46 protein-coding genes (2 of these 46 cut by a window edge) are annotated in these 57,671 nt (G+C 61.7%); 16 read left to right on the forward strand and 30 right to left on the reverse strand.

What is annotated here, in order from left to right:
* Nucleotides 1-994 carry the 3' portion of a citramalate synthase gene (gene cimA / locus WH87_RS06470; RefSeq protein WP_046138002.1) on the forward strand. Its footprint begins 623 nt before the window's first position, so the window shows 994 of its 1,617 coding nt (coding positions 624-1,617); its start codon lies off the left edge, out of view; the stop codon is at nucleotides 992-994.
* A gap of 200 nt (nucleotides 995-1,194) precedes the next feature.
* Nucleotides 1,195-2,715, forward strand: a complete 1,521-nt coding sequence (locus tag WH87_RS18900) for a LysM peptidoglycan-binding domain-containing protein (protein ID WP_156458129.1) — start codon at nucleotides 1,195-1,197, stop codon at nucleotides 2,713-2,715.
* Between the two features lie 49 nt (nucleotides 2,716-2,764).
* On the opposite strand, the gene WH87_RS06485 is transcribed toward WH87_RS18900, so the two are convergent.
* Complete coding sequence (locus WH87_RS06485; RefSeq protein WP_046138001.1) at nucleotides 2,765-3,766, reverse strand: fumarylacetoacetate hydrolase family protein; 1,002 nt, start codon at nucleotides 3,764-3,766, stop codon at nucleotides 2,765-2,767.
* A 107-nt stretch (nucleotides 3,767-3,873) separates the two neighbouring features.
* On the opposite strand from WH87_RS06485, the gene WH87_RS06490 reads away from it, so the two are divergent.
* The gene (locus WH87_RS06490; RefSeq protein ID WP_046138000.1) at nucleotides 3,874-5,079 is read left to right on the forward strand and encodes a DUF2865 domain-containing protein; all 1,206 of its coding nucleotides are present in this window, start codon (nucleotides 3,874-3,876) and stop codon (nucleotides 5,077-5,079) included.
* Here the strand turns inward: WH87_RS06490 and gltX are convergent.
* The 3 genes from gltX to WH87_RS06505 all read right to left on the reverse strand — a co-directional run bounded on the left by gltX (nucleotide 5,024) and on the right by WH87_RS06505 (nucleotide 9,094).
* Nucleotides 5,024-6,349 (reverse strand): glutamate--tRNA ligase, encoded by a 1,326-nt coding sequence (gltX, locus tag WH87_RS06495; RefSeq protein ID WP_046137999.1) that lies wholly within the window; start codon nucleotides 6,347-6,349, stop codon nucleotides 5,024-5,026. The genes WH87_RS06490 and gltX overlap by 56 nt on opposite strands.
* Nucleotides 6,346-8,013 carry an NAD+ synthase gene (locus tag WH87_RS06500; protein ID WP_082092523.1) on the reverse strand — a complete coding sequence of 556 codons (1,668 nt, stop codon included), beginning with the start codon at nucleotides 8,011-8,013 and terminating at the stop codon, nucleotides 6,346-6,348. Before WH87_RS06500 ends, gltX begins: the two co-directional genes overlap by 4 nt.
* 115 nt (nucleotides 8,014-8,128) lie before the next feature.
* A complete protein-coding gene (locus tag WH87_RS06505; protein ID WP_046173230.1) occupies nucleotides 8,129-9,094 on the reverse strand; it encodes a hypothetical protein in 966 nt (321 codons plus the stop codon).
* 225 nt (nucleotides 9,095-9,319) lie between these two features.
* Here WH87_RS06505 and WH87_RS06510 point away from each other — a divergent pair, with 225 nt between their 5' ends.
* A complete protein-coding gene (locus WH87_RS06510) occupies nucleotides 9,320-9,739 on the forward strand; it encodes a response regulator (protein ID WP_046137996.1) in 420 nt (139 codons plus the stop codon).
* Between the two features lie 36 nt (nucleotides 9,740-9,775).
* On the opposite strand, the gene WH87_RS18905 is transcribed toward WH87_RS06510, so the two are convergent.
* The 3 genes from WH87_RS18905 to WH87_RS06525 form a co-directional block, all read right to left on the reverse strand.
* Complete coding sequence (locus tag WH87_RS18905) at nucleotides 9,776-11,689, reverse strand: PAS domain-containing protein (protein ID WP_052726258.1); 1,914 nt, start codon at nucleotides 11,687-11,689, stop codon at nucleotides 9,776-9,778.
* A gap of 107 nt (nucleotides 11,690-11,796) precedes the next feature.
* A complete protein-coding gene (locus WH87_RS06520) occupies nucleotides 11,797-13,173 on the reverse strand; it encodes a class II 3-deoxy-7-phosphoheptulonate synthase (RefSeq protein ID WP_046137995.1) in 1,377 nt (458 codons plus the stop codon).
* 120 nt (nucleotides 13,174-13,293) lie between these two features.
* Nucleotides 13,294-14,820 (reverse strand): sensor histidine kinase, encoded by a 1,527-nt coding sequence (locus tag WH87_RS06525; RefSeq protein WP_046137994.1) that lies wholly within the window; start codon nucleotides 14,818-14,820, stop codon nucleotides 13,294-13,296.
* Nucleotides 14,821-15,011: 191 nt separating this feature from the next.
* Here WH87_RS06525 and WH87_RS06530 point away from each other — a divergent pair, with 191 nt between their 5' ends.
* Complete coding sequence (locus tag WH87_RS06530; protein WP_245622309.1) at nucleotides 15,012-15,485, forward strand: thermonuclease family protein; 474 nt, start codon at nucleotides 15,012-15,014, stop codon at nucleotides 15,483-15,485.
* Between the two features lie 144 nt (nucleotides 15,486-15,629).
* Complete coding sequence (locus tag WH87_RS06535) at nucleotides 15,630-16,109, forward strand: Lrp/AsnC family transcriptional regulator (protein WP_046138561.1); 480 nt, start codon at nucleotides 15,630-15,632, stop codon at nucleotides 16,107-16,109.
* 46 nt (nucleotides 16,110-16,155) lie between these two features.
* On the opposite strand, the gene moaA is transcribed toward WH87_RS06535, so the two are convergent.
* Nucleotides 16,156-17,169 (reverse strand): GTP 3',8-cyclase MoaA, encoded by a 1,014-nt coding sequence (gene moaA / locus WH87_RS06540; protein WP_046137993.1) that lies wholly within the window; start codon nucleotides 17,167-17,169, stop codon nucleotides 16,156-16,158.
* Between the two features lie 144 nt (nucleotides 17,170-17,313).
* Here moaA and rpiA point away from each other — a divergent pair, with 144 nt between their 5' ends.
* The 3 genes from rpiA (at nucleotide 17,314) to gor (ending at nucleotide 20,070) form a co-directional block, all read left to right on the forward strand.
* Nucleotides 17,314-18,009 carry a ribose-5-phosphate isomerase RpiA gene (gene rpiA / locus WH87_RS06545; RefSeq protein WP_046137992.1) on the forward strand — a complete coding sequence of 232 codons (696 nt, stop codon included), beginning with the start codon at nucleotides 17,314-17,316 and terminating at the stop codon, nucleotides 18,007-18,009.
* Between the two features lie 68 nt (nucleotides 18,010-18,077).
* Nucleotides 18,078-18,578, forward strand: coding sequence for a DUF2059 domain-containing protein (locus WH87_RS06550; protein WP_197410738.1), 501 nt, complete (start codon nucleotides 18,078-18,080; stop codon nucleotides 18,576-18,578).
* A 112-nt stretch (nucleotides 18,579-18,690) separates the two neighbouring features.
* Nucleotides 18,691-20,070 (forward strand): glutathione-disulfide reductase, encoded by a 1,380-nt coding sequence (gene gor, locus WH87_RS06555; protein ID WP_046137990.1) that lies wholly within the window; start codon nucleotides 18,691-18,693, stop codon nucleotides 20,068-20,070.
* Between the two features lie 53 nt (nucleotides 20,071-20,123).
* On the opposite strand, the gene cobT is transcribed toward gor, so the two are convergent.
* Nucleotides 20,124-21,146, reverse strand: a complete 1,023-nt coding sequence (gene cobT, locus WH87_RS06560) for a nicotinate-nucleotide--dimethylbenzimidazole phosphoribosyltransferase (protein ID WP_046137989.1) — start codon at nucleotides 21,144-21,146, stop codon at nucleotides 20,124-20,126.
* Nucleotides 21,147-21,210: 64 nt separating this feature from the next.
* Between cobT and WH87_RS06565 the strand changes: the two genes are divergently transcribed.
* Nucleotides 21,211-22,065, forward strand: coding sequence for an adenosylcobinamide-GDP ribazoletransferase (locus tag WH87_RS06565; RefSeq protein WP_082092524.1), 855 nt, complete (start codon nucleotides 21,211-21,213; stop codon nucleotides 22,063-22,065).
* Between the two features lie 79 nt (nucleotides 22,066-22,144).
* The gene (locus tag WH87_RS06570) at nucleotides 22,145-22,831 is read left to right on the forward strand and encodes a retropepsin-like aspartic protease family protein (protein ID WP_052726257.1); all 687 of its coding nucleotides are present in this window, start codon (nucleotides 22,145-22,147) and stop codon (nucleotides 22,829-22,831) included.
* A 34-nt stretch (nucleotides 22,832-22,865) separates the two neighbouring features.
* Here WH87_RS06570 and WH87_RS06575 read toward each other — a convergent pair whose 3' ends face one another.
* The 7 genes from WH87_RS06575 to WH87_RS06605 form a co-directional block, all read right to left on the reverse strand.
* Nucleotides 22,866-24,566 carry an alpha/beta hydrolase family protein gene (locus tag WH87_RS06575; RefSeq protein WP_046137988.1) on the reverse strand — a complete coding sequence of 567 codons (1,701 nt, stop codon included), beginning with the start codon at nucleotides 24,564-24,566 and terminating at the stop codon, nucleotides 22,866-22,868.
* A 179-nt stretch (nucleotides 24,567-24,745) separates the two neighbouring features.
* The gene (gene dusA / locus WH87_RS06580; RefSeq protein ID WP_046137987.1) at nucleotides 24,746-25,780 is read right to left on the reverse strand and encodes a tRNA dihydrouridine(20/20a) synthase DusA; all 1,035 of its coding nucleotides are present in this window, start codon (nucleotides 25,778-25,780) and stop codon (nucleotides 24,746-24,748) included.
* A 107-nt stretch (nucleotides 25,781-25,887) separates the two neighbouring features.
* A complete protein-coding gene (locus WH87_RS06585) occupies nucleotides 25,888-26,430 on the reverse strand; it encodes a flavin reductase family protein (protein WP_046137986.1) in 543 nt (180 codons plus the stop codon).
* Nucleotides 26,431-26,671: 241 nt separating this feature from the next.
* Nucleotides 26,672-28,021 (reverse strand): FAD/NAD(P)-binding protein, encoded by a 1,350-nt coding sequence (locus WH87_RS06590; protein ID WP_046137985.1) that lies wholly within the window; start codon nucleotides 28,019-28,021, stop codon nucleotides 26,672-26,674.
* Nucleotides 28,022-28,038: 17 nt separating this feature from the next.
* Nucleotides 28,039-28,488, reverse strand: a complete 450-nt coding sequence (locus WH87_RS06595; RefSeq protein ID WP_046137984.1) for an RrF2 family transcriptional regulator — start codon at nucleotides 28,486-28,488, stop codon at nucleotides 28,039-28,041.
* A gap of 64 nt (nucleotides 28,489-28,552) precedes the next feature.
* A complete protein-coding gene (locus WH87_RS06600; RefSeq protein ID WP_046137983.1) occupies nucleotides 28,553-29,161 on the reverse strand; it encodes an RBBP9/YdeN family alpha/beta hydrolase in 609 nt (202 codons plus the stop codon).
* Nucleotides 29,162-29,169: 8 nt separating this feature from the next.
* Complete coding sequence (locus WH87_RS06605; RefSeq protein ID WP_046137982.1) at nucleotides 29,170-29,400, reverse strand: hypothetical protein; 231 nt, start codon at nucleotides 29,398-29,400, stop codon at nucleotides 29,170-29,172.
* Nucleotides 29,401-29,632: 232 nt separating this feature from the next.
* Between WH87_RS06605 and WH87_RS06610 the strand changes: the two genes are divergently transcribed.
* Both WH87_RS06610 and WH87_RS06615 read left to right on the forward strand, forming a co-directional pair.
* On the forward strand, nucleotides 29,633-31,000 hold the full coding sequence (locus WH87_RS06610; RefSeq protein WP_156458131.1) for an FGGY-family carbohydrate kinase: 1,368 nt from the start codon (nucleotides 29,633-29,635) through the stop codon (nucleotides 30,998-31,000).
* 85 nt (nucleotides 31,001-31,085) lie between these two features.
* The gene (locus tag WH87_RS06615; RefSeq protein WP_046137981.1) at nucleotides 31,086-32,378 is read left to right on the forward strand and encodes an NAD(P)/FAD-dependent oxidoreductase; all 1,293 of its coding nucleotides are present in this window, start codon (nucleotides 31,086-31,088) and stop codon (nucleotides 32,376-32,378) included.
* Here the strand turns inward: WH87_RS06615 and WH87_RS06620 are convergent.
* The 4 genes from WH87_RS06620 to WH87_RS06635 all read right to left on the reverse strand — a co-directional run bounded on the left by WH87_RS06620 (nucleotide 32,375) and on the right by WH87_RS06635 (nucleotide 40,305).
* Nucleotides 32,375-33,289 (reverse strand): DMT family transporter, encoded by a 915-nt coding sequence (locus WH87_RS06620; RefSeq protein WP_046137980.1) that lies wholly within the window; start codon nucleotides 33,287-33,289, stop codon nucleotides 32,375-32,377. The genes WH87_RS06615 and WH87_RS06620 overlap by 4 nt on opposite strands.
* A gap of 309 nt (nucleotides 33,290-33,598) precedes the next feature.
* A complete protein-coding gene (locus tag WH87_RS06625) occupies nucleotides 33,599-36,073 on the reverse strand; it encodes a beta-mannosidase (RefSeq protein ID WP_046138557.1) in 2,475 nt (824 codons plus the stop codon).
* A gap of 222 nt (nucleotides 36,074-36,295) precedes the next feature.
* Nucleotides 36,296-38,152: an ABC transporter ATP-binding protein gene (locus WH87_RS06630; RefSeq protein ID WP_046137979.1), complete on the reverse strand. Its 1,857-nt coding sequence runs from the start codon at nucleotides 38,150-38,152 to the stop codon at nucleotides 36,296-36,298.
* 302 nt (nucleotides 38,153-38,454) lie between these two features.
* Nucleotides 38,455-40,305, reverse strand: a complete 1,851-nt coding sequence (locus tag WH87_RS06635; protein ID WP_046137978.1) for an ABC transporter ATP-binding protein — start codon at nucleotides 40,303-40,305, stop codon at nucleotides 38,455-38,457.
* 326 nt (nucleotides 40,306-40,631) lie between these two features.
* Here WH87_RS06635 and pepN point away from each other — a divergent pair, with 326 nt between their 5' ends.
* The 3 genes from pepN to WH87_RS19760 all read left to right on the forward strand — a co-directional run bounded on the left by pepN (nucleotide 40,632) and on the right by WH87_RS19760 (nucleotide 45,275).
* Entirely contained in the window at nucleotides 40,632-43,271 is a 2,640-nt protein-coding gene (gene pepN / locus WH87_RS06640; RefSeq protein WP_046137977.1) for an aminopeptidase N, read from the forward strand.
* A 178-nt stretch (nucleotides 43,272-43,449) separates the two neighbouring features.
* The gene (locus tag WH87_RS06645; protein WP_197410739.1) at nucleotides 43,450-45,105 is read left to right on the forward strand and encodes a sensor histidine kinase; all 1,656 of its coding nucleotides are present in this window, start codon (nucleotides 43,450-43,452) and stop codon (nucleotides 45,103-45,105) included.
* Entirely contained in the window at nucleotides 45,102-45,275 is a 174-nt protein-coding gene (locus tag WH87_RS19760) for a hypothetical protein (RefSeq protein WP_197410744.1), read from the forward strand. Before WH87_RS06645 ends, WH87_RS19760 begins: the two co-directional genes overlap by 4 nt.
* On the opposite strand, the gene WH87_RS06650 is transcribed toward WH87_RS19760, so the two are convergent.
* From WH87_RS06650 to WH87_RS18910, 10 genes are all read right to left on the reverse strand, one after another.
* Nucleotides 45,272-48,154, reverse strand: coding sequence for a bifunctional [glutamine synthetase] adenylyltransferase/[glutamine synthetase]-adenylyl-L-tyrosine phosphorylase (locus tag WH87_RS06650; RefSeq protein ID WP_046137975.1), 2,883 nt, complete (start codon nucleotides 48,152-48,154; stop codon nucleotides 45,272-45,274). The genes WH87_RS19760 and WH87_RS06650 overlap by 4 nt on opposite strands.
* 46 nt (nucleotides 48,155-48,200) lie before the next feature.
* Nucleotides 48,201-49,628, reverse strand: coding sequence for a sensor histidine kinase (locus tag WH87_RS06655; protein ID WP_046137974.1), 1,428 nt, complete (start codon nucleotides 49,626-49,628; stop codon nucleotides 48,201-48,203).
* Nucleotides 49,629-49,631: 3 nt separating this feature from the next.
* Complete coding sequence (locus WH87_RS06660; protein ID WP_046137973.1) at nucleotides 49,632-50,303, reverse strand: response regulator transcription factor; 672 nt, start codon at nucleotides 50,301-50,303, stop codon at nucleotides 49,632-49,634.
* Between the two features lie 64 nt (nucleotides 50,304-50,367).
* Nucleotides 50,368-51,921: a Do family serine endopeptidase gene (locus tag WH87_RS06665; protein ID WP_046137972.1), complete on the reverse strand. Its 1,554-nt coding sequence runs from the start codon at nucleotides 51,919-51,921 to the stop codon at nucleotides 50,368-50,370.
* 149 nt (nucleotides 51,922-52,070) lie between these two features.
* Entirely contained in the window at nucleotides 52,071-52,535 is a 465-nt protein-coding gene (locus tag WH87_RS06670) for a cytochrome c-type biogenesis protein (protein WP_046137971.1), read from the reverse strand.
* Nucleotides 52,532-54,505 (reverse strand): heme lyase CcmF/NrfE family subunit, encoded by a 1,974-nt coding sequence (locus WH87_RS06675; protein WP_046137970.1) that lies wholly within the window; start codon nucleotides 54,503-54,505, stop codon nucleotides 52,532-52,534. The genes WH87_RS06670 and WH87_RS06675 overlap by 4 nt, the downstream gene beginning before the upstream one ends.
* Complete coding sequence (gene ccmE / locus WH87_RS06680; protein WP_046137969.1) at nucleotides 54,502-54,975, reverse strand: cytochrome c maturation protein CcmE; 474 nt, start codon at nucleotides 54,973-54,975, stop codon at nucleotides 54,502-54,504. Before ccmE ends, WH87_RS06675 begins: the two co-directional genes overlap by 4 nt.
* Nucleotides 54,972-56,054 carry a c-type cytochrome biogenesis protein CcmI gene (gene ccmI / locus WH87_RS06685; protein ID WP_046137968.1) on the reverse strand — a complete coding sequence of 361 codons (1,083 nt, stop codon included), beginning with the start codon at nucleotides 56,052-56,054 and terminating at the stop codon, nucleotides 54,972-54,974. The genes ccmE and ccmI overlap by 4 nt, the downstream gene beginning before the upstream one ends.
* A 198-nt stretch (nucleotides 56,055-56,252) precedes the next feature.
* Nucleotides 56,253-57,470: a hypothetical protein gene (locus WH87_RS06690; RefSeq protein WP_046137967.1), complete on the reverse strand. Its 1,218-nt coding sequence runs from the start codon at nucleotides 57,468-57,470 to the stop codon at nucleotides 56,253-56,255.
* A gap of 91 nt (nucleotides 57,471-57,561) precedes the next feature.
* A protein-coding gene (locus WH87_RS18910; protein WP_052726254.1) for an RT0821/Lpp0805 family surface protein crosses the window boundary here: on the reverse strand, nucleotides 57,562-57,671 show its 3' end. It continues 367 nt past the right edge of the window; 110 of the gene's 477 nt are visible here — the last part of the coding sequence; its start codon lies beyond the right edge, outside the window; the stop codon is at nucleotides 57,562-57,564.

The raw sequence follows: 57,671 nt of genomic DNA on the forward strand, positions 1-57,671 counted from the left end.
TGACACCGGTCAGGCCGTGGCCAACACCCTTGCAGCGGTCGAAGCCGGGGTCCGCCAGATCCAGGGCACGCTCAACGGCATCGGCGAACGCTGCGGCAATGCCAACCTCATCACCCTGATCCCTACTCTGGTGCTGAAGCCTGTCTTTTCCGATCACCTCGAAACCGGCATCGACGCGGATCGACTGTCCCGTCTGACCAAGATCTCACGGGCTTTCGAAGATCGCCTCAATCGCGCGCCGGTCAAGCAGGCGCCCTATGTCGGTGCGTCGGCCTTTGCCACCAAAGCGGGTATCCATGCCTCGGCCCTGCTCAAGGATTTCTCGAGCTACGAACACGTTCCGCCCGAAAGCGTGGGCAATGAACGCTCGATCATGGTCAGCCAGCAGGCCGGCAAGTCCAACCTGATCACGGCCCTCGCCCGCCACGGCATCACCCTGGCCAAGGATGACCCACGACTGGAGCGTATCCTCGCGACGGTCAAAGAGCGCGAGGCTCGTGGTTATTCCTATGACGGCGCTGATGCGTCCTTTGCGGTTCTCGCTCATGAAGTGCTGGGCACACTGCCGAGCTACTTCACCGTCGAAAACTACCGCACAAGTGTCGAGCGTCGCCACAATGCGCAGGGCGAGGAAATCACCGTCACCGAAGCGGTGGTCAAGATCCGCGTCGATGGCGAATTGCTGATGTCGGTGGCAGAAGGCAACGGCCCCGTTAACGCGCTCGATCTGGCCATGCGCAAAGACCTGGGCAAGTATTCCACGCGAATCGAAGATCTGGAACTTGTCGACTTCAAAGTCCGTATTCTGGACGGCGGCACGGGCGCGGTCACCCGTGTACTGGTTGAAAGCCGGGACGGCACCGGTGAACGTTGGTATACGATCGGCGTGTCGGCCAACATCATTGATGCATCGTTTGAAGCTCTGTATGAATCCATCACTTACAAGCTGCTGAAAACTGGGGCGACGCAGGATTCGACAGTAGAAGTGGCTTAACCGGGCAGTTTCGTTTCGACGACTCTGCGGCACATGTCTGGGAGGACAAACTGGCCGATACCGCTCCGAAAAAACCTCTTGCGCTCACCCTAGGGGCGGCGGCGGTTACGCTTGTTGTCATTGTCGGCGTTCTGACAGGTCCAAGTGTCGTTAATTGCTTCAACTCACCTGATGGCATGGGCCAGTGCCTGCGCGGAAAAATGACGGATGCGGGCCTGTTCCCGCAGCCAGATCCCGCGCCACTGACCGCTGAAACCGCGCCCGCTGTCGAGCCAGAAGTGGCTGCGCCTGCCGCTGAAGCTGCGGCAACGCCGGCTCCTGTGGCGACACAGGGCGATGTCGTGGCGGCCACCTTTGGGCTATTGCGCGCCGAGCCCGATGGCTCGGTGGTGATTGCTGGTAGCGGCACGCCGGGCACCGAAGTTGAGGTCTATTCCGACGACGACCTGCTCGGTAGCACCAAGGTCGAATCATCGGGTGACTGGGTGATCGTGCCGGAAGAGCCCATCGCGCCCGGTGGCACCGAAATCACGCTCGCTGAAGCGGGCAAAACGGGTCGTGCGGCAGAGTCTTTTGTCGTCGTGATCCACGAAGACAAGACCACCCAGCCACTGGTGGTCGCCAGCACCCCGGGCGAAGCCAGCGCTGTACTGCAGGGCCTGACCGCGCCAGCCGCAGGCACCACGACTGCGGTTGCCGCCGCGACCGTGCCAGCCACACCGGCACCTGAAGCCGCGCCGGCACCTGCGCCAGAGGCCGCCCAGGCCCCTGCCGAGACCACCGCACCGACCGAAGCCCCGATTGTTGTAGCGGCGCAGCCCGAAGCTCCGGCTGTTGAGCCCGCGCCAACAGCCGTCGTTGCCGAGCCCGCAGCCCCGGCAGAGCCAGCAGCGCCCGCCGTTCCTGCGGAACCGGCAACGCCTGCAGCCCCAGCAGAAGCTATTGAACCACCCCCTGCTCCAGCAGCGGAGCCCGCTGCGGTCGCGCAAGAACCAGAGACGGCAGTGGCCGCGGCGACACCGGAAGCCGCAACGCCTGCCCCTGTTGCCGCACCAGCTCCCGTAACACCCACAATCGACGCGATTGAAATCGAAGGTCAGCGCACCTTCTTTGCCGGTAGCGGCAGCAATGGTGCGACGGTTCGGCTGTATGTGGATGACAGCTTCATCGCTGACTCAAAGGTCGCCGACGGTCGTTGGCTGATTGAAGCCGGCCCGGTGCTGAACAAGCCAAGCCAGCGCGTCCGTATCGACCAGCTCGAAGCCGGCACCGGCACTGTGCTGTCCCGCGCGGAAGTCGACTTCACCGTCGACCTGCCCGCCGAGACGCCACCAGTGCAGGTTGCGGTTGCGCCCGAGACGCCCGCAGTAGAAGCAACCCAGCAGCCGGAAGCGCCGGTTGCAGTTGAGCCCGCCCCTGCCGCAGAGACTGCACCAGCAGAGGTCGCCGCACCGGCCCCGACTGCTCCCGCAGTGGTTGCACCGCAGGAACCCGCTGTTCCGACCATGGTCGGCGTGGCCGTGGGCGATGCCGATAGCCAGCGCTTCGCGTCTGGCAAGGCCATCATCCGCCGTGGCGACAATCTCTGGACGATTGCCCGCCGCGTCTATGGCTCGGGCTACAAGTATACGACGATCTACAACGCCAATACCGGCCAGATCCGCGACCCCGACCGCATCTATCCCGGTCAGGTGTTCGACCTGCCCGCCGCGGCGCAGTAACGCAAAGGGCCCCGGAGTGATCCGGGGCCCTTCTTGATTTTAGGAGTATTCAGGCCCGCTGCACGGTCTGATTGATGTCGCCAAAGACGGTACGCCCATCCGCTGTAACCGCCCCGATACGGACAGTATCGCCGGTCTGCAGGAATGGCGTGCGCGCCCGACCATATTTGAGTTTCTCGACAGTCCGCGCCTCGGCAATGCAGGCAAAGCCAATGCCATCGCGCTTGATCGGCAGGCTTTCATCATGCCGGTTGGATACGGTGCCGCCACCAATGATGGTGCCCGCAGTGAGCTTTCGCGTGCGCGCAGCTTCCACGATCAAGTCGGCGAAGTCGAAATGCATGTCGGTGCCCGCATTGGGCTGACCGAACAACGTACCGTTGACCTCGATCCGCACGGACAAATGCAGGCGACTATCGCGCCAGGCTTCGCCCAAGGAATCTGGCGTGATGACGATGGGCGCGAACGATGAAGATGGCTTGGCGTGGAAGAAGCCGAAGCCGTTCTGCAGATCGTCGGCCACAAGGCGTCGCAATGAGACGTCATTGCACACGGTGATGAGGCGAATAGCTGATGCGGCCTGGTCACGCGTCGCGCCCATCGGTACGGGGCCGACAATGACGGCGACCTCTGCCTCAAAGTCTATCGCCAGATCGCCCTCCGGCACCACGATGGGCGCTGTCGGGGCCACCAACGAATCAGAACCGCCCTGATAGAGCAACGGCCGCGCCGACTGCAGCTCGGCATCCTTGCTGCCATTGAGCGTGCGAACGCGTTCGAGGTGGCTGAGATACCCTGCCCCGTCGATCCACTGATAAGCGCGTGGCAGGGGCGCCAGCGCGTTGCCCGCATCGAACGGCTGACCGGCAATAGCGCCCGCATCCAGCTGGACCGAAAGCGCGGCAAGCGCCGGTGCGTGGGCGTTCCAGTCATCAAGCGCCGCCTGCAGGGTCGGCGCAATCCGCCCCGCCGCGACACAGCGCGCAAGGTCTGCGGAGACAACCACCAGCTGTCCGTCGGGGCGCCCATTGTTCAAGGTGGCGAGTTTCATCGGTGCATTCTTTCACTAGTGTGACCGGGCAGCGCTATCAGGCCATGAAGACGCCTACTATAATGTTGCCATGTGCCCTAGCGATGTCTTAAGGCGCTTCACCGGGCATGGATCATGCCCACCGCTGCGGCGCGGATGAACAGGATTTTATGGTGGGTTTCGGCAGTCACGGCGCACGCGCCTTTGTGCTCCTGATGCTGGCAGCGGTGCTGCTGGTGATGGACGTCAACACGGCTTATGCGCAGTCCTCGCAGTGTTCGCGGCTGGAACGCACGCTGCGCCAGTTCGACAGCAATGGCGACTTCCGCCAGATGGGTGGCAATTCCCAGGCTGCGCGCCAGCTGGCCCGCGACGTTCAGAACGCCGAAAGCCGCTATGTCCGCGACGGGTGCAACGACGACGCCAAGGCTGGCCGCGTGCTGACGCCGCAGTGCCAGCAGGTGGCTCGCCTCGTGCTCAAGCTGCGCGCCGACTACGCCAAGGTTTCACAGGCCGTGGACACGGCCAATGCCGTTGCTGGCCAGCGCGAAGCCATCCTGCAGGAAATGGCCCGCTTTGGCTGCAATGCCGGCTCCAGCGCCACCATGACCAACCAGCGTCAGTCGCTGTTCGACCGCATCTTTGGCACCACCACTGAAGGCGACTTCACCGATGGCCAGATGATCAATGGCGGCGACCCCTGGGGCTCGAGCGGCTATCAGACTGTGCGGACTGTATGCGTGCGCATGAGCGACGGCTATTTCTGGCCAATCAGCTATTCCACCCTGCCCGACTATGTCGGCAATGACGCGCAGGCCTGTCAGGCGAGTTGTCCGACGACGCCCGTACAGCTTTATTTCTACGACAATCCGGGCCAGGAGCCCGAGCAGATGCGCAACCAGTTTGGCGAGGCCTATACCTCCATGCCAAACGCCTTCCGCTATCGTGACCAGCTCGACACCAGCGACGCCGCCAGCTGCAAGGTTGCGCCGCGCTCGGATGGCTCAGTGAGTTTGGCGACGGCCGATGACGGCTCTGCGCGCGCGATGATCGATGTGGCCGAAGGCAGCTTCCCGCTACCGCTACGCGATCCGCGTGGGGTCACAGCCGTGGCTGCACCCACGCCCACCATTGCTCCGCTGCAGACGGCGACACTGGTTGCTATTCCCCTGCCCCGCCCACGCCCTGCCGGCCCGGGCGAAACGCCAGTCACCCGCCCGACAAGCCTGACGGCTGCCGAGACGGGTGTACGCCTCGTTCAATTCGGGGATCGCGTGGTTAGGGTAGTCGGTCCAGACACGCCTTACGCCCAACCAGTGGGAGCAGGGACTTAAGTTCCGGCCCATCGTGGCGGCCCGTCAGCGCCATGCGCAACGGCAGGAAAAGTCTCTTACCCTTGCGGCCAGACGCGCTCTTGAGTGCGTCGGTCCACTGCCCCCAGGTCTCCAGCGACCAAGGCTCGGCAGGCAATAGTTCGCGCGCCGCCACCAGGAACTCGCGATCCTCGTCAGCGATGACGGGTTCGACCGGACCGGTGACGAGTTTGGACCACTCAGCGATATCGGCAAACTTGCGCAGGTTCTCACGCAGCAAGTTCCATACGGCCTCGTTGTCGACGCCATAAGCGGCCAGACGCGGCGCGGCCTCGGCAAAACTCATGGCATGCAGAATGCGGGCATTGAGATTGTCCAGTTCCACCGGATCAAAGCGTGCCGCGCCATGCGAGATCATGGCGAAGTCGAGCTTGGCCGCGATGTCTTCCAGCGAGCCATAGGCTTCAATCGGCAGACTGGTGCCGGTGATGCTGGCCATGATGGCAATTGCCAGCGACTCATAGCCCTCATCGCGGAAATCGCTGATCGACTGGCTGCCAAGCCGCTTGGAGAACCCCTGCCCTTCGGCGTCGGTCAGCAGATTGTGGTGAGCGAAGATTGGCACGGAGCCACCAAGCGCTTCGAAAATCTCGATTTGAGTGCCGGTATTGGACACGTGATCTTCGCCACGAATGACATGGGTGATGCCCAGATCGATGTCGTCGACGACCGAGGGAAGCGTGTAGAGATAGCTGCCATCTTCGCGCACCAAAACAGGGTCAGACATCGACGCGGTGTTAACAGTCTGTGAACCTTTGATGAGGTCTGTGAACTGAACCGGGCGACCATCGAGCTTGAAACGCCAATGCGGCTTGCGGCCCTCGGCTTCCAGCTTGGCCCGGTCTTCATCGGTCAGCTTGAGTGCGGCGCGATCATAAATCGGTGGCTTGCCCATCGCCCGCGCACGGGCGCGACGACGGCTCAGCTCGTCTTCGGTTTCGTAGCAAGGATATAGGCGCCCCGCCGCGATCAGGCGGTCTCGGGCCTCATCATAGAGCGCAGTGCGTTCGGACTGGCGCACCAACAGGTCCGGCGTGATGCCGAGCCAGGCCAGATCGACCTCAATGCCATCTGCAAATTCGCGGGTCGAACGGGCCAGATCGGTGTCGTCCATACGCAGGACATACTTGCCGCCATTGCGACGGGCAAAGAACCAGTTGAGCAGCGCAGGCCGCGCGTTACCGAGGTGAATGCGGCCAGTTGGGGACGGCGCCCAGCGAACAATCGTCATCCGAGGGTGCGATCCTTGTATCCATTGGTGATTGGGTATTTACGCCCCTGCCCGAAGGCCTTGGGCGAGAGTTTGGGTCCGGGCGCCGACTGGCGCCGCTTGTATTCGGCGATATTGACCAGCCGCTCGATCCGCTCGACCAGCGCCTGATCGTGCCCCTTGGCGACGATCTCGGCGATGGACAATTCGTCTTCGACGAGCCCGGTGAGGATTGCATCCAGCACCGGGTAAGGCGGCAGGCTATCCTGATCGGTCTGGTTGGGGCGCAGCTCGGCCGATGGCGCCTTGTCGATAATGGCCTGGGGAATGACTGCGCCTGTTGGGCCAAGGCAATCACCGGGCCGATGGCTGTTGCGCCAGTCTGCGAGGCGGTAGACCTCCATCTTGAACATGTCCTTGAGCGGGTTATAGCCGCCGTTCATGTCGCCATAGATGGTGGCGTAGCCAACGCCCATTTCTGACTTGTTGCCGGTGGTCAGCAGCATGGAGCCGAGCTTGTTGCTGACAGCCATCAGCACCACGCCGCGCATGCGCGACTGGATATTCTCTTCCGCCAGATCGAGCGGACGGCCAGCAAAGATCGGGCCCAGCTCGGTCAGCGCGTGATCGACGGGATCACCAATGGAAACAATGTCATAGCGCACGCCGAGGCGCTCCGCGCAATCCTTGGCGTCTTTCAGGCTCGCATCGGACGTGTAGCGATAGGGCAGCATGATGCAGTGGACGTTGTCGGCGCCGAACGCGTCCACAGCCATCGCCGCGACCACGGCGCTATCGATGCCACCGGACAGGCCGAGCACAACCTGCTTGAAGCCGTTTTTGTAGACATAGTCGCGCAGGCCCAGCACGCAGGCGAGCCACGGGGCTTCGTCGGTCGTGGTCAGCTCGGTCACTTCGCCCTGCGCACAGGTCCAGCCATTGTCGCCGCGCACCCAGTCGGAAACGATGAAATCGGTGGCGAAGGATTTGCCCTGGAAGACCAACTTGTTGCCGGGCTCCATGGCAAAGGACGCACCGTCGAACACCAGTTCGTCCTGCCCGCCAACCTGATTGAGGTAGAGCATGGGCAGGTCGTCTTCGGTGACCCGGGCGCGGACCAGTTCCTTGCGGACGTGCTGCTTGTTGGTCCAGTAGGGCGAACCATTGGGGCAGAGCATGATCTCGGCGCCACGCATGGCGAGATGCTCGCAGACGCTGGAATGCCAGATGTCTTCGCAGATCGGGATACCGACCGGCACGCCCTTGATCATCACCGGATCAGGCAATGGCCCAGCGGTGAAATAGCGCTTTTCGTAGAACACGTCGGTGTTGGGCAGCTCGCGCTTGTAGCGCGTGGCGATGATCTCGCCGTTCTCAGCCACCAGCACCGCGTTATGAAGGCCGGTCTTTTCCTGCCAGATGGTGGGCAGCACCAGCACGACATCGGTGCCTGAGGTATCAGCGATCAGCGTACGGGCGACCTGCATCGCATCTGCGACGAACTTGGGCTTGAACAGCAGATCGTCAGGAAAATAGCCGGTCAGGAAAAGCTCGGAGAGCAGCAGCACGTCGGCTTTTGCGGCGACGGCGTCGGCCAGCGCGGTGCGGGCCAGGGCAAGATTTCCGACAAGGTCACCGACCTTGGGATTGAGCTGGGCAAGCGCAATTCTGAGGCGGTCTGTCACGATGATCTAAGCCCGTGTGCTGATAAAACCTGGCGCGGCAGCGGGGTAACCGGCCGCGCGCAAGACTTATCCGCTCGCCCCATCAAGGGCAAGCGGACAACGGGTAAAGTGACGCTTAGAAGCGGCCAGTCAGCTCAAACATCGCGCCGTAACGGAAGATTCGTGCATAGTCGCTGGCCATAATGAAGCCCTGCTTGCCAGACACGTTGCCGGCGCCGTCAACGGTGTAGCCGTCAAACTTAGCGTCCAGTGCACCCTCAACATACCAAGCCCGCCCGCCCACACGGAGCGTCAGGTTTTCTGTAGGGTGGAAACCGACCATTAGTTCACCCATGGCTCCATAGCCGGTACCCGACAGATTGGTTTGCGAGGCCTTATAGAGTGTGTTGCCACCGCCCAAGGGAACGCCATTGAGCTCGTGAGGCCCAAGCACGCCAGTGACGTGGGCGTAGGGAATACCGGCGACTTCAGCCTGAACATCAAACATGTCGTTGATTTCTGCGGTACCGCGAACGCCGATACGGAGGGCGTGGATATCGAGATTGTCAGGCGAGCTGTCTACACCCGTGGTGGGAGCACCTGGGGCTCCCGTGATAAAGTTGCCGCGCCCAATGTCTGGAGAGTCATTCCAATACTGGTAGCCGACGAGGCCACCGACGGCGACGCCCTCGGTCGCGTTGCCAAATGGCAGCCAGCCGAAGTCTGCCCCGACGTAGCCGATGCGGCTGCTCTGGCCGATTGCGGTGCTGTTACCGGGTGACAACGTAAAATCACCCGAAGTCGAAACGCTCAGGCCGGCATTGGCCTTCACGTAGGACTGCGTATAGAGATCGTCGATCTTGCCGTGCACTTCGAGAATGTGGCTTCTATCATTGACGCTCAGCGTCGTCGGACCAAAGCCGGCTTCCTGGCTGCCAATGGAGTACCAATAGCGCAGGCCGGTTTCGAACCGCAGGCTACCCTCTTCTGAAGCCCAATCATTGGGGTACGCGGAACGAAGTTCCGGATAGTCAGCTGCGATGGCGGGGGCCGCTGCACAGAGGGCCAAAAGAGCAATTGCGCCTTTTAGGGTGCGGGTCATGAGATCCTCCGGAGGGTAATCCCGTTCTGGGTTCTTGCAAATTTATGGGGCATTAGGGTTAATGTTCCGCTAAACCATGACCCCACGACTCTATTGGTGTTTTGGTAACCCGGGGGGGCGCAAAATCAGTCAAATCGTTGAGATCGGCGCACGCCCTGCGCAACTGGATGCAGCTTCAGGAGTTGCACTCCATCTGGACAACGACTGAAGACAAAGAGCTAAGTGATGACTTGTAAGATACTGGTTGTGGAAGACGAAATTTTCGTCGCAACCGAGATCGAATATGTGATCGAGGAAATGGGTTTTGAATCCGTGGGCATCGCCTCGGATCAGAAGTCGGCGCTGGCACTTGCGAGCGATGCCGATGTTGCCCTCGTCGACCTCAATTTGACGGATGGTCCGAGCGGCATGGCCATTGGCCGTATTCTAGCCCAGACCCATGGCGTGACAGTGCTGTTCATGACGGCCAATCCCAGCCAGTTGGGTGAAGGTATTCCGGGCACGGTGGGCGTGCTGCCCAAGCCAGTGACCGATAGCGAGTTGCGCGCGGCCGTTGCCTATGCGGTTGCACGTCGTGAAGCGGCAGAGGCCGTTCCGCCAAAGCGCATGCGCCTATTTGAATGGACCACGCCACTCGGCGCATAAGGACTGGGAGAGCCAGGTACCCTCCCCTGTTGGTGGCTAAGTGCCAACCTGCGATTGCAGGCGCGCGGACCGGCGTAGCGCATCAACCGGCACCACAATATCCACACGAAGACCATCTGGCTCCCAAAGCCGGGTCACTTGCCCGCGCAATTGCCCCTCAACGCTGAGATTGATGACGCGCGTTCCGAAGCCAATGGTTTCGGTGTCTTCGACCACGGCTGGGCCGCCATGTTCTTTCCAGACCAAGCGATACTTGTCGCCCTCCGTTGCCCCGGTGAGGGACACAGAGCCATCGCCGCTGGAGAAAGCGCCGTATTTAGCCGAGTTGGTTGCCAGCTCGTGGAACAACAGGGCTAGAGGCGTTGCTGCACCGTCGTCGATCTCGGCGTCCTCTCCGATGAAGGTGACTCGCTCCTGGCCAATTTCCCGATAGGGCGACAACAGTCGTTCGAGCAGAGAGCGCAGCGACCCCTGATTTTCCGGCGGACGGGACTGGTGATGAGGCCGCACGAAATCATGCGCTTCGCCCAGCGCGTAGATGCGCTGGCGCAGTTCATCTGCAAAGGATTTCACCTCTGGCCGACTACGGGCCGACAGGCTCACGATGCCGATCAAAACAGCAAAGATGTTCTTGATACGGTGACTAAGCTCCTGCGCGACCAGCTCACGCTCTTCGGCGGCCAGGCGCGTCTCGTGGATGTCGGTCAGTGTGCCGAACCATCTGACTACCCGCCCGTCCTGATCACGCACCGGCAGGGCCAGCCCGAGTGTCCAGCGATAATCACCACTATTGTGGCGCAGGCGATGCTCGATCTTGTATTCTTCGCCAGTGGCCAGGCTGTGCTGCCAGGTGGCGGCAGCCCGTTCCTGATCGTCAGGATGGTAGACGTCTACCCAACCTTCAGTCGCTTTCTGCTCCCGTGCGAGGCCGGTAAACTCGTACCAACGGTCGTTGTAATAGTCGTGCGTCCCGTCAGACAGGGTCGACCAGACCATCTGCGGCATGGTGTTGGCCAAAGTGCGGAAGCGCAATTCGCTCTCTTCAAGGGCCGCAGCCACGCGCCGCTGCTCGGAGACATCGACGACCACGCCAGGAAACCGCTCGGCGCGCCCCTCGGCATCAAGCCGAGCGCGCCCGGTGGCAATGACCCAGTGCGTCTCACCCGTAATGGGCGACACTACGCGATATTCGGTGTTGAGATGACCGCCGCCGTTGAGCGCCGCCTGAATATCTACACGCACCCGCTCGGCATCGTCGGGATGAACAACGTTCAACAGATCGTCCATCGGCAGCCCGAGCCCCGCATGCAACGGATCGAGATTGTAGAGCTGGGCAAACTTGTCATCGGCGGTGACGATATTTCGGGTCACATCCCAGTCCCAGGTCCCGATAAGGGTTGAGCCGCCCAGTGCGAGTGACAACCGTTCCTCGCTCCGCGCCAAAGCGCGTTCGGCCATGATACGGTCGGTCGTTTCGTGCACCAGGCACAGCGTGCCGAGCGGCAGGCCGTCATTGTTCAGGATTGGGCTATAGTGCAGGTCCATCCAGCCAGACTCGGGCTGGCCATGGCGATTGAGCACCAGCTCCTGATCGCGCAAAACGATAGTCTCGCCGCGCAGACCCATCGCGATCTTGTCGGCGTTGAAGTCCGCAATCTCTGGCCAGGCTTCAAGTGCCGGCTGCCCAAAAATGGCGGGATGACGCTCTCCGGCAAATTCGGCATAGCTGTCATTGTAGATCAGCACGCCGTCAGGGCCGACCATCATCACCATGGGGCTGGCGGCGGCCATCATGACCCGAATGGCGCCCTTCAGGCTCTCCGGCCAATCCGGGATGGGTCCCAGCAGGCTTGTTGCCCAGTCGAAGTCATTGATGAGCTTGAGCGTCGGACTTTGCTCGAGTCGCGCGCGAACCTCGGGACTCGCAGCAGGAAAGAGAGATCTTGGCATGCGATGGTCTCGTGAGGCTGAAACAAATTCGGCGCGATGTAGTCATGCTACACCACGCCGAACTGACAACGCACCAAAGATGCTAAGAGTTCACAGAACCGAACGAATTATTCGCCTGCGGCCAAACGCTGGCGCGGCGGCTTCTGTGCGTGCACTTCTTCCGAGACGAGGAAAGCCAGCTCAAGCGCCTGACTCGCATTGAGGCGTGGGTCGCAATAGGTGTTGTAGCGGTCAGCCAGAGTGGCCTCTGTCACCGCCGAAACACCGCCGACACATTCGGTCACGTCGTCGCCCGTCATCTCGATATGCACGCCACCGGCATAGGTGCCCATTTCGCGGTGCACATCGAAGAACGACTTCACTTCCGACAGCACGCGATCGAATGGACGGGTCTTGAAGCCGGTCGATGCCTTGATGGTGTTGCCGTGCATCGGATCGGAGCACCAAACGACAGTGCGGCCGGCGCGCTGTACGGTTTCGATCAGGCGTGGCAGGTGATCGTTGATCTTGTCCGAGCCAAAGCGCGCGATCAGCGTGATGCGGCCAGCTTCGTCAGTTGGGTTCAACCGGTCGAGCAGGCGCAACAGGTCCTCATTGCTCAGCGTCGGGCCACACTTGATGCCGATGGGGTTCTTGATGCCGGCGAAGTACTCAACATGGGCTGAATCGGGCTGGCGGGTGCGGTCGCCGATCCACAACATGTGGCCAGAGGTGGCGTACCAGTCGTTGGAAATGGAGTCGCGACGGGTCAGCGCCTCTTCGTAGCCGAGCAGCAGGGCTTCGTGGCTGGTGAAGAAGCTGGTCTGACGCAGCGCAGGTGTGTTGTCGGGGTTAAGCCCAAGCGCAGCCATGAAGGTGATGGCGTCGTCGATCTTGCGGGCCACTTCCTCGTAACGCGGATACCAATTCGAGCCCTTCATGAAGCCCACGGTCCAGTCATGGATGCGGGTCAGTTCGGCGTAGCCGCCCATCGAGAAGGCGCGCAGCAGGTTCAGCGTCGCGGCCGACTGGCGATAGGCCTGCAGCATGCGATCGGGATCGGGAACGCGCGAGGCTTCGTTGAAGTCGATGGCGTTGATGATGTCGCCGCGATAGCTGGGCAGCTCGACGCCGTCGATAACCTCGGTGTCGGAGGAGCGTGGTTTGGCAAACTGGCCGGCCACACGGCCAACCTTGACCACTGGCTTGGACGCGCCGTGGGTCAGCACAACGGCCATTTGCAGGAAGACGCGGAAGAAGTCGCGGATGTGGTCCGCGCCATGTTCAGCAAAGCTTTCGGCGCAGTCGCCGCCCTGCAGCAGGAAGGCCTCGCCGCGCGCAACGGATGCGAGCTTGGACTTGAGATCGCGGGCTTCGCCGGCAAACACCAGCGGCGGGAAGGTCGCGAGTTGGCGCTCAGCTTCGGCGAGAGCCGCCGCATCTGGATAGGCCGGCACCTGAGAAATCGGCTTGGCGCGCCAGCTATCGGGGGTCCAGGTGCTCATGTTCGGGTGTTCCTACCAGGTCGCATGTGTGCGTGGGGGCGGAATACCAAGGCTGGCGGAGCGGGACAAGGGGAAACAGGGTGGAGATTAGTTGAAGGGCCCCAGAGGGGGCACCGGACATCACCCGACCTGCGAGTAGATCTCCAACCGGCTCTTGCGTTCCACAACAGGGGCCAATGCATCCATGACGCGAGCCCGCGGGAAGGTCGCGATCACTTCGGTGCCAAAGCGCAGTTTGGAGAACAGATCGAAGCGCCCCTGGTGCAGCTCCATGATCTTCTGCACGATGGGAAGGCCCAGGCCAGCGCCCTGCTCTGCTGTCTTCTGGGCCAGCGAGCCCTGCCCGAACGAGCTCAACACGGTTGCGATTTCTTCTTCGGGAATGCCCGGACCATTGTCCTTGACGGAGATCAGCTGCCCGCCATCGCCGCTCCGCGTCACCACCAGCACGACCTTGCCATGCTGGGGGGTGAACTTGATGGCATTGCTCAAAAGGTTCAGCACCACCTGGCGGATGGCGCGTTCGTCGCCCCACAGACGTGGCAGGTTATTGCTGACGTTGAAGATCAGCTCGATGCCCTTGGACTTGGCGCGCAGTTCCATCATGCGGCGGCAGTCTTCAGCGATATCAACCAGCGACACCACTTCCTCGTGCAGCTCGTACTTGCCCGCCTCAATGCGGCTGAGATCGAGCAGTTCGTTGATGAGGTTGAGCAGGTGCTGGCCGCTGGAGTGAATGTCACCAGCGTATTCCTTGTACTGGGGCACCTGATGGTTGCCCAGCAGCTCCGACTTCAGCACTTCGGAAAAGCCGATAATAGCGTTGAGCGGGGTCCGCAGCTCATGGCTCATGGTCGCGAGGAACTGCGACTTAGCAATATTGGCCTGCTCGGCGTGGCGCCGGGCCTCGTCCGACATCTCGCGGGCCTCTTCGAGCTCGCTGATCAGGGAGTCCTTTTCCGCCTGGTGCGAAATGGTCTCAAGCTCGGAGGCATGCAGCATGCGGGCGATATAGACGAAGAATATCTCGCCGAAGATCACCACCGCAGCCAGCGTGTAATTCAGGGTACCCCCCGAGACCAGCAGGCTGGCCGAAACGGTGATGGTCACCGGCATGGTGCTCATCAGTGTAGCCGGTGGCAGCGTGTGCGTCGCCACGGCGTTGGAGGCGATCGCCACCAGAACCATGGCAAACATCATGGGCGCCAGGGCGTCGGCATTCGTTACCACCGAGAACAGGGCGAGCAGCGACCACGCCGCACCGTAGCCGACCTCGGCAATCATGAAGCGGTTGGTCCAGCGTTCGGCGCTGAATTTGCTGGGGTCTTCGCGGAGGAAACGCCGTGCCATCAGCACCAGCATGAACAGGCCAAGCACAACGCCGCCCGCCCAGAGGCAGGCAAAAAAGACCGGCACCCAGAATGTGGACACCCCGGCCAACACGACGACGACGATGCCCATGGGCAACGCATTGGAAATGCGCGTCCCGGCGTAGTTCATCATCAGTTCGTAATCGAAATCGGCACGAGTGCCAGAGCTCGACGTCAGGCGTTGGCGCGCGTCAACGACGGTCTTCTGCGCTGCGCGCTTGCCATCACGCCCCATCTGCGATCGGACGTCGTCAGTGACAACCGTGTGGGACGACATGGAACTCTTTACTCGTTACTCATTACTAGGTGACGCGAACAAGAAACGCATTCGCTACGCTCACGGTCCAAACAGTACCGACCGCGTAGTTAACGGGTGGTGAAATCCTGGCTCGACTTCGATATCGCCGACGCTGGTTTTCCGGGCGCGGCGGGGCAATCCTTGCAATTGTGATCCTGGCAGGTGCAGCGGTGGCAGCCGCCTGGCTCGACACGCCCCCTCCCCCAATCGCCGGCATGGCGCGCGCCAGCGATGGTGACAGCCTGCGACTAGGGGACGAACGGGTCCGCATTCTCGACATCGATGCACCCGAGTTAGCGCAAAACTGCACTGAAACGAATGGGCGCGTTTGGTCGTGTGGCAAGGCCGCGCGCGACCGCATGGCGGCGCTTTTGGCTTCGGGCATTGTGGATTGCCGGCCCGAAGGCAAAGACCAGTACGGACGCCTCCTTGCCCGCTGCGTGGTTGGCGGCCGCGATATCGGCGCCACCATGGTGAGCGAAGGCCTGGCCGTTTCCTATGGCGGATATGCCCGTGAAGAGGCCGCTGCGCGCAAGGCTCGCCTTGGTATTTGGGGCGGCGATTTCGACGCGCCCAAAGCCTGGCGGGATGACCATCCCCGTCCCCAGGGCATCATGAACTGGCTCAGCGGCTTCGGCGTCTAGGTTAATGCGGGGTAAATTCCGCCGCACGAAGGCAGACTGCGCAAGATTATTGCTAAGTTCGGACAGATGTGGCACTTAGGCAGTGAAAAATTGAATGGATTTGGCCATTCATTAGAAATCTGATTTCGCAGGGCAAAGATGGCACTGGATAAGATCGACCGAAAAATCCTTACACTTCTGCAAAAAGACGCGACCATGCCGGTGGCCGAGATTGGCCGCAAGGTTGGCCTGTCGACCACCCCATGCTGGCGCCGTATCCAGAAGATGGAAGAAGACGGGGTCATTCAGCGTCGCGTGGCGGTGCTCGATCCGGCCAAGGTCAATGTCGGCGTGACGGTGTTCGTGTCGGTCAAGACCAACGAGCACAACGAAGCCTGGATGCGTAAGTTTGCCGGTGTGATCGACGAATTCCCCGAAGTCGTGGAATTCTACCGCATGAGCGGCGACGTCGACTATCTGATGCGCGTCGTGGTGCCGGATATCGGTGCCTATGACACCTTCTACAAACGCCTCATCAGCAAGATCAATCTGACCGATGTAAGTTCGGCCTTCGCAATGGGCCAGATCAAATACACGACCGCGCTGCCGCTCGATTTCGCGCTGGTTGTTGACGACGATAAATAGGCCGTTTGGCCTTCTGGAATTCTGCGCGGGCGGTTAGTCGAACAGGCTAGCCGCCCGTTACGCTCATATGACGCCCCAAGGCGGGTTCCGCGCGGGCACGGTCGATGACAAAGTCATGGCCCTTGGGCTTGATCAGCATGGCGTGATCTAGCGCCGCATCGAGCGCCGCTTCCCCGCCCTCCCGCAGAGCATCACGCAAATTGACCTGATCCTCCTGGCCGAGGCACAGGAACAGCTGGCCCGTTGCGGTCAGCCGCACCCGGTTACAGCTCTCGCAGAAATTGTGGCTCATTGGGGTGATGAACCCCAGCACGCCGCCGGTTTCGGCGACGTGATCATAACGCGCAGGACCACCAGTGCGCTTAGCCAGCCGGGTCAACGTATAGCGTCGCGCCAGATTGTCGTGCAGCTCGCGCAGGGGCAGATAGCTATCGACGCGATCTATGCCGACTTCGCCCAGCGGCATGCCCTCGATCAGCGTCAGGCCCATGCCGCGCCCATGCGCCCACGCCATCATCGGCTCGATCTCGTCATCATTGACGCCACGCATGGCGACCATGTTGATCTTGAGCTCCAGCCCGCTGGCTTGCGCCGCATCAATCCCGGCCATCACATCGGCCAGCCGTCCACGACGGGTGATGGCTGCAAACCGCTCCGTGTCCAGTGTGTCGAGCGAGACATTGATGCGCCGAATACCAGCGGCGGCAAGCGCCTGAGCATGCTTGGCCAATTGGCTGCCATTAGTGGTCAGCGTCAGCTCATCCAGCCCGTTGCCGAGATGGCTACCCAGTGTGTTGACGAGGTCAATGATATCGCGCCGTACCAGCGGCTCCCCGCCCGTCAGACGAATGCGTGTGGTGCCGCGTCGAATAAAGGCTGTCGCAATGGTCTCGATTTCCTCAAAGCTCAGCACGTCCTTCTTGGGCAAAAAGGTCATGTCTTCCGCCATGCAATATACACAGCGGAAGTCGCACCGGTCGGTTACCGAAATGCGGAGATAGGAAATATGGCGCCCAAACCGGTCGACGAGCGGCCGGGCGACCTGGGTCTGCTCAGTCATGCGACAAACCTAGACCTGCGCGCCCGATTTTCAAAGGGCTCGATCAACAATGGCGTGTGAACCAATAGTGTACGTCGACTTTCGGCTCTGTTGACAGCATTGTCGGCGCGCTGCAATTGGGCGGCATTGCATGATCGCGAGGCTATGATGAACGATGATCTGAAGCGGCAGGCCGCTGCGATGGCCCTGACCCAAGTACAGCCCGGCATGCGCCTTGGTTTGGGGACAGGTTCGACAGCCAAGATTTTCGTCGACCTGCTCGGGGAAAAGGTTGCGGCGGGCTTTGATTGCATCTGCGTGCCCACTTCCGAATTCACCGGCCGCCAGGCAGCCTCGCTGGGCATCAAACTGTCCGACCTCGAAACGCTGGACCGGCTGGACCTTACGGTGGACGGGGCCGATGAGATCGATCCGGGCCTCAACCTGATCAAGGGTGCCGGTGGGGCCTTGCTGCGCGAGAAAATCGTGGCCGCATCGTCCGATGCCATGGTGGTAATTGCCGATGGCTCCAAGCTTGTCGAAACACTCGGCAAGTTCCCCCTGCCCATCGAGGTCAATCGCTTCGGCCTTGGCGCCACGCAGCGCAGCATCAGTGACATCCTGACCAAGCACGGCGCCCAGGGTGGGCTCAAGCTGCGCCAGACACCGGCGGGCGAGACCTTTGTCACCGACGGCGGTCACTTCATTCTCGATGCTTCTTTTGGCCGTATTTCGCGGCCAGAAGCGCTATCGCGCGATTTGCTCGATGTTGCCGGCGTGGTTCAGCATGGTCTGTTCCTGAAAATGTGCAAAACGGCTTATGTGGCGACGCCGGATGGCGTAAGAACGCTTTCAGCATAACGCCCGGTCTGGCCGGGCACGGTTTGATTTTGGACGGCAAGATGGGGATTTCGACGATGAATGGTGTGATGATGCGCGCTAAGACGCTGCTGGCTGTTGCTTTGAGCGCAACCCTTTTGGCTGTCGCAGCGCCTGCAATGGCTGAGGAAGTTCCACCCGAACAGCTGGCTCTCGCCCGCAAATACATCGACCTGACCGATCGCGCTGCCATCTATGAAGTGACCATGGTTCAGACCGGCATTGAAACAATGCGTCTGATCGTACAGCAGAACCCCGAGCTGATGGACAAGACCGACGCAGCAGTTGGCAAGGTTCTTGAAGAATACAAGGATCGCAAGGGCGAGCTGCTCGACCAGTTCGCACGCGTTTACGCTGTGCGCTTCACCATCGAAGAGCTGCAGCAGATCGTGGCCTTTTATGAATCGCCAACCGGCACGAAGCTGGCTCAGGCCAATACCGAAGTGAACGCTGATCTGCAGCGCGTGCTTCAGGTGTTCACCAACAACGTCAAGCGCGAGTTCTTTGCCAAGGTGCGCGCTGAGCTGCGCACGCAGGGCGTAGAACTCTAGTCGCGTTTAGACGCAATAGATTGGACCCCGCCTTGTGCGGGGTCTTTTTTTATGCGAAGCGCCATCCGATATTCATCGTCATCCACCGATGAAGTTTTACCGGGAGCCTGCAATGTCCGATGCATATGATCTTGTCGTTATTGGTGCTGGCTCCGGCGGCGTTCGAGCTGCGCGCATGGCCGCCACATACGGCGCCAAGGTTGCTGTCATCGAGGAATTCCGTGTCGGCGGCACCTGCGTCATCCGAGGCTGCGTGCCCAAAAAACTCTACGTCTATGCCAGCCGCTTCAACGACCTGTTCGACGTCGCCTCGAGCTTTGGCTGGCAGGTTGATGCGTCCTTTGATTGGCCCACTCTGGTGGCCGCCAAGGAAAAGGAAATCACCCGCCTTGAGCACGCCTATGTGACCAACCTGGAAAAGCCTGGCGCCGAGATCATCCGCGACCGGGCCGTGGTGACTGGTCCCAATAGCGTGCATCTGGTCAAAGGTGATCGCGAATTGCAGGCCAAGCACATCCTGATCGCCACCGGCGCACAGCCCAACATTCCCGACATTCCGGGCGCCGAGCTGGGTATTTCGTCCAACGAGGCTTTTGATCTGCCCAAGCTGCCCCACTCGATCCTGATCGAGGGCGGCGGCTACATCGCTGTCGAGTTCGCCACCATCTTTGCTGGCCTGGGCGTTCACACCACCATCATCTATCGTGGCGACTGCGTATTGCGTGGCTTTGACGAGGATATGCGTCGCGGGCTCGAAGCGGGCCTGCAGGACCACGGCATCAAGTTGATCTATCAGACTACCATCAAGTCGCTCGCCAAGTCTGGCGATGACATCGCCGCCACTTTCAGCGACGGCGTCACCGCGCCCTATGGTGCCGTGATGTTCGCTACGGGCCGCACGCCCAATGTGAAGGGGCTTGGCCTCGAAACGGCTGGCGTCAAGCTCACCGACAAGGGCGAGATCGCTGTCGACGCCTATTCACAGAGCTCCGTGCCGTCCATCTATGCCGTGGGCGACGTCACTGGCCGCGCCGCGCTGACCCCCGTGGCTATCCGCGAGGGCTGGTACTTCGCTGAGACCGTGTTCAACAACAATCCGCTGGCTGTCGATCACTCGATGATCCCGACCGCGGTATTCTCCGAGCCAGAAATCGGCACGATCGGCCTCACTGAGGCGGAAGCGGCAACGCATGGCGATATCGACGTCTATGTCGCGCGTTTCCGCCCCATGATGAACACACTGTCGACCCGCACCGAGCGCATGGTGCTCAAACTCATCACCGAAGCCAATGGCGGCAAAGTGCTGGGCTGCCACATCCTGGGACCGGGCTCGGGCGAGATGATCCAGCTTGTCGCCATCCCAATGGGCATGGGCGCCACCAAGGCAGACTTCGACCGCGCCATGGCTGTGCATCCCTCGGCCGCCGAGGAACTGGTGACCTTCAAAGCCCCAAGCTACACCTATCGTGGCGGCGTCAAAGTCGGCGGCTAGGTAGCACAACCAATTGACCTCCCCTCAACAGGGAGGCCAATTGAAAATATCGCCTAGGCGTCCTTGCCGCTGATGGCAGCGCTTTCAAACGTCGCCATATTGTTGTGCAAGTGCAGCGCGGTCTTGGCCATCACGGCCGCCAGTGCAGCGCCGCTCCCCTCACCCAGCCGCATCCCAAGATCGAGCAGGCCCTTCTGGCCCATGGCTTCGAGCGCGCGCGCGTGGCCGCTTTCGGCGGACACATGACCGAAGATGCAGTGATCGATGGAGTCGGGGTTGATCGCGCGGGCAATCGCCGCAGCAGAGGTGGCGACAAAACCGTCGATGATGACCGGCACTTTCTGATGACGTGCGGCAAGCAATGCGCCGAGCATGGCAGCGATCTCACGACCACCGAGGCGCGCGAGAATGGCCAGCGGATGATCGAGTTCGCCAGCGTGATGCGCCAGCGCTCGGTCAACTGCATCGGCCTTGCGGGCAAGACCAGCGTCGTCGACCCCAGTGCCCCGGCCAACCCAGTCAGCACCCGTGCCGCCGTAGAGCGCAGCGTAGACCGCAGCAGCGACTGTGGTGTTGCCAATGCCCATTTCGCCGATGCAGATCAGGTCTGGCTTACCGGCAATGGCTTCCATGCCATAGGCGATAGTGGCGGCGCACATCTTGTCGTCGAGTGCGGCCTCCTTGGTGATGTCGCCGGTCGGCAGCTCCAGCGCCAGCTCGAACACGCGCAGGTTGATTTCGTGCAGCGCGCAGATCTGGGAGATGGCGGCGCCGCCATTGGTGAAATTGGCGACCATCTGGGCCGTCACTTCGCGCGGAAAGGCCGACACGCCCTGACCGGTGACGCCGTGGTTGGCGGCGAAAATCGTCACCATGGGGTTGTCGAGACGCGGACGCGCCCTGCCCTGCCAACGGGCCAGAAACTCAACCAAGAGCTCCAGCTGGCCAAGCGAGCCTGCCGGTTTGGTCAGTTGCGCCTCGCGCTCCCGCACGGCCGCTACTGCGGCTTCGTCACCATCAGGAACGATGGTCAGCAGTTCGAGGACATCGGCATAGGCGGGATTGAGGGCGGGCATGGCGGGTCCGGCGTGATGTGCTAGGAAGGTGCGGACTTGTTGCCGATTGCGGGACGAAAAGCAATTGAACGCCGATGACCATTCCGAGACTGCGCCCGATGCCATCAGCGTCGACGCGCAGGACGCCAGCCGACCCGAGCACGCCAAGGGCGGCATTGGCCTCAAGGAGGATTTCATCATGGCGCTACGCTTCTTCTCGCGCCTGCCAACTGGCAGTTCACCGCACCAGAAGCCCGACCTTGGCCGCATCGCCATGGCGCTACCACTCGCCAGCGTCGCCATCGGCATCGGTCCGGCTTTGCTGTTTCTCGGCGCCACGCTGATTGGCCTGCCGCCCTATTTTGCCGCCGCGCTCGGCGTGGCTGCGATGGTGATCGCCAGTGGCGGCATGGCCGAGGACGCGCTGGCCGACTCGATGGATGGCCTCTTCGGCGGCTACACGAGGGAGCGCCGCCTCGATATCATGAAGGACAGCCGCCACGGCACCTATGGCGTCGCCGCGATGAGCCTGTTCCTCCTGCTGCGGGTCACGGCCCTTGGCGCAGTCGCCACCACCAGTCCCCTTGCCGCAGCGGCGATCTGGCTGGCGGCAACAATTGTGGGACGTTCCGGCGCGCTCTGGCTGGCAGTCGCCCTGCCCGCTGCGCGCAGCGATGGCGCTTCTGCGGCTGTTGGCAGGCTGCCGCGCCTCAGCTTCATCATTGGAGCGGTGTTCGCCGCCGTGCTGCTTTTCCTGCTTGGCGGCCCTGCCAGCGGTATTCTGTCGCTGGTGGTGGCGCTGCTGCTGAGCGTGGGTGTCATTGCCGGATGGGCCTCAATCTGCCAGCGGCTGGTGGGAGGACAGACCGGCGACCTCATCGGCGCGCTCGGCGCCTTGATCGAAATCGCAGTGCTGACGGCGCTGATCGCCTTCGTCTAAGCACGGACCAAGCCTTGAAATTGCCGCCAGCACACCCTTTATGGTCAGGGGTGACCCTGACTCGCGAGGACCGACTGGCATGATCTTTATCGGCATCGCGCTGCTTATTGCGGTTGGCATCGTCGTTCTCATCAGCGCCGATGCGGGGAGCCTTGCCGGCCTCACCCAGATGCAGACCGCCCAGATGGTGCCGCTGGTGGTCATTCTCATCATCATTGCCGGGGGCGTGTTCACGCGCCGCCACAAGGCGTCTGAGCTGCTCACCGGCGTCATGCTATGGGTCGGCATTTTTGGCGTCGCGGCGCTGAGCTATGCCTATCGCGATGAAATCACCGGTATGGCCGGGCGCGTCGTTGGCGAGTTGCGACCGGGCGTGGCCGTGGTCGACACCAATGCAGGCACGGCCACCTTTCGGCGCGGGCTAGGCGGTCATTTCGAGATTTCGGCCAATATCAACGGCCATCAGACGCCGATGATTTTCGATACCGGCGCAACCGCCGTCGTGCTGACGCTCGCAGATGCCAAGGCGGCCGGGATCGACACCGATGAGCTGCGTTTCACCATCCCCGTCTCCACCGCCAATGGCATGGGACAGGCGGCGCGCGTGCGCCTCGATCGGCTGGAAGTCGGCGGAATTGCGCGGAACAATATCGTGGCCTTCGTCACCGAAGCCAAGGCGCTCGAAACGAGCCTTTTGGGCATGACGTTCCTTGAAACGCTCAGCCGCTACAGCGTCACCCAGAACTCGCTGGAACTGGTGAATTAGGGGCCGGCGCTTGCGCCAGCCCCCTTAAGTCAAATCAGACCGGGAACTGCGTGGCCTGGCCGGCCACCACATACCACGTCACGAACAGCGCGTTGATGAACGCGCCAGGCAGGTAGCTGCCGGTGCGGCGGTAGGCGAAGGTGGACAAGAACGCCACGATAGCCATCAGCGGCAGGAACTGAATTGCGATCACGGTGTTCAGCGGCTCGTTGATGCTGAACAAGTGGCCGTTGAACAGCAGCCAGCCATACTGGAACGCCAGGAACACCAGGAACCCGAGCGCCAGCGCGCCAATATTGCCCAGATACTGCACAAGGCGGCCGTCACCGCGCACCGAAAGGCCGGTGTGCAGACCGCGCAAAGCCAGCACGAAGAACACGGCGAACGGCACGAGATAAACCAGTGCAATCTTGAGCTGCAGCAGGCTGAGCGGCTTCAGAGCGACCACCCAGAAGCGGAAGTCGATCTTGAACAGGAAGTCAGCGGCGATCACGAAGAGATAGCCGATGCCAACCGTGGCCAGCGCGATCAGCAGCGAACCCAGGATATCGCCGCGTGCCGAAACCTTGTCACCCTTGAGCACAAAGCCAACGGCAAACACGATCAGTCCGTTGAGCACAGCCCAGAAGGCGATCTGGGTGGTGATGGCCTGTGGCAGGATAGCCGATGCTGGCAGGAGCGAGCCGCCCCATGACAGGAAGGCGTAATAGCTGATCACCGGCACGAAGGCGCTGATGGCAAACGCCAGCCACCACTTGCCGCCGCGCGCGGCGTGAGCGTGAGCAACTGGTTCGCGACGGAGATGAGCGAAGGCCGGAGCGGCCAGCAGCATCTCGAAGGCACCTGCAAGGACCGCGACGAAGCCGACCAGCGCGATCAGCGTGCCGATTTCCTTCCAGAGCCAGATCTGGTCGCTGGAGGGGATAGGCTTGGCGCCCTCAAGCGTCTGGGCAAACCAGTCGATGGAATAGCCGATGGCCTCAGGCGAGATATGGTCGCCCGGATGGGTGGTGTTTGGCGTCTGCAGCTGGCGCGCGGTGCCGGCGGCGATGTCGCCATAGATCTGGCCCGGAACGACGGCATCAGTGGTTCCGAACACGGCCTGCAGCTTGGGGCTGGTGGCCACGTCCTGCGCACGATCGACATTCCACATCAGCTGCGAGAACTCGTCGTACTTGGAGAAAACCACGGCCAGGTTGCGCGGCCAGCTGGTGGTGCCGTCAGCGGCGAAAGGCGCGCCAGTGCTGGAGCCTTCCAGCACCATGGCCTTATAGCCGTCTGGCATGGCGCCTGCGGCCGCCAGAATGGTCCAGCCGCCCATCGAGTGGCCTTCAAGACCGATATTGTCGAGATCGACGATATCGAGGCTACGAAGGTAAGCGAGGCCTGCCGGGCCGCCAAAGCCATTGGAGAAAGCTGGCGCGTCGGAATAACCATGACCGGTCTGGTCGAGTGCGAGCACGACATAGCCGCGACGCGCGTATTCGATGGCGAAGCCCGACTGGGTTTCGCGGCTGTTGATGTAGCCGTGCACGGCGAGAATGCCCGGCGCCTTGTTCTCGGCGGAAACGCCGGGAGGCACATACAGCAGGCCGCTCAAAACGGTGCCATTGGCGCCGTTGAAGCGAATATCGCGAATCGAGACGCCGCCGGACGTCTGCACGAAATGGGCGATCAGCGCGCCCAGAAGAATAACAACCCATCCCACATGGAACAGGCGAGTATGGCGTTTCATGTCCAAAAGCTCCCCAGTTGGCCGCCAGGAGTTTTTTTGCCATTGGCACCCGGTCAGCCTCAGCTTCTCATAGCACGCGCAAATTCGAAACAAAACGAAATCAAAACGAAACCAGCAAGACAAATGCAGGCGGCCTCGCTGGGGCGAGGCGCAACGGCTTGGCTGTAATAAAGTCCCGTTTAGCTCGCTTCGGCGAGATTATGCCGGGTCACGGCTTCGAGCGCGCGATGCATGACGCTGGAGTCTGCGCCAGCCTTGCAGGCTTCCACGCTGAGGATCTGACGGAACTGGCGCGCACCGGGCAGGCCATTGGCTAGGCCCAGCATGTGGCGCGCGATCTGGTTGATGCGGACGCCCTCGCCTGCATGCTTGTCGGCGTAGTCGGCCATAGCCAGCATCACCGCTTCCAGGGTGATCGGCTCGGCGGTGCCTTCGAAGAACAGTCGGTCGACCTCAGCCAGCAACATAGGGGTGTGATAGGCAGCGCGCCCCAGCATGACCCCATCAGTCACCGCCATTTCGGCGACGGCCGTCTCCAGCGTGTCGATACCGCCATTGATCATCACTGGCAGCGGCGACAGACGCGCGCGCAGACGATGCACCCGATCATAGTCGAGCGGTGGAATGGTGCGGTTTTCCTTGGGGCTAAGGCCCTTGAGCCAGGCCTTGCGGGCATGCACATAGAGCGCGTCGACGCCCGCTTCCACCATGGTGTCAGCGAAGCGGTCGAGGCTTTCTTCGGTGTCTTGATCATCAATGCCGATGCGGCACTTCACCGTCACAGGACGGTCTGTGGCATCGCGCATGGCACGGACGCATTCGGCGACCAAATCCGGCTCAGCCATCAGGCACGCGCCAAACTTGCCGGACTGTACGCGATCGGATGGGCAGCCGACATTCAGGTTGATTTCGGCATAGCCAAAGTCATGGGCAATGCGTGTGGCCTTGGCCAGCTCGATCGGGTCAGACCCGCCCAATTGCAGGGCAACAGGCTGCTCGACCGTGTCAAAGCGCAGATGACGATGCGCATCGCCATGCACGATGGCGGCGCTTGTCACCATCTCGGTGAACAGCAAGGCCTCATGCGACAACAGCCGATGGAGCTGGCGGCAATGCCTATCGGTCCAGTCCATCATCGGCGCAACCGAAAACCGCCGCGCGCGCGCAACGGCGCTGGCGGATGGAATACCGGAGGTTGCTGGCGAAGTAGACATGCACGTCCCGTGGCTAGATGCGTTCTATCGGCTCTCTAACGCAAATGGGGCGCGCAGGCGCTAAAAAAAGCGCGACATGGCTCACAGCACGGTGATTTCGAACTTGGTTAGCTGCCGAGCGGCGCGGTGATGTCACGGTATGCGCCGTGCCAATAGACCAGCGGCTGCGATGCCCCCCGCACCGTGATGGCGCGCACGCGACCAATCAGGATCGAGTGAGAGTGGCGCTCGATAGCCTCTTCCAGCTCGCAATCGAGCACGATCAGTGCGTCAGACAAAGTCGGCGTGCCGGTGACCAGTTCGGACCATGTCGCGCCTTCATAGCGCTGCGTGCCCTTGATGCCGCCGCGACCGGCAAAGCGGTCAGCGATGTGCTGCTGATCGGTGGCCAATACGTTGACCGCGAATGAGCCGTGGCGCTGCAACACAGGCCAGGACGAGGAGCTGCGGTTGAGGCTGACCAGAATGGACGGCGGCTCGATGGACAGTGAGGATACCGAAGTTGCCGTAAAGCCAGTCCGGTCTTCGCCGCGCCCAACCGTGATCACGCTCACAGCGCCCGCGAGGTGGCGCATTGCGTCCTTGAAGCGGTCAGTATCCACGCTCACGTCTTCCTTGGGCGCGAAGCTAGCAAAATCCAGCACAGACATCGGCAGATCCTCGTTTGTCCATGACGGTCCCGGTCGCACCCGGCAGCGCCATGATTTGATGTCGCCATAGCACCACAGAGGCACTGTTGGCGGCGAGAGCAAGGTTTTCGAATGCAGCGAGCTCACGACAAATTCTCTCGCTACTTCAGCCACCTGCTAGAATGGCATCCTACGAACGCACAATGTCTATCAGATTGGTGTAATTTAGCTCTCGTGCAAGGGGATGAAGAGTCTGCGCGGCCTAGCCTTGTGCCAGCAGTCGCGCAGCCAGCGTTGCAGCCTGGACCCGAATGTCAGGAATGGCTTCGATCTCAAAGAAGCGACCCCGCGTCAGCGGGCCGACCACCAGCAACCGCTCATGCGATTTGCCATCGGCATCCACCACGGCGCAGTTTTCGTCCACATCGAGACCAATGCGAAACGTATCAGGCCGCGCGCGGCCATTGGCGACCAGATCGCGAATGACCGGATTGGAGCTCGACAGCACGTCGACGCTGACGCCACCGCAATCGTAAACCCGCGCAATATCCATGGTCTCGCGCTCACTGGTGCCGCGACGGCGGATTTGCGCGCGGGCACCGTCGCCATTGCGCTCGACGCCAAGGAACTCGGCGGCCACGAGCTTGACCTGTCCCGTGCCGACGGCCCGCACCAGCCGCTCATGCAATTCGGGCGGCAGGCGATGGCGGTGAATGTTCCACCACGGGCGCAGGTGGCGCAGGAACTGGCGCTTGGCGTTCGACGTCCAATTCTTCCAGATGCGCTGGTTATAGGGGCGCAGGCCATCGACCACGCTGCGCCAATCGCCACCACGCGCCTCGGTCTCGCGGGCCAGGGCCCGGAACCAGCGCATGAAATAGGGGAGGCTCGTGCCGAACGGCACGTCAGCCGCGTCGATATTGATCGGCGGCACGTCGCGGTGCCCCTTGGGCAGCAGGCCATTGCGCGACACGACCGTGATCGGGCCCTTGTGCTCTGCATCGGCCAGCGATAGCCAGGCGTCGACCATGCTGAGGCCGGAGCCGAGGATCATGACCGGCGCATTCTCTGGCAACGGAGTATCGCGCTCGGAGCCGACGCGCACAGCAATACCTCGGCCGCGCGCGGGCTGGGTTTCATGCCCCACCGCCAAAACGACACTGCGGCTGATCAGGCTGGTGCCGTTGTCGAGCACCGTCTCGATGCCGCTTTTGCCCTCGTGCACCGCGACGGCTTCTTCGGAGAGCACGACAAGACGACCGAGGCGAGACTGCCCGGCTTCGCTCAACACGTGTTCGAGATAGACGCCATAGAGCCGGCGCGGCACGAAAACCCAGGAGCCGCGCGCTGCCGGATAGCCGCGCGTCTGCAACCACCGCCAGAAGTGTTCGGGATCATCCGCAAAGGCGCTCATGCCACGCGCGGGCACATTGACCTTGTGGTCGCGCTGGCTGGCAGAATAGGCGAGCCCCTGCCCGAATTGGCCGCGCCGCTCGATCAGCGTCACGCGGATATCTGTCTTGGGGTCGCGCAGCAGATGGGCCGCCAGCAGCACGCCGCTGGCCCCACCGCCAATAATTGTCACCGATGACCGTCCGTTCGAGGTGCTCATTTACACCCCCAACTGCATCATGCGGTCATTGCCTCGGAGCCGAGCGCATCCGCTCCGCCCATGGCCCGCATCTGGGTCAGGCTGGTATTGTCCAGGACATCGGCAATCGCGTTGCGCACGTCGAGCATCAGATGGCGAATTTGGCATGTGGCCTCATCGCAATCAGTGCAGGGTTGGTAACGCGTCTTGCTGGCGCACGGAATTGGTGCAAGCGGTCCATCAAGGACGCGCACCACGTGGCCAATCTTGATCTCGTCGGCCGGGCGCGCGAGGCAATAGCCCCCTGCCTTGCCCTTGCGGCTATGGACGAACCCAGCATTGCGGAGCTCGGCCAAAATGGCGTCGAGAAACTTCTTGGGGATATTGTTGCCCTTGGCGACGTCGCCGACAAAAGCCAGCTGTCCCTCTGGGAGTTCGGACAAGGCAGCGAGTGCCTTGAGGCCGTATTTGCCTTTTTTCGTGAGCATGCGTGCGACAAAGCCCAATAGACCAGCCGGACATCGGCCAGAAGCATGCGCACGTACTTAAAGTCTACAAATGAACGGTACAAGCTTTATCGCCCCTTATGGCCTCGGCCGGAGAGCGTGTTGGCTGCCCCAATGATCGATCCCGCACCCGATGAGCGAGTTCGTAGCCTGCCGGCCAGCGCCCAAATCCGCTCGCCACGTTGATGTGCCCGACGTAGCCAATGTCATGGATCGGCGAGCCCCACTCCACCGCAAGGTCCCGCAATTTGTCATAGGACATGTAGGCGTCGTTGCGGCTGGCGACCACGAGGCTCGGGAATGGCAGCCGCTCGTGCGGCATTTCACCGAAGTCATAGGTGCGGCTGTGCAGGTCCGAGGTGCGGTTAATATCGGCCGGCGCCACCAGCAAGGCCCCCGCCACCAGATGCGCCAGCCTGCTGCCCGCTAGCCGCGCCGTCAGGATCGAACCCAGGCTATGCGCCACGATCAGCGCGTTGGGATGGGCCGAGATCGCCTCCTCGAGCCGCGCCAACCAGCGATCAGCGTCGGGGTTGGACCAGTCATCCTGCTCCACCAGCACAGCGCTCCGGTCGTCGATCTGCCACCACGCCTGCCAATGGTCGGTGCCAGAGCCGTGCAAACCGGGAACGATGAGCGTGGTGGGAGTACACATGGTGCTGATCAGAAATAGGGTGGGATGCTGACGCGAACGAAACGGCGTTCCTTGCCGCCATAGCCAAGGTGCGCCACTGATTCTGGCGCCTTGCCGCTCAGCAGGTCCGCATCAAACTCGGCAGCGGTCGGCTGCTCAGCGTCGGCTGCGCCGCCGAAAAAGTCAGCCTTCAACGGGGCATCTGGGCTATCGACCCGGGCGCCGAATGCTGGATTGAGAACGCCAAAAAAATGGACCATCGGGGGTATTCCTCTGTTGGATCGTTCGATTAACACTTCGTACATAAAGCCTATCATCTCGGTCGTGTTAAGCGAGTCAGAGGTTGGCGAAGTGCGCGCAAGAGCGGAAAAATTGTTTCGCGATAATGCACTCGGCTAGGCGATGGGGCTCGGACGCAGCTAACATGTTAGCTATGGCATCGGGGCTGAATTTGCCGTATTCCGGCTATGCAATTGCCAGAGCACAGCGCCCATGCCCCTGCCCCGTTCCGTCGCCGTCATCGATATCGGCAAGACCAATGCCAAGCTGGTGCTGATCGACGCCACCACAGGCACACAGATTGCCACTCGGAGCACGCCAAATACCGTGCTGCGCGACGGCCCTTATCCGCACGCAGATGTGGAGCGCCTCTGGACCTTCATCCTCGAGAGCCTACGCGACCTCCAGGCGGTGCATGGCATTGATGGCATTTCCGTCACCACTCATGGCGCCACGGCAGCGCTGATGGCGGGCGACGCGCTTGCCATGCCGGTGCTGGACTATGAGCACAATGGCACCGATGAAACCGCTGGACTCTACGCAGCCGAGCGCCCGGCCTTCTCCGAGAGCCTCTCGCCACTGCTGCCCAACGGGCTCAATCTGGGCGCGCAGATATTCTGGCAGAGCCGCGCCCATGCAGAGGCCTTCGCGGGGGTCACCCAGATCCTCACCTATCCGCAATATTGGGCGTGGCGGCTGACGGGCGTATCGGCCAGCGAATTAACCTCGCTGGGCTGCCACACAGACCTGTGGGCGCCCGTGCAACAGGACTTTTCGAGCCTCGTTGATGGGCAGGGCTGGCGCAAGCTGTTCCCCGCCATCAAGCCCGCCGCGTCCGTGCTGGGCGCAATCACCCCGGCCGTCGCCGCTGCAACAGGTCTGGCGGCCAACACGCCTGTAAGTTGCGGCATCCACGATTCCAACGCATCGCTGCTGCCCCACCTGGGCGCGCATGAGACCCCGTTCACGATCCTGTCGACCGGCACCTGGGCCATCGCCATGACGGTGGGTGGCGATACCGCCCATCTCGACGCCAGCCGCGACAGCCTCGCCAATGTCGACGCCTATGGCCGCGCCGTACCCACTGCGCGCTTCATGGGTGGTCGCGAGTTCGACATGCTGGCGCCTGGCGCAGTCGAGCCGACCGAAGCGGATATCTCCCGGGTCATCGCAGAAAGCATTCAGGCCCTGCCATGCTTCAATCCCGGCACCGGCCCTTTCCCTCATGCCAAGGGCACCTGGACCATTGACCCCGCCAGTCTGACGCCGGGCGAGCGCACCGCCGTTGCCTCGCTCTATCTGGCGCTCATCACAGAGGCCTGCCTTGGCCTCTGCGGCTTGGGCAAGCAGATCATCGTCGAGGGACCCCTCGCCCGCAATCGCCTGTTTGGCGAAGCGCTCGCGCGCCTCACTGGCTCCAGCGTCAGTGCCTCGGGCGACGCCACCGGCACCAGCCTTGGCGCCAGCATGCTGTTTGGCGGCGCTCCCGCGCACAAGGCTGAAGCCGCGCCGTTCGCGCCGCTTGGCGTGGCTGGATTTGACGATTACGTGGCGCGATGGAAAGCTCGCCTGGCCGCATAGGCCCAGCGCATTGAAGCCTTGCGCCGCAAGACCTTGACCGTCACTCTGCCGCCACCACATCAGGGGTAACTGATCGGAGGCACAGATGACGGACGGCAGGCAACGCGTGGCAATCGTGGGGGCCGGGTTCGGCGGGCTGGCGGCGGCGCAGGCCCTGTCCCGAGCCGATGTCGACGTGACAGTGATCGATCAGCGCAATCATCACCTGTTCCAGCCCCTGCTCTATCAGGTCGCGACCGCCTCGCTGAACACCTCGGAAATCGCCTGGCCCATCCGCCATATCCTGCGCAATGCCGACAACGTCACTACGCTGTTGGCTACTGTCGAGGGCATCGACACCACCGCCCGCACCGTCCGCATCGATGACGGCAGCACCGTCCCCTATGACAGCCTGATCCTCGCGACGGGCGTGCGCCACGCCTATTTCGGCCACGACCAGTGGGAGAAGTTCGCGCCGGGCCTCAAGACGCTGGAAGACGCGACGCGCATTCGCCGCAAGCTGCTGGTGGCCTTCGAGGCCGCCGAGCTCGAAACCGATCCTGACAAGCGCAAGGCGCTCCTCACCTTTGTCATTATCGGCGCGGGCCCCACAGGGGTTGAGTTGGCAGGGGCGATCATCGAGCTGGCGCGGGTGACACTGCGCGGCCAGTTCCGCAATATCGTGCCGGGAGAAGCCCGCGTGGTGCTGATCGAGGGCGGCAAGCGCGTGCTGGCCAATTTCAAGCCGGAGCTTTCGGACTACACCCTCAAATCGCTGCGCGATCTGGGCGTCGAGGTCATTCTCGGCGAGCCGGTCACCGAGGTGGATGCCGATGGCGTCACCTATGGCGACAAGCGCCTCGATGCGCAGACCGTGATCTGGGCCGCCGGCGTTCAGGCCTCACCTGCCGCTGAGTGGCTGGGGCTGGAGGCAGATCGCGCGGGCCGGGTGAAGGTCGAGAACGACCTGACGGTGCCCGGGCATCCTGAGATTTTCGTGGTGGGCGACACGGCCACCATCACTATGCCCGATGGCAAGCCCGTGCCCGGCGTCGGCGACGCCGCCAAGCAAGGCGGCAAGCATGCGGCTGAGGTCATCGTAGCGCGGCTAGCTGGCGATACAGCTGTCAAGCCGTTCCGTTACAAACACGCCGGGGACCTCGCCACCATAGGCAAGCGCGCAGCCGTCATCGACTTTGGCTGGACCCAGCTCAAGGGCTGGGTCGCCTGGTGGGCGTGGGGACTGGCCCACATCTATTTCCTGATCGACATCAAGAACCGACTCTTCGTCGCCATGAGCTGGCTCTGGATCTATCTCAGCGGCCAGCGCAGCTCGCGCCTGATCACCCAGGGCGAGGCCGAGCCCAAGACCCCAGCGCAGGCTGCCGCCAAGGACTAGACCTCTTCGGTCGAGGGTGAGACGGGCTTGGCCAGCGCGCGCTCGCGCATCCAGATATAGAGCCCGCTCGCCATGACGATGGGCGCGCCGATATAGAGCCACATGTCGGGCGGCTGGTTGAACACCAGCCAGCTGATGGCGGTGAAAAACAAGATCTGCACATAGGCGAAGGGCGCCAGCGCCGACGCGGGTGCAAAGCGATGTGCCACGGTGATGAACTGGTGCCCGGAAAAGCCGATGACACCGATCAGCGCCAGCACGGTCCAATCGACCGGATTGGTCGGCCACACCCAGGTCAGCAGCGCAAATGGCGCCAGCACGACAGTTGGCAGTGCCGCCCCATAGAACTGCTGCGTGCCAGCAGAGTCCACCCCGGCAAGGCGCCGGGTCAGCATGGCATAGCTCGCGTAGCAAACCGCTCCGCCCATCGAGAGCAGGGTTGCCGGATGGAACACTTCAGTGCCCGGCCGCACGATGATCAGCACGCCCAGAAAGCCCACGCCGATCGCCGTCCAGCGCCGCCAACCCACCGTTTCGTGCAGGAAGAACACCGACATGGCCGTGACGATCAATGGAACGGTGAAGCCGATGGCCCCGGTCACGGTGAGTGGCAGGTAACGCACGGCGGTGAAGTTGCACAGCGTCGAGCCAACCAAGGCCGCCGCCCGCAGCATTTCCAGCCGCAGATTGTTGGTGTGCAGCAGCGACAAGCCCTTGCGCGGCAGATTGATCGCCGCAGCCAGCCCGAAATGGACGGCATAGCGAACAAACATGATCTGCAGCGCAGGCAAGCCAACCAGCCCCAGCCACTTGGCCGAGCTATCGAGGCAAACAAAGAGAAAGTAGGCCCCGAGCATAAGCCCGATACCTAAAAGACGGCGCTCCTCAATGGGCGCAATACTGCTCGACATGGCAAGTCCGGGGAGACGCGCAAGAAGAAGCGCGAGAAGTCCAAGGGTTGGAAGATCACGCGCTTCCTGTCAATGCGAGCGGGTGCATAACTTGTATGTCAGAGGAGGAATAGGCTCCCTGCTCTCCCGCACCATCGCGGCAAAGCCTCCTAGCACACCGCTACCCCACACCCACCGCCGCTCCCCGGGGACTTAGTCCGCGGGTCACCATCAACACAGCCCAAGCGACGAGAGACCCGCGGATCTAGCCCGCGGGCAGCGATCGTGTGTGGCGCGACACCAGGGCACAAAAGTAAACGACCAACGTCCTCAGAATGTCTCGTACAGGTTCCGCACTTTGAGCGACTGGATCACCTCCGCCGCCGATGGCGTTGCGCCATGCCGTGGCGTGAACGTCAGATCCGTCTGGCGGCCCGGCAGGAGCGTCACGGCATTGTCCGAGAAGTAACCGGGAATGTCGACGCTGGCGGTGACGAACAGAGCAGGCTTGTCGCTGGCGAGGGTCAGCACCAGCTGCCCTTCAACTTCCGACCATGCCGCCGTGATCGATGGTTTGACCAGCTCATAGGCCTTGTACGGCCTGGGGAAATAGTCGTTTTCGCCCAGGAGGTTGCCCGCCGCGTCCTTCCACGAGAAGAACAGGAATTCATCCGCTGCCAGGTCCTGCGCCGCTAGCGTAGTCACCGAAATGGCCGCGTCTGGACTGATCGCGCAATTGCCCGAAAACACCACGCGGTCGCCGCCGCCGATCTTGCTCGCCAGCACTTCGAGCGCAATTGTCACCGGCTTGCCGGTGTCATTGATGCCCCGGAAGGTGATCTGGGAATTGTCCTTGCTCGGCACGGCCACGACATTGGTGGGCAGGAAGAAGCGCTTGGCCATGTATTGCAGCAGCTTCCACTGCCCGCCGTAGTCGAGGCTCGACCAGCTGGCGACTGGCCAGATGTCGTTGATCTGCCAGAACAGCGTGCCCATGCAACGCGGCTTCGTCGAACGCCAGTATTCGATGGCGGTCTTGATCGCCAGACCCTGCTGGATCTGACTGAGGAATACCATCTGATCGAAATTGCTCGGGAAGCGGAAGTAGCGCGTCATCGTTTCGAGGATGCGTGCGTTGCCGCCGTTGTTGCGCTGGTGGTTTTCCATCACCGGCGAAGACGGGTTACGGTCCTTCTTATCGGTGAAGGTCTCAATGACATTCATCGAGGTGAAGGACTGGAAGCCGAACTCGGAGGCAAAGCGCGGGTTGACGGTGCGATAGGCCTCGAACGATTTCGCCGAATGCCAGACGTCCCAATAATGAGTGTCGCCGCGCGTGTCCGACTGCCAGCCGTCCGAGAAATCGAGATAACCCTGCGATGGCGAGGACGGCCAGAAACGGCGCGCCGGATCTTCGTCCTCGACGATGGTACCGAGCATGGAATTGAGCCGGTCATAGTTGGCCACGTAGCGCTCGGGCGCCGCCTTGGTCTCGGGATACCAGTGCAGCGAGCCGATCACTTCATTGTCGCCGCACCACAGCGCGATGGACGCATGGTGGCTGAGGCGGCGTACCTGCTGGGTGATTTCGATGCGAACATTGTCGAGGAATGGCCGGTCGGACGGATAGCTCATGCAGGCGAACATGAAGTCGTGCCAGATCATGATGCCCAGCTCGTCGCAGAGCTCATAGAAGTAGTCCGGCTCGTATTGCCCGCCGCCCCAGATGCGCAACATGTTCATGTTGGCGGCCTTGGCGCTTTCCAGCAGATCACGGATCACGGCTGGCGTAATGCGCGAGGGGATGGCGTCAGCCGGGATCCAGTTGGCGCCGAGCATGGACACATCGCGGCCATTGATGCGGCATTTGAAGCTGTGGTCGATCTCGTCCTTTTCGACGATCCATTCCAGCTTGCGCAGGCCGATCCTGCGAACGGTTTTCTCGCCCTCGAGCTCGGTTACCAACTCGTAAAGCGGCTGTTCGCCCTGCCCGGCGGGCCACCAGAGCCGTGGGTTCTGGATAGTCACATTTTGGACGATAGTGTTATCGCCTGATGCTAGCACAAACTTGTCCGCAACCAGCTGTCCGTCGATGCTGTGCTGCAACTCCACCGTGCCCGGCGCGAAGGCAAAAAGGTGTGTCTTTATAGACAGTTCGACCGAGTGCTCCCCGTGCACCTGATCCACCTGTACACTGTCCTGACGCGCAAGCCGCGATTTGCGCAGGCTCATCGTGCCATAGACGCCAATCGGCATCAGGCAAATGCCCCAGTCCCACCCGGCGTGGCACGCGGCCTTGCGGATGAAGTTCATGTGGATGCCTTTGAGGCCGTTGGTGAGGTAGTTGTTGGTGAAGGGGATCGGGAATGGATGAGCGTCAGCACGGGCCTTGGCAATTTCGGGCGCAATGTCGAATTCGATGCGCAGCGTGTTGTCGCCTTCGCGGACCTTGCCCGTGACGTCGATGTCGTTGCGCAGGAAGCTGTTCTGCGTCTTGGCGATCTCTTCCCCATTGAGGAAGATGGTAGCTATGCAGTCCACTTCCGCCAGCGTCAGCGTCAGATAGCCGTCAATGTCAGCAGCGCTCGCGGTGAAGCTGCGCTCGGCTGCCCACGCGGTTTCGTTGACCCACATCACCTGCTTTTCGTTTTCGCCGAAATAGGGATCGGGGATCTCGTCGGCGGCCAGCAGCGCTGTGTGCACATCGCCCGGAAGCGTAAGAGTTGCGCCGGTTTTATGCGTTGGCGAGGAGAGTTTGAACGCGCCGGCAAGGTCCAGCGCAGAGTAAGAAGCGGATGCAGTCACGATGGTCTCCTCCGGCAACCTTGGCGGCGCCGACCGTTTTTATTGGGCGAGTGCGCTTGAGCCCGAACGGGTGCGCAATCGATTTAACTCCCTTTCTATCCCGAGTTTGGGGGCCATTCCAATGGGGCCAAAGCTCATTATTCGCACAATTGCATCGTTGCTAAATCAAGCTTTAGACGGCAGTGGCGCCGCGAGCTTACTGCCCGCGACGCCATTAGCTTGCTAGGGCACGGCACCCAGATCGAGGAAGCCGCCGGATTGGCGTTCCCAGAGGTGGGCGTAGTGTCCGCCGGAAGCGAGGAGCTGGGCATGAGTGCCCTCCTCAACGATCTTGCCCTGTTCCAGCACCACCAGACGATCCATTGCGGCGATGGTCGACAAGCGGTGGGCAATCGCGATCACCGTCTTGCCCTGCATCAGCGTCGTCAGCTGATCCTGAATGGCCGCTTCAACCTCGGAGTCGAGCGCCGAGGTGGCTTCGTCGAGCACCAGGATCGGGGCGTTCTTGAGCAGCACACGAGCAATCGCCACGCGCTGACGCTGCCCACCGGACAGCTTGACGCCCCGCTCGCCCACATGGGCGTCGTAGCCCTTGTTTCCCTTGGGATCGACCAGCCCCATGATCACGTCATGGACCTTGGCCTGTTCGGCCGCACGGATCATCTCCTCATCAGTGGCCGACTGGCGGCCATATTTGAGGTTCTCACGAACCGAGCGATGCAGCAGAGAAGTATCCTGACTGACGAGACCGATGGCCGCGCGCACGCTTTCCTGCGTGACGTCGCGAACATCCTGCCCGTCGATGCGGATCGCCCCCTCTTGCACGTCGAACATGCGCAGGGCCAGGTTCACCAACGTCGACTTGCCCGAGCCGGAACGACCGACAAGGCCGATCTTTTCACCCGGCGCCACGGTCAGCTTGAAGTCGTCGATGACGCTGCCGGTCTTGCCGCGCCAGTAGTTGAAGCTGACATTGTCGTAGTCCAGCTCACCCTTGGTGACTTCAAGGTCCTTGGCTTCCGGACCATCCAGCATGGTCAGGGGCTGGGCGATGGTATCCATCGAGTCCCGCACGTTGCCGACCTGGCGGAAGATGTTGGAACCGATTTCAAGGATCCAGCCGCTCATGTTCATGATCTGCAGCGCGAACGGGATCGCCGTGGCCACCGCAGCCGCGGACAACGTGCCGTTGTTCCAGCCACTGAGCGCCAGCCATGTCACCGACACCACCAGCGCCGCATTCAGCATGAACAGGATCGACCACATATAGGTGAACACGCGCATCAGCTTGCGGAAGCTGACGGCGTGATCGTTGATCGAGTCTGCCACATACCGATCCTCGTGACCGCCCGTCGAGAAGGTCTTGAGGGTCTGGATGTTCGTGTAACTATCCACGATACGGCCCGTCATCACCGACTTGGATTCCGAAAGCTCCTCGGAATAGCGGGCGATGAGCGGCATGGTGATGGTGAAGAGGATCGCATAACACAGCAGCCAGAGCCCGATTGGCACCAGCAGCATGGCATCGAGCTGAGCCAACACGATGATCGCCACAACGACGAAGACGAGTGCATACCATGCGGCATCGATGGTGAGGTTCACGCCGATTTCGATGGCTTCACCAGCCTGGATGATCTTGTTGGCCACCCGACCGGCAAAGTCATTCTGGAAGAAGGTCCAGCTTTGGCGGATAACGTGCCAATGGCTTTGCCAGCGTACCAGATCGACGAGGTTGGGTACGATGGAATGGTTACGCACCAGCGTATCCAGCATGAAGGTCAACGGCCGGACCAGCACGACAACAAAGATCATCCACAGCAGCGTCTGGCCGTGCAGATTGAATATTTCGCCGGGATTGGTGGTGGCCAGCATGCCGACCACGAGGCCGACGAAAACAGGCATGAGAGCGTCAGCGATAGAGCCTATCGACACCAGAACGATGCGGATGGCGAAAACAGCGCGGAACTGGCTGATGAAGTAGCTGACGAAAGGTCGGAGGCCCATAGGCGGCTGCCGATTTTTGGCAAGCGCGGTGGGCGAGTAGAGATTGTCGAAGTAGTCGATGACGCGGTTGAACATTTTGAGCTCTTATTTGAGCCGCGCCTGACGGAGTTTTCGGGCTCAGGTCAGGGTCGGTAACGATCGGAGTGTTTAAATTGTTGGACGGCCTGCGCATTGGGATGGCTGGTCTCTCGGATCGTGATGATGTCACCCATTTGAGTGCTCCTTTGGTTGGTTAGGTCTTCTTGCTTGACCTCTCCCTTTGGGGGAGAGGTCGGATCGCTCTTGCGAGCCGGGTGAGGGGGCCTTGGTCCCAAGCGGGGAGGCCCCCTCACCCGACCGTTCCGGTCGACCTCTCCCCCGAAGGGAGAGGTAAGAAACTACTGCGCGGCGTCTTCCGACTGGTCCGCATCGATGAACCCGCCCGACTGACGGCTCCACAGACTGGAATAGATGCCACCGGTTTCGAGCAACTGGGCGTGTGTGCCCTGCTCGATGATCCGGCCCTTATCGAGCACCACAAGCCGGTCCATCATGGCGATAGTTGACAGGCGGTGCGCAATGGCGATGACGGTCTTGCCCTGCATCAACATCTGCAACTGGCTTTGAATGGCTGCTTCGACCTCGGAATCGAGGGCGGAGGTGGCTTCATCAAGCACCAGGATGGGCGCATTCTTAAGCAGGACACGCGCGATGGCGATACGCTGGCGCTGGCCACCGGACAGTTTGACCCCGCGTTCGCCCACATGAGCATCGTAGCCGATGCGGCCCTTGAGATCGGACAGGCCACCGATGAAGTCGGAGGCCTCAGCCAGTTCGGCGGCGCGCAACATGTCTTCCTCGGTTGCGTCGGGGCGGCCGTAGTTGATGTTGTCTCGCACCGAACGATGCAGCAGCGAGGTGTCCTGCGTGACCACACCGATATTGGCGCGAAGGCTATCCTGCGTGACCTTGGCGATGTCATGCCCGTCGACCAGGATCTTGCCGTCAGCACGGTCGTAGAACCGCAGCAACAGGTTGACGATAGTCGACTTGCCGGCGCCCGAGCGCCCGACAAGACCGATCTTTTCGCCCGGACGGATATGCAGGTTCAGCCCCTCGATCACGCCGGTATTCTTGCCGTAGTGGAACGAGACGTTCTCGAACTTGATGTCGCCCTTAACCTCTGGCAGCGCCTTGGCATCTGGCTCATCGGACACAACGCGCGACACTGACAACGACGAGATACCGTCGCGAACCGTGCCGATGTTTTCAAACAGCGATGACATTTCCCACATGACCCACTGGCTCATGCCCTGGAAGCGCATGACGAGGCCGAGCGACACCGCAAGCGCGCCGGGCGACATGACGCCCTGGAACCAGAGGTAAAGGCCCGTCGCCGCCACCGCGAACAGCAGCAGAGAGTTGGACCACAACACGGACAGGTTCAGCACCGAGAACAGACGCATCTGCCGGTAGGCCGTGTCCAGGAACTGATCCATCGCTTCCTTGGCGTACTTCTCTTCGCGGTTGGAATGGCTGAAGAGCTTGACCGTAGCGATGTTGGTGTAGCTGTCGACGATGCGACCAGTCATTAGCGAACGGGCGTCGGCCTGAGCCTCGGAAATCTTGCCCATACGAGGGATGAAATAGATCATCATCCCGACATAGACGACGAGCCAGACAAGGAACGGCACAGCCAGGCGCCAGTCAGTCGAGGCAGCAAGGAACACGGCGCCGGTGAAGTACACGACGACATAGACCAGCATGTCGAGCAGCTTCATCACCACTTCGCGCACGGCGAGCGATGTCTGCATCAGCTTGGCGCCAATGCGGCCAGCAAACTCATCCTGGAAGAAGCTCATCGACTGGCGGATCAGATAACGATGGCTCATCCAACGGATGCGCTGCGGGAAGTTGCCCAGAAGGGTCTGGTGCATTGTGAGGGTCGAAATCAGCGCGAAAGCCGGAAGGATCAGCACCACCATGGCGCCCATCAGCGCCAGCTTCCAACCGTCAGTCTGCAGGAACGTGTCGCGGTTGGCATCGGCCAGCCAGTTCACAATATCGCCGATGAAACCGAAAACGATGATTTCGCCAATAGCCACCGCCGCAGCGGCGAACGCCATCAGCGCCAGCCATTTCTTGGCGCCGTTGCTGTAGTGCAGGCAGAAAGCCAAAAGGCTTTTTGGCGGTTCGACAGGGTCGCCCGCGGGATAAGGATCAAGACGTCGTTCAAACCAGCGCAACATGGCGTCACCTAAAGCTGTATTTGGTGGTTCACTTGCAGACGGCCAATCGCTCTAGTCCCTCAAGCATGGTTGAGGTCAAGGCATTACTGGCCGATGGCAGACGAGCCGACCGGAAATCATGGATACCGCGCTCTATACGCCCGATAGTTGGCGCAGAGGAGCAGCGTGCCGTTACCTGAGAAGCCCCCTCCCCAATGTCGTCCGATTTGGCGTAGAAGAGGTAATCAGGGCGGTCGTTGGCCGCGCAGGATACACAACATGTGCCGAGTCTACTGTTGCGGCGCAGACACAGACGATTTCAGACCGACCAGTCTACGAGGCCATTTATGCGTACAGATGCCGAGCACACAATCTATCTCAAGGACTACGCGCCCAGCCCTTATCGCATTGTCAGCGTGGACCTCGATTTCCGCATCCTCGCCGAAAACACGACTGTAACGACCCAGCTGACCATTGAGCCGCGCGACGATACCGCGCCGGGCACGCCGTTGGTGCTGGATGGCGATGAACTTTCTCTCACCTCGATCGCTATCGATGGCGCGCCGCTGGTGCTGTCGGCCTATCTGGCCGAGCCCAATAGCCTGACCGTTTTCGAGCCACCGCTGCGCCGCTTCGTTCTGGAAACCGAAGTCGTGCTGCAGCCCGAGAACAACACGCCGCTGATGGGCCTGTACCGCTCCAGCGGCACATGGTGCACGCAGTGCGAGCCCGAGGGTTTCCGCCGCATTACCTATTACATGGACCGCCCAGACATTCTGGCGACCTTCAATGTACGCATGACCGCGCCGCGCGATCTGGCGCCTGTGCTGTTGGCCAATGGCAATCTGGTGGATCGCGGCGATGCGGGCGACGGCATGCACTTTGCCGTCTGGCAGGACCCATTCCCCAAGCCATCCTACCTGTTCGCACTGGTCGCCGGCGATCTTGGGGCGATTACCGATACCTTCACCACTGCCTCCGGCCGCAAGGTCGACCTGGCGATCTATTGCACCCATGGCAAGGAAGACCAGTGCTACTGGGCGATGGACAGCCTCAAGCGTTCAATGGCATGGGACGAGAAGCGGTTCGGCCTCGAATACGACCTCGACATCTTCAACATCGTCGCCGTTTCCGATTTCAATTTCGGCGCGATGGAGAACAAGGGCCTCAACATTTTCAACGACAAGCTGGTGTTCGCTCATCCCGATACGGCCACCGACGGGGATTATGAGGGCATCGAGCGCGTCATTGCCCACGAGTACTTCCACAACTGGACCGGCAACCGCATCACCTGCCGCGACTGGTTCCAGCTGTGCCTGAAGGAAGGCCTGACCGTCTATCGCGATCAGGAGTTCACCAGCGACGAGCGCAGTCGTGCGGTCAAGCGCATTGGCGATGTGGTTGGTCTGCGCGGCGCGCAGTTCGCTGAAGATGGCGGGCCGCTGGCCCACCCTGCCCGGCCGGACGAATATCGCGAGATCAACAACTTCTACACGGCCACCGTCTACGAAAAGGGCGCCGAGATCGTCCGCATGCTCGCAACGCTGCTCGGCGAAGCTGGCTTCCGCAAAGGCATGGACCTCTACTTCGAGCGTCATGATGGCGAAGCGACCACCATCGAGGCATTCCTGAATGTCTTTGGCGAGGCCAATGGCACCAACCTTGACCAATTCAAGACCTGGTATCTGCAGGCCGGCACACCGCGCCTCACCGTAGAAGACAACTACGACGCAGCCAATCAGACCTATACGCTCAAGCTGAAGCAGGAAACGCTGCCGACCCCGGGCCAGCCTACGAAGGCCGCGCTCGTCGTGCCGATCAAGTTCGGCCTTATCGGACCAAACGGCAGCCCAATGGAGTGGAGTGGCGTCAGCGGCGCTGAGGTGCGGGACGAGATGATCGTGCTCAACACCGACGCTGCCGAAGTCACCTTTACTGGCGTCGCAAATCGTCCTGTGCCGTCGCTGCTACGCGAGTTTTCGGCACCAGTGAACATGACGACTAACCTCACCCAGGACGATCAGCTGTTCCTGGCGCGGCATGACAATGACCCGTTCAATCGCTGGCAGGCCCTGCAGGACGTCGGCATGGCTCTGGCCTTGTCGGCGACCAAAGGCACGCCATGGAGTGACAACGCCGTTGCCGCGCTCAGCGAAGCGATGGCCGACACGCTCGCTAGCGACACTCTGGATGACGCGTTCAAGGCACTCTCGCTGACCATTCCGGCGGAATACCAGATCGCTCAGAACTTGGGCAGCGATGTCGATCCGGTCCGCGTGCATGAAGTCCGGAGCGAACTGCTCAAGGCCATCTTTGCGCCGCTCGCCATCCAGTTGCTGCAGGCATATCGCGGCCTCGCCAGCGACCAGCCCTATGCGCCCGACGCCAAGAGCAATGGACACCGTGCGCTGCGCAATCGCCTGCTTGGCCTTCTCGTAGCCAGCGATGCGCCCGGCGCGGCCAATCTTGCTGCCGAGCAGTACGAAACTGCCCGTAACATGACCGATCGCCTAGCCGCCCTGGGCGCGAGCGCCTATGCTTGGACGGAGAAGGCGCCGGTTCTTCTTGCAGACTTCAAGATCCGCTTTGGCGGTGACCCACTGGTGCTCGACAAGTGGCTCGCAGTCACTGCTGCCGTGCCGGAAGATGGCGTCATTGAGCGCATCCGGACCATTCTGGCCGATCCGACCTTCCCCAAGACCAACCCCAACCGCCTGCGTTCGCTGATGGGCGTGTTTGCCATGAGCAATCCGACGCAGTTTACGCGGGCCGATGGGGCTGGTTTCCGGTTCGTGGCGGAGTTCGTGGCGGAGATCGACAAGATCAATCCGCAGGTCGCGGCACGCGTACTGACGGGCTTCCGCATCTGGCCGATGCTGGAGCCAAAGCGGCGCGAAGCAGCCAAATCAGTACTGACCACTTTGCAGTCGGGCGGATCGCTCAGCCGAAACACCGCAGATATCCTTACCCGCATGCTCGCGGGCTAATCCTTCGGGTTAACTAGAAGAATTTTTCTTCGCCGCTAAGTGATTCAAGCGACTCGCGAATTTCCGAGCCGCTTGATGCCACCCCATTTGGGGGTCTGGACAACAAGACCTCGTCTGATTCATTGTTCGTTAAGGGCAAATCGGGCGGGGCTAAACACCTCACATGACGGAGATTTTTATGCGGTCGGCGGAGGCATCCGGCGCCGGCGCCAACGGATTCGGCGCGGGCATGGGACAGGCGAGCAAACGCCACCCGAAAAGCGGAACCAGAGCGTCTGGCGCATTGCATCTGCACACCCTCCTCTCCCCCATCACGACCGCTGTGGCGCTGACTTCGGTGCTGGCCGCCACGCTGTTCATCATCTACGACACCGCCCGCACGCTGGACGACGCCCGCCACGAACTGGCGATCATTGGCAACGCACTGGCTAACGAGATTTCCACTCTGGCGCCCGAAGCCGCCAATGCGTTGCTCGGCAAGACCAACGAGCGTTACGGCGCGATCAGCAAGGCGAGCCTTGTTTCCTCAAACACTGCCGCCCCCACTCCACTGCTTGGACAAATCATCCCCGCTGGCGACCACGGCGCACTCGCTCTGGAGGCCGCAGAGGGCAGCACGATCTCGGGCATCGCCCAGCGTGGCGCGGGCGCTCTGGCGCTTGCGGGCCTTGTGACCCTATTGACCTGGCGCCGCAAGCGCTCCGGCATGCCCGACATGGTGCAGCGCCACAACTTCCAGACCATGGCCGCCGCTATTCCGCTCGGTGTCGCCTGCTGGACCGAAACCGGCCAGCTGATCATCAGCAACGAGCAATATCGCGATCGCCTGAACCTGGCGGGCACCACTACGACCTACCACGACGCCGTCAAGAAGCTCATCCAGGGCGGCTACATGAAGCTGCTCAGCGAAGACGGCAATAACAAGATTCTGGAGCTGCATCGCGAAGACGGCTCGTGCCTGTTGATCGATCAGCGCCCTCTTGGTGACGGCGCTTTCATGACGCTGGTGAGCGACGTCACCGAGCGCAAGAAGACGGACATGCTGCTCGACGCCATTCGCGGTGAACAGCGCCTGCTGGCTCGGCGCTACCACGAGGAAAAGCTCAAGGCAGAAGCGGCCAGCAAGGCCAAAACCAACTTCCTCGCCCATCTCAGCCATGACATTCGCACGCCGCTGAACCACATCATCGGCTTTGCCGAGTTGATGCGCCACCAGACCTATGGCCCGCTCGGCGATGCACGCTACAACGACTACGTGCAGTCCATCAAAACCTCGGGCGAGCACCTGCTGGCATCGTTCGCGACCATTCTCGATCTGGCGGAATTCGAAAACGGCCAGAAGACGCTGCGCAATGACCCTGTCGCCGTGGACGAGCTGATCGAAGGCCAGGTTCGCCGCTTTGGTGCACAAGCCAAGCGCGCAGGCGTGACCTTTGCAATTGGTGAGCCTTGCGGCGCCGTCGTCATGGGCGACGGCCTTGGCCTGCAACGCATGGTCGCCAATATCGTCGACAACTCGCTACGCTTTACGCCCAGCGGCGGACGCGTGACCTTGGCGGCGTTCGCTGCGCGCGACGGCGTCGTTATCGAAGTCACCGATACCGGTGTGGGCATGAACGAAGAGCGCCTCGCGAGCCTCTCCCAACCCTTCGCTCTCGGCGATGCGACCTTCACCCGAGAAGGTGTGGGCCCCGGCCTCGGCATCTCCATCTCCCGCGCAATCGCTGAACTCAGCGGCGGACATATGGCCATCGATTCCAGCCCAGCGCTGGGGACTACGGTTGCCATCTCCCTGCCGCTGGACAATGAAGCGACCCTGCAGGCCGCAGAATGAACAAGGAATGGCATGAGGCCCATCCCATGCCGCCAAACGCCACGCTGGATCAGCGCGTCAGCTGGCATATTGAACATGCCAAAGCATGTGCCTGCCGCAGCATTCCCGATAGCGTTCTGCGTGAACTTGAACGGCGCGGCATCGCCGCACCGTCCCGTGGCAAAGTCTAGAGCTTCCGCGCCTTCACGTACCACCGACTAGCGGCAGCACTGACTTCGGCGCGCATCGATGCAAGATCAAGCTCCAATCGGCCAAAGTCCGGGTAGTGCGTCAGCCCGGCCAGCAATTCCTTGAACGCCGCCGTCCAGGCTTCATCCTTGAACGGGTTGACCAGCGCCGAACTCATCACCTGCAACACGGTCGAATAGACCTCGTGGATTTCAACCAGCCGCGCGCCTTCTGGCACCAGCCCGGTTTCGCCCAGTCGCGCGAGAACGTGCGCCGTTGACGCCTGTGGCAGGGCCACCGTGGCGCCGGCAACCAGTTGGGCAGATTGGGCGATGAACTCCAGATCCACCAGGCCACCCTCGGCCAGCTTGAGATCAAACTGATGGCGCGCTGGGCGTTCCTTGGCCATGAGAGCGCGCATGGAGACCACGTCCTCGATGGTTTTGACCGCATCACGAGGACGAGACATGACCTCCGCAATCGCGCGATCAACGTCGTCACCGAAGCTGCCATCCGCCGCGATGACGCGGCCACGGCTGAGAGCAAGGTGTTCCCAGGTCCAGGCATTGTCACGATGATAGGCACTGAAGCCCGTGATGCTGGTCGCCAGCGGCCCGGCATTGCCCGAGGGACGCAGGCGCATATCGGCTTCGTAGAGCACGCCCTCACCCGTCGGCGCGGTAATGGCGGCCACGAGGCGCTGCGTCAGGCGGGTGTAGTAGTGATTGGTGGTCAGGGGCTTATCGCCGTCGGACTCCGCGTCCGGCGCATCGTAGAGCAGGATGAAATCGAGGTCTGACGTCACCGTCATCTCACGGCTCGCCATCTTGCCAAAGGCCAGCAGCGCCACGCGGCCACCTGCGATAACGCCATGACGGCGCTCAAACTCGACGCGGACGCTGCCGAACAAGCGATTGAGCAGCGTTTCGGCGAGGGCCGTAAACTGCTCCCCTGCTCCGTTGGCGCTCACCGTGCCGGATAACAATCCAGCCGCAATCAGGAACTTCTGCTCCTGCCCAATGATGCGGGCGCGATCGATGATCTCCTCGTAGGAACCAGCATCGGCAAGGAAGGCATCGACCTTGCCGACCAGCACCTCGCGATGGGTCACATCATTGGCAAAGGCCGGGTCGATCAGGCCATCCATAACGTGGGCGCGATGAATGACCGCTTCTGCCATGCGTGGGGCGGATGCGAGCAATTGCACCAGCAGCGTCCGCAAGTTCGGATGATTGCGCAGCAGCGCAAACAGCTGCACGCCGGTCGGAAGGCGAGACAGGAAATCGTCAAACCGGGCCATCGCCTCATCGGCATTCCCGGCGCTCGACAGCGTCGCCAGGAGTGCCGGGAGCAGTTCGGTCAAATGCGCACGGGCTGCAGAGGCTCGCGTGGCGGCATAACTGCCATAGTGCCACTTACGGACCGTCTCGATGACCTTGGAGGGATTGCCGAACCCCATGGTAGACAACGTCTCCATGGTTTCCGGGTCATCATCGCTACCGGTAAAGACCAGGTTGCCCTCGCCGCTGCCAAGCGTTTCGCCCTCTGTGAACAGCTCGGAGTAATACCCAACCACGCGTTCCAGCGCGGCGCGGTAGTCGGCCTCGAACAGTGCAAGGTCGGGCTGCCCCATGAGGCGACCGATCACGGCAACTTCGTCAGCCGTGGCGGGCATGACGTGCGTCTGCTCGTCGCGCAGCATCTGCAGGCGGTTTTCGACTGCACGGAGATACCAATAGGTTTCCGTCAGCTCGTTGGCGGCTTTTGGGGTGATCCAGTTCGAAGCGGCAAGCGCGGCCAGCGCGTGCGTGGTCGGCTTGACCCGGAGAGCCTTGTCGCGACCACCGGCAATCAATTGCTGGGTCTGGGTGAAAAACTCGATCTCGCGGATGCCGCCGCGTCCGAGTTTGACGTTGTGGCCCTCCACGCGAATATCGCCCACGTTCTTGGCGATATTGATCTGGCGTTTCATGGCCTGAATATCGGCGATGGTCGCAAAATCGAGGTGCTTGCGCCAGACATAGGGCGCCAGCTCCTTGAGGAAAGCCGCGCCAACGGCAGTGTCACCAGCGCAGGCGCGGGCCTTGATCCAGGCGGCGCGCTCCCAGTTCTGGCCACGCGATTCATAGTATGCCAGCGCCGCATCGAACGAGATGGCCACGGGGGTCGAACCGGGGTCGGGACGCAAACGCAGGTCCGTGCGGAACACATAGCCATGCGCGCGACGATCTTCCATCAGGCCAACCAGCTTCTGGACGATACGCGAATAGGTCTTGGTGGCTTCCATCGGATCGGCCAGAACGCCCTTTTGGGGGTCAAAAAAGGCCACGATGTCGATGTCGGATGAATAGTTGAGCTCCTGGCCGCCATGCTTGCCGAGGGCAAACAGCGCAAGGCCGGAGTTCTGCGCCGTGGCCTGATCGGCGGGAATGGCGAGTTGGCCCTTGTCCGCGGCCTGTCGCATCAGCAAGTTCAGCGCCGCGTCTAGGGCAGCATCAGCGAGGTCAGAGAGCGCGGCGGTCGATTGCGCCGTTGTCCAGAGGCCGCCTGTTTCAGCAACGGCCGCTAGCAGCGCCGTGCGTCCTTTGCCAATGCGCAGGACCGGTGAAAGCACATCCTCGTCGCTGGCCGAGACGCCTGCCGCCGTCACCTCAGCCAGGACGCCTGCGAATGCATTATCCGGCCCATTCGTCAGCGCATCCGCGAACCACTCTGCGTTTTCCTGCGCGAGCGCCAACAGATATGGCGCACTCTCAAGGAGCGGTCCCAGCGCGCCAGCCGCATCGCGGATTGGAGCGCTCACCGATCCTGAAAGCTCAGCGAGCCAGGCGTCGAAGCGGGGATGGGCGATGGCGGGAAGCGGGCGGAGTGAGCTGGACATGAATGAGGGATAGCTTGGCCCAAGCAAACGGGCAAGTTGGGACGTATCAGGCGTCAGGAAGATCGATCACGGCGCGGACGCCGGGGGCATTGTCTTCGATGCGGAAGGTGCCACCATGTAACCGCATCACCGCATCGACCAGAGACAGGCCGAGGCCCGAACCAGACTCCGAACGGCTCTTCTCAAGCCGCACAAAGCGCTCCAAAACGCGCTTGCGATCTGCTTCGGGAATGCCGGGGCCATTGTCGGCCACTTCAATTACGACCCTCCCATCCTGCCTGCGCAGGCTCACGGCAATCTTGCCTTGCCCTTCGCCATCGGCGGGCTTGGCGTATTTCACGGCATTTTCGAGCAGGTTCACCATGGCCTGACCGATCAGCTCGCGGTTGGCACGCAGATGCACACCCTCGGCGATGGCGGTCTCGACCAGTATGCCTTCGTCCTCGGCGACTGGTCCATAAAGCTCGGCGACGTCGGCGACGACTGCACTCACGTCGACATCGGTCAGCGCACCCGATGGCGCCCCCGCTTCGGCGCGAGCGATCATCAGGAGGGCATTGAATGTCTGAATCAGGCGATCGCTCTCGGCAATGGTGGTTTCGAGTGCGAGCTGGCGGGCTTCATCGCTGGAGCCATCGCGCAGCGCTCCCTCCGCCTGATTGCGCAGGCGGGTCAATGGAGTCTTGAGATCATGCGCGACATTGTCGGTCACCTCTTTCAGCCCCTGCAGGAGCTGCTCGATGCGATCGAGCATCGCGTTGAGGTTGGTGGCGAGGCCGTCGAACTCATCATTGCGCTTGGTGATGGGCACGCGCTCGGAGAGATTGCCCTGCATGATCTTGGTGGAGGTGTCGCGAATGGTGTCGATGCGCTTCAGCACGCGCCGCGCCGTCACACCGCCGGCAACAACTGAAAAGAGGATGATGCCGACGACGCCGACAAGGAAACTCTGCACAATGATGGCCGAGTAACCCCGGCGTTCCACCACGTCGCGACCCACAACAAGGCGCATGCCATTGTCCAGCACCACGGAGCGGACCACTGCAACCCCCGTCCCCATCTTGTCCTTACGGCCCAATGGAAACTCTATCTGCGGCCCGCCATCCTCAGGCGTCGCCCGCTCGTAATCGAAAGAATACACACCGGGGTCGATCAACACGTCGGGAGGAATATCGCTGACATTGCCGAGAAGATACTGCCCGGAAACATCGCCGAGGTAATAGACGCCCGGCCCTGGCTGGCGCGAGATGCGCTGCACGGCAAAGGCCAGTGCGCGAACACCCTGCGTATCCAGGATGGTCATGAATGCAGCGACGTCGCGATCAATATCCGTCGCCTGCTGACGCTGGATCTGAACGCTGGACTGCCAGGTGATAAAGCCCAACAACAGAATGGCGAACAGGCAAAAGATCAGGATGAACGTTCCCGTCAGCCTGACCGTTGAAGTGCGCCAGATTTGGGCAAAGCGATGCACAGTTTACTCGCGGATCATGTAGCCAGCGCCACGAACGGTATGCAGCAGCGGGCTGGCGTGCCCCTTGTCGATCTTGGACCGCAGCCGGGACATGTGCACGTCGATGACGTTGGTCTGGGGATCAAAGTGATAATCCCAGACATTCTCGAGCAGCATGGTGCGGGTGACCACCTTGCCGGCATTCTTCATTAGGTATTCGAGCAACCGAAACTCGCGCGGCTGCAACAGAATGGTCTCGCCGTCGCGCTCGACTTTGCGCGAGAGGCGGTCCAGCGACAGGCCCGCGACCTCGTAGCTCGTGGCGGCCTCTGATGGGCTGGAGCGGCGGGCGAGAACTTCGACGCGAGCGAGCAGCTCGGTGAAGGCATAGGGCTTGGTGAGATAATCGTCGCCGCCAGCGCGCAAACCCGTCACGCGATCATCAACTTCGCCAAGGGCGGAAAGGATCAGCACGGGAGTCTTGTCGTCTTCGGCGCGAAGGGATTCAACGATGGAAAGGCCATCACGGCGGGGCAGCATGCGATCGACGATCAGCACGTCGTAGTCCATGCCTGACGCCATGGCATATCCCGTTTCGCCGTCTGCGGCGTGGTGGGTAATGTGCCCGGCTTCGTCGAGCGCCTGGATCAGATAGCTCGCGGCCTCTCGATCATCTTCGATCAGCAATATCTTCACCGCGACGCTCCCGGCTTATTGAGGGAAATCCGGCCCCGAAGCGAACTCTGGGGCCGGGATTGCATCAGTTGCTCAGGGGCAAGCCGATGAAGCGGGCTTCACCATCGCGGCTGGCCTTGATCAGGGCGGTGTTGAGGCCCTTGGCCTTCACTGCCGAGATAGCAGCTTCGAACTGGTCGAGGCTGGACACCTGCGTGTTGTTGACTTCCAGAATGGCGTCGCCAACAGCGAGACCCTTCTGTGCAGCCTGCGAATCCGGGTCAACGTTTTGGATCAGCAGTCCGCCCGAGCCGTCCGAGTTTGGCACGAGGGTCAGGCCAACGCTGGATTCAGTTGGAACCGGGGCTGGTGGAACAGGAGCCTTCTGGTCAGGAGCAGCGGCTTCTTCGGCACTCAGAACCTGGAGCTTCACCGGCAGCTTGATCTCGGCACCATCGCGCCAGATCGTCAGCTCGACAGTGGAGTCAGGGGCCTTGCCGGCAATGGTCCGGCTCAAATCAAGCGCGTCGGCGATGGCAGTGCCATCAACGGCGGTGATGATATCACCAGACTTCACACCGGCTGGGCCCGCAGGACCATCTGGCGTGGGCTCGCGAACGATGGCGCCCTTGGCGGCCTTGAGGCCAACGCCGTCAGCGATGTCGCGCGTCACGTCCTGGATCGAAACACCCAGGAAACCACGGGTCACCGAACCCTTTTCGATCAACTGGCTGACAATGGTCTTCACCGTCGACGCTGGGATGGCGAAGGCGATGCCGACGTTACCGCCATTTGGCGAGTAGATGGCGGTGTTCACGCCGACGACTTCGCCCTTGATGTTGAAGGCTGGGCCGCCGGAGTTACCGGTATTCACGGCAGCGTCGATCTGCAGGAAGTCACCATAGCTCGAACCGCCGATATTACGGCCCGTGCCGGAGATAACGCCGGCCGTCACAGTGCCGCCAAGACCGAATGGATTGCCGATGGCCACGACCCAATCGCCAACACGGCTAGGGGTGTCTTCAAAGCTGACGAAAGGCAGATCCTTCGCGTCGATTTTGAGCACGGCAAGGTCAGTGCGCTGATCGGTGCCGACGATGGTTGCGACATCTTCGGTGCCATCGTCGAACACGACGGTCACCTTGGTGGCGTCCTGCACAACGTGGTTGTTGGTGACGATGTAGCCGTCAGCCGAAATCAGGAAACCCGAACCCGCAGCCATGTACTGACGTGGCTTGGGTGCGTCCTGACCACCGCCCTGAGGGCCCTGGCCGAACTGATTGAAGAAATCGCTGAACGGGTGATCCGGTGGCAGATCTGGGAAGTTGAAGTTGAACTGGCCACCATTGCCGCCACGACCGCTACCGCCGGGACGACGGGGGGTGGTTTGCGCCGCGCTTTCCGTGGCTTCGACGAGGATGGACACCACAGCAGGCTTTACCGCCTGAACGAGATCGCCAAACCCGGCCTGAGGCTGGGCTGCCTGCGGCACGACGATCTGCGCGGCATGCTGCACCTGTGCGTTGGCAGCCTGCCCAGTGAAGACGAACGCGGTGCTCACACCGCCGATGCCGACCAGCAGTGCCAGAGCGGATGCCCCAAGCAGGCGGCGGGTACGCGTAAGAATAGTCGGGCGCATGGAAACTGATCTCCTTCGGCAAGCCCTCAACAGCTTGTGCTATGGTTATGGAACGCACCATCTTTCTAAGACGTTGCGCCAACATTAAACCTTGGCAATGTTGCTGGCGAGAATGGGGCAGAACAGCAACACCATTCCGCCGCTTTCCATCAGAGTTTGGGCTCGTCCCGCAGGCTATCGAGCGCCGATTGTTCTTCGGCGCTGAGGCCGGGTTCCATCACAACACGACGGCGACGGTTGGTGACCCACAAGGTTAGCAGACCACCGATAAGTAGAACAGGCGCCGCAATCCACAGCAGCAGCGTGTGGTTGTTCACGCGAGGATTGAGCAGCACGTATTCGCCATAACGATCAACGAGGAACTGGCGCACTGCGTCGTCGCTGTCACCAGCCACCAGACGCTCGCGCACCAGCACGCGCAAATCCTTGGCCAGATCGGCGTCGCTGTCATCGATAGACTGGTTCTGGCAGACGAGGCAGCGCAGTCCGGTCGAAATATCCCGAGCGCGCTGCTCGAGGACTGGATCGGAAAGGATCTCGTCCGGACTGACCGCCAACGATGGCACGGCGACCAGAATTGTCAGCGCGATGAGGATGCCCCGGAGCCAGTTCATTCGGCTGGCTCCGCGACGGGGCGAGCAGCACGGCGTGGCGCGCCGATACGCTGTTTGCGATCCGTGAGCGAGAGTACACCTGCCAGCGCCATCAGAATGGTGCCGAGCCAGATCAGCGTGATGTAAGGCTTGTGCCAGATACGCACCACATGGGTGTTTTCCAGCGGTTCGCCGAGCTGTAGATAGACCTGCGAGAAGCCGTAGGTTTCAATAGCGGCTTCAGTTGTTGGGATGCCGCTGGCCACATAGGTGCGGCGATCGGCGATGGTCTTGCGCGTGCTGCCACCCGGCGCAACGATGGTGAAGCGCCCTTCGTCGGCGATATAGTTTGGACCTGGCACCTGATCGAAGCTGTCGAACTTGACGGTGTAGCCCGACAGTTCCGCCGACTCGCCGGGGTTCAGCGTCGTGACCAGCTCGGTTTCCCAGGCGGTCGTCGCCACGATGCCGAGCACCGTCACGCCGATACCGAAGTGGGCGATGGCCGTGGACCACGCGGTACGCGGCAGACCGATCAGACGGCGCATGCTTTCGCCCAGCGGAATACGGCCGAGACGGCTGCGCTCAACCAACTCGGCAATAGCACCAAAGGCAACCCAGAAGCCGAGCAGCAGACCGATTGGCGCCAGCGAGATCGAGACGCCACCAAGCGCCGAAATCAGGATGGCGAGGAACACGGCCAAAGCCGCCGCACCAATCAGACGCTGCGCAGCGCTGACGATATCGGCACGCTTCCACGCCAGCATCGGCCCAAACGGCAGCACCAGCAGCAGCGGCGCCATCAGCGCGCCAAAGGTAAGATTGAAGAACGGCGCGCCCACGGAAATCGTGGTGCCAACTAGCGCATCAAGCACCAGCGGATAGAGCGTACCAACCAGCACCGCACCAACAGCGGTGGCGAGGAACAGATTATTGAGGATCAACGCACCTTCGCGGCTGACCGGCGCGAACAGGCCGCCCTGCCGCAAGGATGCGGCGCGCAGGGCGAACAGGAAGAAGGCCCCACCGATCACCAGCGCCAGCAGCGACAGGATCACCATGCCACGCGTTGGATCGCTGGCGAAGGTATGCACCGACGTCAGAATGCCCGAGCGGACGAGGAACGTGCCCAGCAGCGACAGGCTGAAGGTGATGATGGACAGGAAAACGGTCCAGATCTTGAGCGCATTGCGCTTTTCCATCACCAGCGCCGAATGGAGCAGCGCAGTGCCGGCCAGCCAGGGCATGAAGCTGGCGTTCTCTACCGGGTCCCAGAACCACCAGCCGCCCCAGCCAAGCTCGTAATAGGCCCAGTAGGAGCCCATGGCGATGCCGAGGGTCAGGAAGGTCCAGCTCAGCATGGTCCATGGACGGACCCAGCGCGCCCATGCCTGATCGATGCGGCCGGAAATCAGCGCAGCGATCGCAAAGGAGAAGCAAATCGAGAAGCCAACATAGCCCGCGTATAGCAGCGGCGGGTGAATGGCCAGGCCAATGTCCTGCAGGATCGGATTGAGGTCCTTGCCCTCAAGCGGCGCGGGAAACACGCGCGCAAACGGGTTGGACGTGAACAGGGTAAACCCCGCGAACGCCGCCGTCAGCAGGCTCTGCGTCGCCAGCACCAGTGTCAGCAGATCGCTGGGCAGGCGACGACCGAAGGCCGCAACCATGGCACCGAACGCCACGAGAATGGTGATCCAGAGGACCATTGAGCCCTCGTGATTGCCCCAAACACCGGATATTTTGAAGATCAGTGGCTTGAGCGAATGGGAATTGTTCACCGCGAGCAGCAGCGAGAAATCCGAGGTCACAAAGGCCTGGATCAGTGCAGCGAACGCCACCGCGACCAGAATGAACTGCAGAATAGCGCCCTGGCTCAGCACCAGCGCAATGCGATTACCGCTGCGCCAGAAGGCATAGCCGCCAATCGTTGAGATGGTGGCAATGGCAAATGCTAGAATAAGGGCGAAGTGGCCGAGCTCGATGCTCACTGTGCATCCTCCGGACGCCATTCGCCGCTCGCCTTGAGTGCGTTGACGACTTCCTTGGGCATGTAATTCTCGTCATGCTTGGCGAGCACGTTGCTGGCGGTGAACAGGCCATCAACGCCCATGCTGCCTTCGGCAACAACGCCCTGCCCTTCACTGAACAGATCCGGCAGAATGCCGATGAACCGGGCGGGCACGTCGCGCGCGCCATCGGTCACTACGAAATCGTTCGTTTCGCCGGTGCGCACCCAGCTATCCTCTTTGACGATACCACCGAGGCGAATGGCCTGCCCAACGGGCACCTGGCGCGAGACGATCTCGGATGGCGAATAGAAAAACACGATCTGATCGCGCAGCGCGACCAGCACCAGCGTTGTCGCCAACGCAAGCACCACGCCAAGACCAGCAATGATCGCGAGGCGCTTCTGCTTGCGCGACCAACCTTTTTTGCGAACAGCGGCGGGCATCGTCATGGCTTGGCTCCATCCAGATCAAGGCCCGCACCCAGCGCCACGGCGTCGAGATCGCCCCGGTCAAAGGTCAGCGGGTAAGCGGCAAGTGCGTCATAGACAGCGGCCTGAGCTCGCTCGCGATCGCCGAGCACCAGATAGGCTCGCACAAGCTGGGTCCATTCTTCAATGGTGCCGCCACTCGCCGAAAGACGCTTAGCAAGGCCCGTGACCATCTGCTGGATCATTTCGTCATCGACGGCATTTGGCACAACGCCATCATTCTGGGCGGCCTGCAGACCGCTCTGCGCGGCGCTGAGCCAGGGCTCATTGCCGTTGGACAGCTTGATGGCGGCCTCCCAGGCGGCAATCGCTTCAGGGTATTTGCCGGTACGGGTCAGTTCAGCCGCCAGATAGAGGCGGGACAGCACGTGGGTCGGATCGCTCTCGGCGGCGGCACGCAGCAGATCCATCGCGGCAGGAGACCCTGCCCCATCGGCGGCCAGCAACAGCGCTTCGGCCTCATTGGTTTGCAGGTCGGGTGTTGCGCCACCCAACTCGATGATGCGCTGGAAGGCATGAGCGGCGTCGGCATAACGGCCAAGCTCGCGATACGCCGGCGCAATGACCGTCCAGCCACGCAGATCGTCGGGGTTGGCAGCAAGCTGCTGCTCGATCCGGGCAATGGCATCGTCAAGATTGATCGACTGCGCAGCAACTTCCGAACGCTCTGCCAGCGGCAGGCTCGGCATATTGGGCTGCCCAAGGAAGAAATAGACACCCAGCGACAGCACCGCGACGCCGCCCAGACCGGCAAACAAAGCACCCTGCCCCAATTCCCCATTGCTGGGCTTGGCTTTGGCAGAATCGGCCTTGAGGCGAATAACTTCGCGGGCAAGCTCTGCCTTGGCGGCAGTCGCCTCTGCCTCGCCCAGCTTCCCGGAAGCGAGGTCGGCATCGATTCCGGCAAGCACCACGCGAAAATCGCCAGTGTTATCCTCCGGAACGGCAGGGGTTGCGATGGCCGAACGTCCAGCGGCTGCATAGTAAATTGCAGCGCAGGCAATGGCGGTAACGGCGATGGCTATAGACCAGAACAGCATGGACCTTGGGAGCTTGACGCCGGCTCGCGGCAAGAGGTTGTTACCTATAAGCAGAATGCGGCGAAACACCACCGAAACACGTCGCTGTGAGACGGACTCATTGCCACAGGCTCACAGGCAAATGTGTTCGGAGCCCCTGAACCGCAATGCAGACGGTAACTGAGCTGTTGGCTGCGGTCTATTCGCCCATGGTCCGGCTTAGATACGGCGCTCGGCAGCGGCGCGGGCACGCCGCAAGGTGTCGGCATATTCGGAGTTGAAGCGTACTTCGGCCATTTTGATGCCGGCATCCAGCCGCGCGCCAGTGATTGCGTCGCCCGGATCCTTGCGGATCAGGTCCAGATTGCGCCGCAGATGCATTTCGAGCGCCTGCCCGGTTTGGCTCCAGGCCTGATCGAACGTGGCGTTCAGCGCCAGCGAGTCGCGGCAGTCGCGGATGGTTGCCAGCAAATAGGTGCCATTCAGAGCGGCCAGCAGGCGGTCGTCGTCGAGGCGATCCGCCACCCCTTCCCGCGCGTGGCGGAGAGATTGATTGACGTCGGCAACCACATCACGCAGGCGCGGTTCGATGCGTTCGGACACCTTCTTGGTGATGGTAGCGAGCACAGTGCTCCACCGGCTATTGCGCGAAAACTCGATATGGCCGGTCAGCGCCCGCACCAATCGATGATAGCGCTCGAGCCCGCGGCACGTCAGATCGATATCGGCGAATGGACCCATGGGCTGCAGCACGTGCAACTGGTTCTGCGCATGCGCGAGCATGGCATCAACGATGGGGGCAAAGCCCGCGCGCTCGACATTGGCTTCCGTACCATTGCCCGCAAGCTTGAGAATGGCTGTAGCGATGCGGCTGGGGTTGGCGATCTGCGACATGGCGGCATGGAACAACAATGCCGCCAGCGCCGGATCATTCAGCGGCATGGATTGCAGGGCAACGCCGAGTGCCTGATCGTCGGTGATGGTGTTGGTGGCCCGACCAAAGGCCTGCGCCTTGGGCAAAAGGGCCCGGGCCCGGAGAGCTGCAAGTATTGTGGGGAGCGCCGCGCGTGCTTCATCATTGCCGAGCATGGCGCGCAGGCGTCGCCGCGCATCAAAGTCCTCGTCAGCTGCGGCAAGAGCCTCCTTCATGCGCTGCAAAACCTGCGGCATGACGGCCTCGAGATCGGCCTTGCCAAATTGCCCGCTGGACAATTCGCTTTCTGGGATCAAGTCCGGGCACAGGTCGCGTGTCACCCAACGCCAGCCGAGCTCGGTGTGCGAGCGCTCCAGCGAGCCGGCAAATGGATAAAGAACCGGGGCGTCGACTATGACGGGCTCGAGAAGACCGGCAAAGGGCACAGCATGCATCGCACCGCGAGAGGCGGTATGTGCGGCGGTCGAGGTGGTCGTATGAGGACGATTTGCAGCGTTGGGCATTCAAACGAGCGGTTTGGGAAGAACTACTCCCCAAACCCTAATGCCCGTAGGTAAACAATCTCACTCAATCGTGGGCAAGATTAGGCAACAATCAGGCTGCGCCCTGTTCCACGGTCCAGTTGCCGTTCTGCTCGCGGCAGGCGGTGCCCTTGCGGACATAGTCCTTGCCACCAGCCTTCACCGTGTGGGTGAAATCGCGGC

This window comes from Devosia epidermidihirudinis, from assembly GCF_000971295.1.
Lineage (GTDB): Bacteria > Pseudomonadota > Alphaproteobacteria > Rhizobiales > Devosiaceae > Devosia > Devosia epidermidihirudinis.

Bases quoted from the DNA above. Each gene is read 5' to 3' on its own strand.
- WH87_RS06510 (WP_046137996.1), top strand. From the start codon at position 9,320: ATGACTTGTAAGATACTGGTTGTGGAAGACGAAATTTTCGTCGCAACC.
- WH87_RS06605 (WP_046137982.1), bottom strand. From the start codon at position 29,400: ATGGTCCATTTTTTTGGCGTTCTCAATCCAGCATTCGGCGCCCGGGTC.
- WH87_RS06620 (WP_046137980.1), bottom strand. From the start codon at position 33,289: ATGTCGAGCAGTATTGCGCCCATTGAGGAGCGCCGTCTTTTAGGTATC.
- rpiA (WP_046137992.1), top strand. From the start codon at position 17,314: ATGATGAACGATGATCTGAAGCGGCAGGCCGCTGCGATGGCCCTGACC.
- WH87_RS06600 (WP_046137983.1), bottom strand. From the start codon at position 29,161: ATGTGTACTCCCACCACGCTCATCGTTCCCGGTTTGCACGGCTCTGGC.
- WH87_RS06595 (WP_046137984.1), bottom strand. From the start codon at position 28,488: ATGCTCACGAAAAAAGGCAAATACGGCCTCAAGGCACTCGCTGCCTTG.
- gltX (WP_046137999.1), bottom strand. From the start codon at position 6,349: ATGACGATTGTTCGCTGGGCGCCGTCCCCAACTGGCCGCATTCACCTC.
- WH87_RS06650 (WP_046137975.1), bottom strand. From the start codon at position 48,154: ATGTCCAGCTCACTCCGCCCGCTTCCCGCCATCGCCCATCCCCGCTTC.
- ccmE (WP_046137969.1), bottom strand. From the start codon at position 54,975: ATGACGATGCCCGCCGCTGTTCGCAAAAAAGGTTGGTCGCGCAAGCAG.
- WH87_RS06490 (WP_046138000.1), top strand. From the start codon at position 3,874: ATGGATCATGCCCACCGCTGCGGCGCGGATGAACAGGATTTTATGGTG.
- WH87_RS06570 (WP_052726257.1), top strand. From the start codon at position 22,145: ATGATCTTTATCGGCATCGCGCTGCTTATTGCGGTTGGCATCGTCGTT.
- dusA (WP_046137987.1), bottom strand. From the start codon at position 25,780: ATGTCTACTTCGCCAGCAACCTCCGGTATTCCATCCGCCAGCGCCGTT.
- cobT (WP_046137989.1), bottom strand. From the start codon at position 21,146: ATGCCCGCCCTCAATCCCGCCTATGCCGATGTCCTCGAACTGCTGACC.
- WH87_RS06665 (WP_046137972.1), bottom strand. From the start codon at position 51,921: ATGCGCCCGACTATTCTTACGCGTACCCGCCGCCTGCTTGGGGCATCC.
- WH87_RS06525 (WP_046137994.1), bottom strand. From the start codon at position 14,820: ATGTCGTCCCACACGGTTGTCACTGACGACGTCCGATCGCAGATGGGG.
- moaA (WP_046137993.1), bottom strand. From the start codon at position 17,169: ATGACTGAGCAGACCCAGGTCGCCCGGCCGCTCGTCGACCGGTTTGGG.
- WH87_RS06635 (WP_046137978.1), bottom strand. From the start codon at position 40,305: ATGTTGCGCTGGTTTGAACGACGTCTTGATCCTTATCCCGCGGGCGAC.
- WH87_RS19760 (WP_197410744.1), top strand. From the start codon at position 45,102: ATGAACAAGGAATGGCATGAGGCCCATCCCATGCCGCCAAACGCCACG.
- WH87_RS06690 (WP_046137967.1), bottom strand. From the start codon at position 57,470: ATGCCCAACGCTGCAAATCGTCCTCATACGACCACCTCGACCGCCGCA.
- gor (WP_046137990.1), top strand. From the start codon at position 18,691: ATGTCCGATGCATATGATCTTGTCGTTATTGGTGCTGGCTCCGGCGGC.
- WH87_RS06610 (WP_156458131.1), top strand. From the start codon at position 29,633: ATGCCCCTGCCCCGTTCCGTCGCCGTCATCGATATCGGCAAGACCAAT.
- WH87_RS06485 (WP_046138001.1), bottom strand. From the start codon at position 3,766: ATGAAACTCGCCACCTTGAACAATGGGCGCCCCGACGGACAGCTGGTG.
- WH87_RS06590 (WP_046137985.1), bottom strand. From the start codon at position 28,021: ATGAGCACCTCGAACGGACGGTCATCGGTGACAATTATTGGCGGTGGG.
- WH87_RS06630 (WP_046137979.1), bottom strand. From the start codon at position 38,152: ATGTTCAACCGCGTCATCGACTACTTCGACAATCTCTACTCGCCCACC.
- WH87_RS06505 (WP_046173230.1), bottom strand. From the start codon at position 9,094: ATGACCCGCACCCTAAAAGGCGCAATTGCTCTTTTGGCCCTCTGTGCA.
- WH87_RS18905 (WP_052726258.1), bottom strand. From the start codon at position 11,689: ATGCCAAGATCTCTCTTTCCTGCTGCGAGTCCCGAGGTTCGCGCGCGA.
- WH87_RS06670 (WP_046137971.1), bottom strand. From the start codon at position 52,535: ATGAACTGGCTCCGGGGCATCCTCATCGCGCTGACAATTCTGGTCGCC.
- WH87_RS06615 (WP_046137981.1), top strand. From the start codon at position 31,086: ATGACGGACGGCAGGCAACGCGTGGCAATCGTGGGGGCCGGGTTCGGC.
- WH87_RS06645 (WP_197410739.1), top strand. From the start codon at position 43,450: ATGCGGTCGGCGGAGGCATCCGGCGCCGGCGCCAACGGATTCGGCGCG.
- WH87_RS18900 (WP_156458129.1), top strand. From the start codon at position 1,195: ATGACGGATGCGGGCCTGTTCCCGCAGCCAGATCCCGCGCCACTGACC.
- WH87_RS06575 (WP_046137988.1), bottom strand. From the start codon at position 24,566: ATGAAACGCCATACTCGCCTGTTCCATGTGGGATGGGTTGTTATTCTT.
- WH87_RS06585 (WP_046137986.1), bottom strand. From the start codon at position 26,430: ATGTCTGTGCTGGATTTTGCTAGCTTCGCGCCCAAGGAAGACGTGAGC.
- pepN (WP_046137977.1), top strand. From the start codon at position 40,632: ATGCGTACAGATGCCGAGCACACAATCTATCTCAAGGACTACGCGCCC.
- ccmI (WP_046137968.1), bottom strand. From the start codon at position 56,054: ATGCTGTTCTGGTCTATAGCCATCGCCGTTACCGCCATTGCCTGCGCT.
- WH87_RS06520 (WP_046137995.1), bottom strand. From the start codon at position 13,173: ATGAGCACCTGGACCCCCGATAGCTGGCGCGCCAAGCCGATTTCTCAG.
- WH87_RS06550 (WP_197410738.1), top strand. From the start codon at position 18,078: ATGATGCGCGCTAAGACGCTGCTGGCTGTTGCTTTGAGCGCAACCCTT.